This window comes from Tropicibacter alexandrii (assembly GCF_003667315.2).
GTDB classification, from domain to species: domain Bacteria; phylum Pseudomonadota; class Alphaproteobacteria; order Rhodobacterales; family Rhodobacteraceae; genus Tropicibacter; species Tropicibacter alexandrii.
Genome location: NZ_RCTZ02000003.1, coordinates 110,535 through 164,038 on the forward strand (window position 1 = coordinate 110,535; position 53,504 = coordinate 164,038).

At 64.5% G+C, this 53,504-nt stretch carries 58 protein-coding genes, 1 tRNA gene and 1 pseudogene (2 of these 60 cut by a window edge); 30 read left to right on the plus strand and 30 right to left on the minus strand.

The window, feature by feature from the left end; all coding sequences use genetic code 11:
• From D8Z78_RS04905 to D8Z78_RS04915, 3 genes are all read left to right on the plus strand, one after another.
• A protein-coding gene (locus tag D8Z78_RS04905; RefSeq protein ID WP_121631323.1) for an Lrp/AsnC family transcriptional regulator crosses the window boundary here: on the plus strand, positions 1–276 show its 3' portion. Its footprint begins 183 nt before the window's first position; the window shows 276 of its 459 coding nt (coding positions 184–459); the start codon falls outside the window, past its left edge; its stop codon occupies positions 274–276.
• A gap of 92 nt (positions 277–368) precedes the next feature.
• Positions 369–1,364: a Hint domain-containing protein gene (locus tag D8Z78_RS04910; RefSeq protein WP_121631322.1), complete on the plus strand. Its 996-nt coding sequence runs from the start codon at positions 369–371 to the stop codon at positions 1,362–1,364.
• 40 nt (positions 1,365–1,404) lie between these two features.
• Positions 1,405–2,997 (plus strand): GMC family oxidoreductase, encoded by a 1,593-nt coding sequence (locus D8Z78_RS04915; RefSeq protein ID WP_121631321.1) that lies wholly within the window; start codon positions 1,405–1,407, stop codon positions 2,995–2,997.
• A 23-nt stretch (positions 2,998–3,020) separates the two neighbouring features.
• Here the strand turns inward: D8Z78_RS04915 and ccoS are convergent, their stop codons facing one another.
• The 5 genes from ccoS to D8Z78_RS04940 form a co-directional block, all read right to left on the minus strand.
• The gene (gene ccoS / locus D8Z78_RS04920) at positions 3,021–3,179 is read right to left on the minus strand and encodes a cbb3-type cytochrome oxidase assembly protein CcoS (RefSeq protein ID WP_121631320.1); all 159 of its coding nucleotides are present in this window, start codon (positions 3,177–3,179) and stop codon (positions 3,021–3,023) included.
• A 2-nt stretch (positions 3,180–3,181) separates the two neighbouring features.
• Entirely contained in the window at positions 3,182–5,368 is a 2,187-nt protein-coding gene (locus D8Z78_RS04925) for a heavy metal translocating P-type ATPase (protein WP_121631319.1), read from the minus strand.
• A gap of 1 nt (position 5,369) precedes the next feature.
• Positions 5,370–5,849, minus strand: coding sequence for a FixH family protein (locus tag D8Z78_RS04930; RefSeq protein WP_121631432.1), 480 nt, complete (start codon positions 5,847–5,849; stop codon positions 5,370–5,372).
• Complete coding sequence (gene ccoG / locus D8Z78_RS04935; protein WP_121631318.1) at positions 5,849–7,267, minus strand: cytochrome c oxidase accessory protein CcoG; 1,419 nt, start codon at positions 7,265–7,267, stop codon at positions 5,849–5,851. Before ccoG ends, D8Z78_RS04930 begins: the two co-directional genes overlap by 1 nt.
• Positions 7,268–7,346: 79 nt before the next feature.
• Positions 7,347–8,249 (minus strand): LysR family transcriptional regulator, encoded by a 903-nt coding sequence (locus D8Z78_RS04940; protein WP_121631317.1) that lies wholly within the window; start codon positions 8,247–8,249, stop codon positions 7,347–7,349.
• A 99-nt stretch (positions 8,250–8,348) separates the two neighbouring features.
• Here D8Z78_RS04940 and D8Z78_RS25200 point away from each other — a divergent pair, with 99 nt between their 5' ends.
• Complete coding sequence (locus D8Z78_RS25200) at positions 8,349–8,483, plus strand: hypothetical protein (protein WP_255446334.1); 135 nt, start codon at positions 8,349–8,351, stop codon at positions 8,481–8,483.
• Between the two features lie 44 nt (positions 8,484–8,527).
• Here D8Z78_RS25200 and D8Z78_RS04945 read toward each other — a convergent pair whose 3' ends face one another.
• The 5 genes from D8Z78_RS04945 to ccoN form a co-directional block, all read right to left on the minus strand.
• Entirely contained in the window at positions 8,528–8,740 is a 213-nt protein-coding gene (locus D8Z78_RS04945; RefSeq protein ID WP_121631316.1) for a hypothetical protein, read from the minus strand.
• Positions 8,741–9,112: 372 nt separating this feature from the next.
• Entirely contained in the window at positions 9,113–9,997 is an 885-nt protein-coding gene (ccoP, locus tag D8Z78_RS04950) for a cytochrome-c oxidase, cbb3-type subunit III (protein ID WP_121631315.1), read from the minus strand.
• A gap of 12 nt (positions 9,998–10,009) precedes the next feature.
• A complete protein-coding gene (locus tag D8Z78_RS04955) occupies positions 10,010–10,177 on the minus strand; it encodes a cbb3-type cytochrome c oxidase subunit 3 (RefSeq protein WP_121631314.1) in 168 nt (55 codons plus the stop codon).
• 11 nt (positions 10,178–10,188) lie between these two features.
• Entirely contained in the window at positions 10,189–10,917 is a 729-nt protein-coding gene (ccoO, locus tag D8Z78_RS04960) for a cytochrome-c oxidase, cbb3-type subunit II (RefSeq protein WP_121631313.1), read from the minus strand.
• Positions 10,918–10,931: 14 nt separating this feature from the next.
• The gene (ccoN, locus tag D8Z78_RS04965; protein WP_121631312.1) at positions 10,932–12,542 is read right to left on the minus strand and encodes a cytochrome-c oxidase, cbb3-type subunit I; all 1,611 of its coding nucleotides are present in this window, start codon (positions 12,540–12,542) and stop codon (positions 10,932–10,934) included.
• A gap of 196 nt (positions 12,543–12,738) precedes the next feature.
• Between ccoN and D8Z78_RS04970 the strand changes: the two genes are divergently transcribed.
• Positions 12,739–13,578: a universal stress protein gene (locus tag D8Z78_RS04970; RefSeq protein WP_121631311.1), complete on the plus strand. Its 840-nt coding sequence runs from the start codon at positions 12,739–12,741 to the stop codon at positions 13,576–13,578.
• Between the two features lie 222 nt (positions 13,579–13,800).
• Here the strand turns inward: D8Z78_RS04970 and D8Z78_RS04975 are convergent, their stop codons facing one another.
• From D8Z78_RS04975 to D8Z78_RS04985, 3 genes are all read right to left on the minus strand, one after another.
• A complete protein-coding gene (locus tag D8Z78_RS04975; RefSeq protein ID WP_121631310.1) occupies positions 13,801–14,328 on the minus strand; it encodes a GNAT family N-acetyltransferase in 528 nt (175 codons plus the stop codon).
• 299 nt (positions 14,329–14,627) lie between these two features.
• Positions 14,628–15,077: a phasin family protein gene (locus tag D8Z78_RS04980; RefSeq protein WP_121631309.1), complete on the minus strand. Its 450-nt coding sequence runs from the start codon at positions 15,075–15,077 to the stop codon at positions 14,628–14,630.
• A gap of 128 nt (positions 15,078–15,205) precedes the next feature.
• Positions 15,206–17,008: a PHA/PHB synthase family protein gene (locus D8Z78_RS04985; protein ID WP_121631308.1), complete on the minus strand. Its 1,803-nt coding sequence runs from the start codon at positions 17,006–17,008 to the stop codon at positions 15,206–15,208.
• Positions 17,009–17,141: 133 nt separating this feature from the next.
• Between D8Z78_RS04985 and phaZ the strand changes: the two genes are divergently transcribed.
• Positions 17,142–18,410 carry a polyhydroxyalkanoate depolymerase gene (gene phaZ / locus D8Z78_RS04990; RefSeq protein ID WP_121631307.1) on the plus strand — a complete coding sequence of 423 codons (1,269 nt, stop codon included), beginning with the start codon at positions 17,142–17,144 and terminating at the stop codon, positions 18,408–18,410.
• A gap of 120 nt (positions 18,411–18,530) precedes the next feature.
• On the opposite strand, the gene D8Z78_RS04995 is transcribed toward phaZ, so the two are convergent.
• From D8Z78_RS04995 to D8Z78_RS05010, 4 genes are read right to left on the minus strand one after another with little or no spacing between them, the layout of a single operon-like run.
• Entirely contained in the window at positions 18,531–19,070 is a 540-nt protein-coding gene (locus tag D8Z78_RS04995) for an adenine phosphoribosyltransferase (protein ID WP_121631306.1), read from the minus strand.
• Between the two features lie 9 nt (positions 19,071–19,079).
• Positions 19,080–19,703, minus strand: a complete 624-nt coding sequence (locus tag D8Z78_RS05000; RefSeq protein WP_121631305.1) for a LysE family translocator — start codon at positions 19,701–19,703, stop codon at positions 19,080–19,082.
• Positions 19,703–20,395, minus strand: coding sequence for a DUF2927 domain-containing protein (locus D8Z78_RS05005; RefSeq protein ID WP_128910605.1), 693 nt, complete (start codon positions 20,393–20,395; stop codon positions 19,703–19,705). Before D8Z78_RS05005 ends, D8Z78_RS05000 begins: the two co-directional genes overlap by 1 nt.
• Positions 20,392–21,279 carry an S-methyl-5'-thioadenosine phosphorylase gene (locus D8Z78_RS05010; protein WP_121631303.1) on the minus strand — a complete coding sequence of 296 codons (888 nt, stop codon included), beginning with the start codon at positions 21,277–21,279 and terminating at the stop codon, positions 20,392–20,394. The genes D8Z78_RS05005 and D8Z78_RS05010 overlap by 4 nt, the downstream gene beginning before the upstream one ends.
• 185 nt (positions 21,280–21,464) lie before the next feature.
• On the opposite strand from D8Z78_RS05010, the gene D8Z78_RS05015 reads away from it, so the two are divergent.
• Positions 21,465–23,093 (plus strand): SulP family inorganic anion transporter, encoded by a 1,629-nt coding sequence (locus tag D8Z78_RS05015; protein ID WP_121631302.1) that lies wholly within the window; start codon positions 21,465–21,467, stop codon positions 23,091–23,093.
• Positions 23,094–23,135: 42 nt separating this feature from the next.
• On the opposite strand, the gene D8Z78_RS05020 is transcribed toward D8Z78_RS05015, so the two are convergent.
• The 3 genes from D8Z78_RS05020 to D8Z78_RS05030 all read right to left on the minus strand — a co-directional run bounded on the left by D8Z78_RS05020 (position 23,136) and on the right by D8Z78_RS05030 (position 24,902).
• A complete protein-coding gene (locus D8Z78_RS05020; protein ID WP_121631301.1) occupies positions 23,136–23,552 on the minus strand; it encodes a VOC family protein in 417 nt (138 codons plus the stop codon).
• A complete protein-coding gene (locus D8Z78_RS05025) occupies positions 23,549–24,193 on the minus strand; it encodes a CatB-related O-acetyltransferase (RefSeq protein ID WP_121631300.1) in 645 nt (214 codons plus the stop codon). The genes D8Z78_RS05020 and D8Z78_RS05025 overlap by 4 nt, the downstream gene beginning before the upstream one ends.
• A 103-nt stretch (positions 24,194–24,296) precedes the next feature.
• The gene (locus D8Z78_RS05030) at positions 24,297–24,902 is read right to left on the minus strand and encodes a flavin reductase family protein (protein ID WP_121631299.1); all 606 of its coding nucleotides are present in this window, start codon (positions 24,900–24,902) and stop codon (positions 24,297–24,299) included.
• 71 nt (positions 24,903–24,973) lie between these two features.
• Here D8Z78_RS05030 and D8Z78_RS05035 point away from each other — a divergent pair, with 71 nt between their 5' ends.
• The gene (locus D8Z78_RS05035; protein WP_121631431.1) at positions 24,974–25,459 is read left to right on the plus strand and encodes a GNAT family N-acetyltransferase; all 486 of its coding nucleotides are present in this window, start codon (positions 24,974–24,976) and stop codon (positions 25,457–25,459) included.
• 43 nt (positions 25,460–25,502) lie between these two features.
• The gene (locus D8Z78_RS05040) at positions 25,503–26,273 is read left to right on the plus strand and encodes an EcsC family protein (protein WP_121631298.1); all 771 of its coding nucleotides are present in this window, start codon (positions 25,503–25,505) and stop codon (positions 26,271–26,273) included.
• Positions 26,274–26,637: 364 nt separating this feature from the next.
• On the opposite strand, the gene ptsP is transcribed toward D8Z78_RS05040, so the two are convergent.
• The 7 genes from ptsP to D8Z78_RS05075 form a co-directional block, all read right to left on the minus strand.
• Positions 26,638–28,881, minus strand: a complete 2,244-nt coding sequence (gene ptsP, locus D8Z78_RS05045) for a phosphoenolpyruvate--protein phosphotransferase (protein WP_121634170.1) — start codon at positions 28,879–28,881, stop codon at positions 26,638–26,640.
• Between the two features lie 151 nt (positions 28,882–29,032).
• Entirely contained in the window at positions 29,033–30,346 is a 1,314-nt protein-coding gene (locus D8Z78_RS05050) for an MFS transporter (RefSeq protein ID WP_121634168.1), read from the minus strand.
• Positions 30,347–30,541: 195 nt separating this feature from the next.
• A complete protein-coding gene (locus D8Z78_RS05055) occupies positions 30,542–31,798 on the minus strand; it encodes an aspartate kinase (protein ID WP_121634166.1) in 1,257 nt (418 codons plus the stop codon).
• A gap of 179 nt (positions 31,799–31,977) precedes the next feature.
• Positions 31,978–32,448: a YybH family protein gene (locus D8Z78_RS05060; RefSeq protein WP_121634164.1), complete on the minus strand. Its 471-nt coding sequence runs from the start codon at positions 32,446–32,448 to the stop codon at positions 31,978–31,980.
• Positions 32,426–33,070 (minus strand): SDR family NAD(P)-dependent oxidoreductase, encoded by a 645-nt coding sequence (locus D8Z78_RS05065; RefSeq protein ID WP_121634162.1) that lies wholly within the window; start codon positions 33,068–33,070, stop codon positions 32,426–32,428. Before D8Z78_RS05065 ends, D8Z78_RS05060 begins: the two co-directional genes overlap by 23 nt.
• Positions 33,071–33,121: 51 nt before the next feature.
• The gene (locus tag D8Z78_RS05070) at positions 33,122–33,541 is read right to left on the minus strand and encodes a DUF1178 family protein (RefSeq protein WP_121634160.1); all 420 of its coding nucleotides are present in this window, start codon (positions 33,539–33,541) and stop codon (positions 33,122–33,124) included.
• A 50-nt stretch (positions 33,542–33,591) separates the two neighbouring features.
• Positions 33,592–34,812 (minus strand): 3-deoxy-D-manno-octulosonic acid transferase, encoded by a 1,221-nt coding sequence (locus tag D8Z78_RS05075; RefSeq protein WP_121634158.1) that lies wholly within the window; start codon positions 34,810–34,812, stop codon positions 33,592–33,594.
• A 434-nt stretch (positions 34,813–35,246) separates the two neighbouring features.
• On the opposite strand from D8Z78_RS05075, the gene D8Z78_RS05080 reads away from it, so the two are divergent.
• From D8Z78_RS05080 to D8Z78_RS05120, 9 genes are all read left to right on the plus strand, one after another.
• Entirely contained in the window at positions 35,247–35,651 is a 405-nt protein-coding gene (locus D8Z78_RS05080; protein ID WP_128910606.1) for a hypothetical protein, read from the plus strand.
• On the plus strand, positions 35,648–36,199 hold the full coding sequence (locus D8Z78_RS05085) for a head-tail connector protein (protein WP_121634154.1): 552 nt from the start codon (positions 35,648–35,650) through the stop codon (positions 36,197–36,199). The genes D8Z78_RS05080 and D8Z78_RS05085 overlap by 4 nt, the downstream gene beginning before the upstream one ends.
• Complete coding sequence (locus D8Z78_RS05090; RefSeq protein WP_121634153.1) at positions 36,196–36,423, plus strand: hypothetical protein; 228 nt, start codon at positions 36,196–36,198, stop codon at positions 36,421–36,423. The genes D8Z78_RS05085 and D8Z78_RS05090 overlap by 4 nt, the downstream gene beginning before the upstream one ends.
• A 600-nt stretch (positions 36,424–37,023) precedes the next feature.
• Positions 37,024–38,514, plus strand: a complete 1,491-nt coding sequence (locus D8Z78_RS05095) for a terminase TerL endonuclease subunit (protein ID WP_206169635.1) — start codon at positions 37,024–37,026, stop codon at positions 38,512–38,514.
• Complete coding sequence (locus D8Z78_RS05100; protein WP_121634151.1) at positions 38,505–38,846, plus strand: head-tail adaptor protein; 342 nt, start codon at positions 38,505–38,507, stop codon at positions 38,844–38,846. The genes D8Z78_RS05095 and D8Z78_RS05100 overlap by 10 nt, the downstream gene beginning before the upstream one ends.
• On the plus strand, positions 38,843–39,181 hold the full coding sequence (locus D8Z78_RS05105) for an HNH endonuclease (RefSeq protein ID WP_121634149.1): 339 nt from the start codon (positions 38,843–38,845) through the stop codon (positions 39,179–39,181). The genes D8Z78_RS05100 and D8Z78_RS05105 overlap by 4 nt, the downstream gene beginning before the upstream one ends.
• A gap of 3 nt (positions 39,182–39,184) precedes the next feature.
• Positions 39,185–40,459, plus strand: coding sequence for a phage major capsid protein (locus tag D8Z78_RS05110; protein WP_121634147.1), 1,275 nt, complete (start codon positions 39,185–39,187; stop codon positions 40,457–40,459).
• Positions 40,459–41,037 (plus strand): HK97 family phage prohead protease, encoded by a 579-nt coding sequence (locus D8Z78_RS05115; RefSeq protein ID WP_121634145.1) that lies wholly within the window; start codon positions 40,459–40,461, stop codon positions 41,035–41,037. Before D8Z78_RS05110 ends, D8Z78_RS05115 begins: the two co-directional genes overlap by 1 nt.
• Before the next feature lie 2 nt (positions 41,038–41,039).
• The gene (locus D8Z78_RS05120) at positions 41,040–42,104 is read left to right on the plus strand and encodes a phage portal protein (protein ID WP_121634174.1); all 1,065 of its coding nucleotides are present in this window, start codon (positions 41,040–41,042) and stop codon (positions 42,102–42,104) included.
• A gap of 111 nt (positions 42,105–42,215) precedes the next feature.
• On the opposite strand, the gene D8Z78_RS24500 is transcribed toward D8Z78_RS05120, so the two are convergent.
• Entirely contained in the window at positions 42,216–42,392 is a 177-nt protein-coding gene (locus D8Z78_RS24500) for a hypothetical protein (RefSeq protein ID WP_164932883.1), read from the minus strand.
• Positions 42,393–42,698: 306 nt separating this feature from the next.
• On the opposite strand from D8Z78_RS24500, the gene D8Z78_RS05130 reads away from it, so the two are divergent.
• The 5 genes and pseudogenes from D8Z78_RS05130 (at position 42,699) to D8Z78_RS05150 (ending at position 45,242) form a co-directional block, all read left to right on the plus strand.
• A complete protein-coding gene (locus D8Z78_RS05130; protein WP_121634143.1) occupies positions 42,699–42,923 on the plus strand; it encodes a hypothetical protein in 225 nt (74 codons plus the stop codon).
• Complete coding sequence (locus D8Z78_RS05135; protein ID WP_121634141.1) at positions 42,920–43,354, plus strand: hypothetical protein; 435 nt, start codon at positions 42,920–42,922, stop codon at positions 43,352–43,354. Before D8Z78_RS05130 ends, D8Z78_RS05135 begins: the two co-directional genes overlap by 4 nt.
• Before the next feature lie 57 nt (positions 43,355–43,411).
• Positions 43,412–44,032: a hypothetical protein gene (locus D8Z78_RS05140; RefSeq protein WP_121634139.1), complete on the plus strand. Its 621-nt coding sequence runs from the start codon at positions 43,412–43,414 to the stop codon at positions 44,030–44,032.
• A gap of 20 nt (positions 44,033–44,052) precedes the next feature.
• Positions 44,053–44,142, plus strand: a pseudogene (locus D8Z78_RS25345) (hypothetical protein); the annotation flags it as partial.
• A 59-nt stretch (positions 44,143–44,201) separates the two neighbouring features.
• A complete protein-coding gene (locus D8Z78_RS05150; RefSeq protein WP_121634136.1) occupies positions 44,202–45,242 on the plus strand; it encodes a tyrosine-type recombinase/integrase in 1,041 nt (346 codons plus the stop codon).
• Positions 45,243–45,292: 50 nt separating this feature from the next.
• Here D8Z78_RS05150 and D8Z78_RS05155 read toward each other — a convergent pair.
• Positions 45,293–45,367, minus strand: a tRNA-Thr gene (locus D8Z78_RS05155).
• Positions 45,368–45,499: 132 nt separating this feature from the next.
• On the opposite strand from D8Z78_RS05155, the gene D8Z78_RS24505 reads away from it, so the two are divergent.
• Genes D8Z78_RS24505 through D8Z78_RS05165 form a run of 3 tightly spaced genes read left to right on the plus strand, consistent with a single transcriptional unit; the run spans position 45,500 to position 47,390 of the window.
• Positions 45,500–45,655: a hypothetical protein gene (locus D8Z78_RS24505; RefSeq protein ID WP_164932886.1), complete on the plus strand. Its 156-nt coding sequence runs from the start codon at positions 45,500–45,502 to the stop codon at positions 45,653–45,655.
• Between the two features lie 5 nt (positions 45,656–45,660).
• On the plus strand, positions 45,661–46,932 hold the full coding sequence (murA, locus tag D8Z78_RS05160; RefSeq protein ID WP_121634134.1) for a UDP-N-acetylglucosamine 1-carboxyvinyltransferase: 1,272 nt from the start codon (positions 45,661–45,663) through the stop codon (positions 46,930–46,932).
• A complete protein-coding gene (locus D8Z78_RS05165; protein ID WP_121634132.1) occupies positions 46,929–47,390 on the plus strand; it encodes a DUF2948 family protein in 462 nt (153 codons plus the stop codon). Before murA ends, D8Z78_RS05165 begins: the two co-directional genes overlap by 4 nt.
• On the opposite strand, the gene D8Z78_RS05170 is transcribed toward D8Z78_RS05165, so the two are convergent.
• On the minus strand, positions 47,387–50,572 hold the full coding sequence (locus D8Z78_RS05170; RefSeq protein WP_121634129.1) for a 2Fe-2S iron-sulfur cluster-binding protein: 3,186 nt from the start codon (positions 50,570–50,572) through the stop codon (positions 47,387–47,389). The two genes, D8Z78_RS05165 and D8Z78_RS05170, sit on opposite strands and share 4 nt — an antisense overlap.
• Before the next feature lie 85 nt (positions 50,573–50,657).
• Here D8Z78_RS05170 and hisD point away from each other — a divergent pair, with 85 nt between their 5' ends.
• The 4 genes from hisD to D8Z78_RS05190 form a co-directional block, all read left to right on the plus strand.
• Positions 50,658–51,959, plus strand: a complete 1,302-nt coding sequence (gene hisD, locus D8Z78_RS05175; protein WP_121634126.1) for a histidinol dehydrogenase — start codon at positions 50,658–50,660, stop codon at positions 51,957–51,959.
• Between the two features lie 198 nt (positions 51,960–52,157).
• Entirely contained in the window at positions 52,158–52,637 is a 480-nt protein-coding gene (locus tag D8Z78_RS05180) for a UPF0262 family protein (protein ID WP_121634124.1), read from the plus strand.
• A gap of 3 nt (positions 52,638–52,640) precedes the next feature.
• Complete coding sequence (locus D8Z78_RS05185) at positions 52,641–53,093, plus strand: arsenate-mycothiol transferase ArsC (protein WP_121634122.1); 453 nt, start codon at positions 52,641–52,643, stop codon at positions 53,091–53,093.
• A gap of 69 nt (positions 53,094–53,162) precedes the next feature.
• On the plus strand, positions 53,163–53,504 hold the 5' portion of the coding sequence (locus D8Z78_RS05190; RefSeq protein WP_121634120.1) for a ketosteroid isomerase-related protein. Its footprint extends 57 nt past the window's final position; only the first 342 of its 399 coding nucleotides appear in the window; it begins with the start codon at positions 53,163–53,165; the stop codon falls past the right edge of the window.

Here is a 53,504-nt window from a genome sequence, read left to right on the forward strand (position 1 = left end):
GGCTTTCCGACCACGGTGTTCGTCGAGATCACCCTGAGCGCGCAGGCCGACGAGGTGCTGGAGGCGTTCGAGACCGCCGTGTCGCGCGTGCCGGATGTGCTGGAATGTCACCTGATGGCGGGCACGGCGGATTACATCCTGAAGGTCGTGGCCGAGAACACCGAAGATTTCGCCCGCATTCACCGCCAATACCTGACGCGGCTGCCCGGGGTGGCGCAGATGCAATCGTCGTTTGCCCTGCGCACCGTATTCAAGACCACGGCCCTGCCGGTTTGAGACAATTCCTCGGCATTTTCTCCGGTGATCGGAATCGGGGTTAAAGCGATTTTCAACTTCCGGGCGTATTCGGTTCGCCGGGGGTACGCGCTTTGGTCTTTTCGATCTATGGTCAGGACAACGAATTCGCCACGGCGACCGGCAGCAATGTCGGCGTGTCTCCGGGCCAGTCGTCCTTCGACTATCCGCCGAACGGGACACAGAACCTGATCATCACGACGAAGGCCGGCGACCCCGACCCGCGCCTGTTCGAGATCGGCGATACTTACGAGATCACGTGGGCTGGCACGGGTGGCGGCGGCACGATCACCGATGCGGTGGTGACGCGCAGCGACGCGGTGGGTACCGACGGCGTCATCGTCTTCGAGGGGTTGGATGAAAACGGCGATCTGGCCGAGGTGATCTGGACGCCGGGATTCGATCTGGAAAACTGGTATTGGTCGAATTTCTCGGGGGGCAATCCACCGCAATTCTTCACCACCGATCAGAACGCGGCCTACACGCATGAATTCGTCTGTTTCGAAAAATCCGCGCGCATCCACACGCCGCGCGGTTTGATCCCGGCGGGCCGTATCAAACCGGGGGATTGGGTCTGCACATGGTCGGGCCGCAAGCAGCAGGTGCGATGGGTGGGGCAGCGCAGCGTCGCGGCGGATGGCCCGGCGGCGCCGGTGCGCTTCGACGTGGGCACGATCGGCAATTTCAAGCCGTTGAAGCTGTCGCCGCAACATCGCGTCCTGATCGCCAGCACCGAGGCGGAACTGCTGTTCGGCGCGCGCGAGGTGCTTGTGCCGGCCATCGCTCTTGTGGATGGGGCGGGGGTGAAACAGATGCGGCGGCGCGAGGTGACCTATGTGCATATCCTGCTCGACCGGCATGACATCCTGATCTGCGAGGGCGCGCCCTGCGAAAGCCTGTTGCCCGGCTGGCGCACGCGCGACCTGCTGACCCCGGAGGACCGCGAGGCGGTGCGCGCCGCACTCAACGACGAAAGCCGCAAGCCGTGCCGCCTGATCCTGACACGATCCGAGGCGCGGGTGCTTTTGCCGAACCGGGTCACGCCGCACCGGGAGCCCGCCTTGCTATAGGCGCCCGCACAGGCCATTGTTCGGCAAAAAAGGGGGGCAGATGGCCGATTGGGATCATATCGTCGTGGGCGCGGGCAGTGCGGGCTGCGTGATGGCGAAACGTCTGGCCGAGGGCGGGCGGCGCGTGCTGCTGCTGGAGGCGGGGGGCAAGGATAGCTACCATTGGGTGCATATCCCGATGGGCTACCTCTATTGCATCAACAACCCCCGCACCGATTGGTGCTTTCGCACCGAGGCAGAGCCGGGCCTGAACGGCCGCGCGCTGCTTTATCCGAGGGGCAAGGTGCTGGGCGGGTGCTCTTCGATCAACGGCATGCTTTATCTGCGCGGGCAGGCAGCGGATTATGATGGCTGGCGGCAGATGGGCCTGACCGGTTGGGGCTGGGACGACGTGCTGCCCTATTTCAAGAAGTCCGAGGATTATTCCGAAGGTGCCTCCGACCTGCACGGCACGGGCGGCGAATGGCGCGTGGAACAGCAGCGCCTGCATTGGGATGTGCTCGACGACTGGCGCGAGGCGGCGCATGCCGCCGGTTTGCCCAAGGTCGAGGATTTCAACACCGGCGACAACGAGGGCGTCGGCTATTTCCGTGTCAACCAGCGCAGCGGTTGGCGGATGAACACGGCCAAGGCCTTCTTGCGGACCGCGCCGAAGGACCGGGTGCAGGTCGAAGTGAACGCGCAGGCGAAACGGCTGATCATCGAGGACGGGCGCTGCGTCGGCGTGGTCTACGATCAGGGTGGGGTCGAGCACGCGGCGCGCTGTGGCGGTGATCTGGTGCTGTCGGCGGGGGCGATCGGTTCGCCGCAGATCCTGAAACTGTCGGGGATGGGTCCGAGGGACGAGCTGCGCGCGCATGGGATCGAGGTGCAGTACGAGGCGCCGGGGGTGGGCGCGAACCTGCAAGATCACCTGCAATTGCGCTGCGCATGGAGGCTGACAGGGGCGAAGACCCTCAACACGCTGGCCAGCACCCTGATCGGCAAAGCGATGATCGGCGCGGATTACGTCTTTCGCAGGCGCGGGCCGATGAGCATGGCGCCCTCGCAGCTGGGGGCGTTCTCCAAATCGCGCGAGGGGCTGGCGACGGCGGATCTGGAATACCACGTGCAGCCCCTGACGCTGGAGGCGTTCGGCCAACCCTTGCACGACTTTCCAGCGATGACGGCCTCGGTCTGCAACCTGCGCCCCGAAAGCCGGGGGACGGTGACGCTGCGCTCGGGGGATTTCCGCGACGCGCCGAAGATCGCGCCGAACTATCTGTCGACGCCGGGCGACCGCCGCGTGGCAGCCGATGCGATCCGGCAGGCGCGCCACATCATGGCGCAGGCGCCCATGGCGAAATACGCGCCGGAAGAGATGAAACCGGGCGTGTCTTTCGAGACCGACGAAGAACTCGCACAGGCGGCGGGCGAGATCGGCACGACGATCTTTCATCCTGTGTCCACGGTGCGGATGGGGGTAGAGCCGGACGCGCCCTTGGATGCGCAGTGCCGTTTCAAGGGGATCGGGGGCTTGCGGGTGGTGGATGCCAGCGTGATGCCCGTGATCACCAGCGGCAACACCAATTCGCCGACCATCATGATCGCCGAAAAGGCGGCGGATATGATCTTGCGGGGGGCCGGGGTGTAACCCCGGCCTACGGGCTGTCGCGCCTATTGTTTGGGCTTGTCGTCGTATTCGCCGGACAGGATGCGGCGGGCGTCCCCTTCGGGGTCGTCATATTGGTTGCTGCGGATGGTGAAGACGAAGAACAGCAGCCCCGCCCCGCCAAGAACGAGCGAAATCGGGATCAGGTAGGTCAGGATGTTCATGCTTACCTCAGGCGTAGCGCGTTCAGCGACACGGTAATCGAGCTGGCCGACATGGCCAAGGCGGCGATCAGCGGCGAGCAGAGCCCCGCCACCGCCAGCGGCACTGCAATGATGTTGTACCATGTCGCGATGGTAAAGTTCTCCTTGATCCGGCGGGTGGCCTTGCGGGCGGTCTGCACGGCATCGGGGATCGGCGCCAGCGTGCTGCCCAGCAGCACGATATCCGAGGCCACGCGCGCCGCATCCAGCGCCGAGGCGGGCGAGATCGAGGCATGGGCGGCAGTCAGCGCGGCGGTGTCGTTCAGCCCGTCACCGACCATCAGCACATGCGCGCCATCGTTCGACAGGGCCTGAATGCGCGCGGCCTTGTCCTGCGGCAGGGCCTCGGCCAGCCAATGCTGGATGCCAAGCCGGTGCGCAAGCGACTCGACCGTGGCGGTGGTGTCGCCGGACATCAGGATCACGTCGAGACCAGCCTCTTGCAGGGCCTTCACCGTGGCCTCGGCGCCGTCGCGCAGCCGGTCGGTGAAGGTGAAGGCTTGCGCAGGCCCGTCGCCGATGCGCAGCCACGCGGCGGTCTGGTCGGTCTGGCCGCCACCGACCCAAGCGGAGCGGCCAAGGCGGACGGTCTGGCCGCGCCAAAGGGCTTCGGTGCCGTGGCCGGGGATCTCGCGGATGTCTTCGAGTTGCTCGGGCGTGATGCCTGCGTCTTGCGCGGCGCTGGTCAGGGCGCGCGACAGCGGGTGGGCAGAGCCCAACGCCAAGGCCAGCGCGATTTGCAGGTCGCGGCGGGTGAAATCGCCCAGATTGGTCAGTTCGGGCGTGCCTGCGGTTAGCGTGCCGGTCTTGTCGAAAACCACCGTGTCGACCTGTGCCAGACGCTCCAGCGCCGTCGAATCCTTGATCAGCAGACCCTTCTTGAACAACCGGCCAGAGGCGGCGGTGGTGACGGCGGGCACGGCCAGACCCAAGGCGCAGGGACAGGTGATGATCAGCACGGCGGCGGCGATGTTCAGCGCCACGCGCAGATCGCCGGAATACAGGAACCAGCCGACGAAGCTGAGCGCGGACAGGATATGGACACCCGGCGCATAAAGCTTGGCCGCGCGGTCGGCCAGCGAGGTGTAGCGCGAGCGGCCCGATTCAGCGACCGCCACCAGATCGGCCATGCGGTGCAGCGAGGTGTCGCGCCCAACGGCGGTGGCGCGGATGGTCAGCGGGCCGGTCAGGTTGACCTCACCGGCGCTGACATCCTGACCGGGGGCGGCGTAGACCGGCAGGGTCTCGCCGGTCAGCAAGGATCGGTCGAGTTCCGAGGTGCCCTCGGCAATGACCCCATCGACGGGCATGCGGCCACCGGGGCGCACATGGATCAGGTCGCCCACGCGCAGGTCGGCCACGCTGACCTGCTCCTCGCCCTCGGGTGTCACGCGGAAGGCGCGCGGCACTTCGAGCGCGGCCAGTTCCTCGGCCGCCGAGCGCGCGACCGAGCGCGTGCGGTGATCCAGATAGCGGCCCGTCAGCAGGAAGAAGGTCAGGGCAATCGCCGCGTCGAAATAGGCGTGTTCACCGGACAGGGTGGTTTCCCAAAGCGACGTCACCAGCGCCAGCAGGATGGCGAGCGAGATCGGCACATCCATGTTCAGGGCGCGGGCCTTCAGCGCGGTATAGGCGTTCTTGAAGAAGGGCTGGGCGGAAAACGCCACCGCCGGAACCACGATGATCGCAGAAATCCAGTGAAAGAGGTCGCGGGTCTGGCCCTCGGCCCCGGACCAGACGGCGATGGACAGGAGCATGACGTTCATCGAGGCAAAGCCGGCCACGGCCAGCCGCATCAGCAACTCGCGCCCGGCGCGGTCGGTTGCGGTGGCGGACATCGCCGTGGTGTCGAGTTCATGCGCTTCGTAGCCCGCGCCCTCGACCACGGGGATCAGGTCTTCGGCGGTCAGGTCTGGGTCGGCCTCGATGCTGACCCGCTTCATCGTCAGGTTGACGCGGGCCGAGCGCACGCCCGGGGCCGCGCCAAGCGCGCGTTCCACCGTGGCCATGCAGGCGGCACAGTGGATGGTCGGCAGCGACAACACGATATGCGCCTCGGTCGGCGCGTCCATCTCGGCCAGACGTTCCGCCGCCGGGGCAGCGGAACAGGCCGGGCAGGCGGAGACGGGGGGGCGCATCGTCGCGGTCATGTCAGCCTCCGATGCTCACTTCGAGCCGCTGTTCGAACAGCGTGCCATCCAAAGATGTGGCGGTCAGCCAGATGTCCCAGTTGCCGGGGCGGAGCGTTTCATAGACCACGTATTCGGTACCGTTGAAGCCCCAGTCCGGGTTCAGGTCCTCGGACTGGTTGGTGGGGCGGCCGATCTTGGCCGACAGCTTGGCCGCCTGAACGGGGCGGCCCGTCTCATCGGTGATCGACAGGGTGATGCGATCCTCCAGAATGCGCGCCTCGATATCCCAGCCAAGCGCCTCTTGCGCGGCGCGGCGATCATCGAAGGTCTGGCTGGCGATATAGCCGTTTTCGACCTCGATCCCCGGGAAGGTGCGCACGGCATTCACCGCCAGCGCGATATTCACCCCGATGATGATCCCGAAAGCGCCGACAAAGATCGCCAGAACGTGCCAGCCTGTCAGGCGGAATTCCTTTTTCGCGGGTTTTGTTGCGGCCATCATTGGTCTCTCCCGTTGAATACAGTGTCTTTCCAGGCGCGGTCGCCATTGGTCAGGTCCTCGACCCAGAAGCGGAACTCGGTCCGTTCATCGGCGGCAGGCTGAGAGCCTGCGGGCGCCACGACGTAGACCTTCTGGTTGAGCGTCGCATTGGCGGGCACATTGACCGTTTCATAGGGTGTGCCTTCCAACTGGACGCGCAGGAATTCGTTGCCCGTGAGCGAGATGCGGAAGGGCCGGTCCTCGCCATGCTTGTTCAGCAGGCGCACGTCATAGGTGTTGCGGATCGAGCCATCGGACATCGTGACGAAGATCGGGTTGCGCACCGGGGCGACGTTCAGCTCGATCTCGGGGCGGATGAACAGGGCAAAGACCAGCCCGATGCCCACCAGCGACCAAAGCGCCGTGTACATCATGGTGCGTGGGCGGAAGACGTGCTGCCAGACGGGACGCGGCGCGTTGCCCTCGCGCTCGCGCGGCTCGTCCGACAGGGCGAGATAGTCGATCAGGCCGCGCGGCTTGCCGATCTTCGCCATCATGTCATCGCAGGCGTCGATGCACAGCGCGCAGGTGATGCATTCCAGCTGTTGGCCGTCGCGGATGTCGATGCCCACGGGGCAGACATTGACGCAGGCGTAACAGTCGATGCAATCGCCCAGCCCCTCGCGGGATTTGCCCTTGCCGCGCGGTTCGCCGCGCCATTCGCGGTAGCCGACGGTCAGCGTATCCTCGTCCATCATCGCGGCCTGGATACGGGGCCAAGGGCAGGCATAGATGCATATCTGTTCCCGCGCGAACCCGCCAAAGAAGAAGGTCGTCAGCGTCAGGATCAGCATGGTCGTATAGGCGACCGGATGGGCGTTCAGCGTCACCAGATCGCGCAGCAGGGTCGGCGCATCGGCGAAATAGAACACCCACGCCCCGCCGGTGGCCAGACCGATCAGGAACCACGCGGTCCACTTGGTGAGCCGAAGACGGATCTTGCGGAAATCCAGTTTCTTCTGGCGGTGCAGGCGCAGGCGGGCGTTGCGGTCGCCCTCGATCCAGCGTTCCACGAGAATGAAGAGGTCGGTCCAGACGGTCTGCGGGCAGGCATAGCCGCACCAGACGCGCCCCAAAGCGGAGGTGAACAGGAACAGCCCAAGCCCCGCCATGATCAGCAGGCCCGCGACGAAGTAGAATTCATGCGGCCAGATTTCGATCCAGAAGAAGAAGAAGCGCCGTTCCGCAAGGTCCAGAAGCACCGCCTGATCCGGCAGTTGGGGTCCGCGATCCCAGCGAATCCAAGGGGTTATGTAGTAGATGCCCAGCATGAGCGCCATCAGCACCCATTTGAGGTTGCGGAACTTGCCGCTGACGCGCCGGGGAAAGATCGGCTCGCGGGCGGCGTATAGCTGCGGTGCAGGTGAATCGGACACGGGATATCGCTCCGTTAAGGTCTTGGTTGCGCCCCTTGTCACAGGTGCGCGGGCAGGCGGCTTTGACCTGCATCAATTTCTATATCTGAGTTGAAGCTTTTGGCGCGACAGCCCCCGTGGCCTCGCGCCGCAGCCATGTCAGAAAGGCGCGCAAGGGCGGACGAGGCGCGCCGGGGCGCGTGACGACGTGATAGCCCTTCTTACGTTCGTCCTGAAACAGAAGGCGCAGGCGTCCGGCAGCGATGTCATGCTCGACAAAGGCGCGGGCGACGGTGGCGACGCCCTGACCCTGCCGGGCCGCCTCGATCATCAGGTTGCCGGGCATCGCGGAAATGACCCTCGGCAGGCTTTCATGCAGGCCCTTTTCGGTGAACCAGTCGGAGGCCTCGGAAGTGCCCAGCTCCTGCATCCACGGGTAGACGGACAGGTCCGCGAGATCGGTGATCGGGGCGTCGCCGACCAGTTTGCGGGCGGCCACCACGACGATGGGCGAGGCGATCAGAAGCTCGGAGACGAGCCCGGCCCAGTCGCCATTGCCATAGCGCAACGCGACGTCGATTCCGCCTGGCTCCAGCGGTTGCACCTTGGCGCTTGGGTCGATCATCAGGCTGATATCCGGGTGTTTTTCGTGAAATCGCGGCAAGCGGGGCAGAAGCCAGTTGGCGGCCAGCGTCGGTGTGGTGGAAATTTGCAAGGGTCGGTCGGCATCGGCGCCTGTCAGGGCCTCGATACAGGTCATCATCGCGCCGAACCCGTCGAGCAGGGCGCGGGCCAGCGTCTCGCCCTCGGGGGTCAAGCTGGCCTGCCGCGCGCCACGGTCGAGCAAGGTCAGACCCAGATGGTTTTCCAGCGCGCGGATCTGCTGGCTGATGGCGGCATGGCTGACATTCAGCGCCGCGCCCGCCTGCGTGACGGATCGTGTCTGCGCGTAGGCGGCAAAGGCGCGCAAGGCAGACAAGGGCGGCAGGGTCGACCAGTTCATGTGTAATTCCAGCTTACATATGGGATTTATTCCTGAGTCGCATGGCAAGGCGGTTTTCGTCAAGGTGAGGGGGCCTCAGGACGACAAAGGAGACACGCCATGTTGGGCATTTTCGCAAAGAGCTTCATGACTGCCACGCGCAGCGACGACCGCCGCGCGCCGGCCAAGGAACCCACCCGCTGGCTGGACGCGGACCTGCCGTTTCGCCGCTTTGCGGATCGGCGCAATGATTGATCCGGTTGTCGTGGTGCCGATGCGGGTCTTGCGCCCCCGGCAGATCAGGGAAAGGCGACCAGAACGGCAGCGGCGGTGATCGCGACGGCGCCGCCCAGAATCGCCCCCCAGAAACAGACCAGCCCCACGGGCGTCGCCAGCGCGCGGCGCCCGATTTCGTGTTCGGGCAGGCCCAAGCGGCGCAGGCGGGCGCGCAGCCGCAACAATCCCGCAAGGCAGGCAAGGGTTGCGCAAGAAGACAGGATGAGCAGCGTCATGCCCGCTGTCTTGCCATGTCGGACAGGGAATGAAAATGCGCCGATGCCCCAGGAAACGCGCGAACAGGACAGGGCATCGGCGCCATACGCCCCGGCCCGAAGGCGGGGGTGTTTCGTACCGGGGGGAGGGCCCCGGCCTATGTGCCCACCATGCGACAGCCCCGCGCCTGCGACTTTGACCTGAGTCAAGTTTTCCGCCGGTAATCCCTTGTTCGCAAAAAATAATTTCGATGCATCTATTGAGTGGTCCGGCGATGGATTTCCGGGTCGCAGGCAGGCCGCCCACATGACAGACATCGGGGCGCCGGGGCTCGACAAAGAAAAGGGCCGGGAAAAACCCGGCCCTGATCCTGTGCGTCAGAAGGGGACGTCTTACTGCGTGGCTTCGCCGCCGCCGAGCCCGTGGACATAGATCGCCACGGCGTTGATCTCGGCTTGGGTCAGGCGTTCGTTCCAGTTCGGCATGACACCGTAACGGGCATTGTTCACCGTCTCCATCAGCGTGTCGTAGTCGCCGCCATACAGCCAGATCGCGTCGCTGAGGTTCGGCGCGCCGATGGCGCGGTCGCCCTTGGCATCCTCGCCGTGGCAGGAGGCGCAGTTGTCGAGGAACACCTCTTCGCCTGCGGTCGCGGCCTCGGCGTCACGCGGGTCGCCCGACAGCGACATCACGTAGTTGACCACTTGATCGATCTGCTCGTCTTCCAGCAGGCCATCGCGGCCAAAGGCGGGCATTTCCGACTGGCGCAGCCAATCCTCGTCCGAGGGCTGGCGGACGCCGACGGTGATCGTGGTCTGGATCGACTCGATATCGCCGCCCCAGAGCCATTCGTCGTCCAGCAGGGCAGGGTAGCCCTTGGCGCCAGCGCCGTTGGTCTGGTGGCACTGGATGCACCACGTGTTGAACACCGCCTCACCGGCATTGACGGCATAGCCGTGCAGGTCCGACGTGCTGTCAGCCGCGAGCGCAACCATGTCGGCCTCGGCCAACTGGCCATTGATCTCGGCATTGGCCTGACTGACCGCCTCGATCTCTTCGGCCACCTGTGCGCGGGTCGAGAATTTGAGCAGACCCGGCGTCGCCCCGGTGATGCCCGGCCATGCGGGATAGGCGATGGTGTAGCCGATCCCCCAGACGATGCAGATGTAGAAGGTGTACAGCCACCACTTGGGCAGGGGCTTGTTGTATTCCTTGATACCGTCCCACTCGTGGCCGGTCGTCTCGTAGTCGAGATCGTCTTGCTTTTTGTCTACCATGTCCCGGCCTCCTTATCCGGCGGGCTTGTCGTCGTGGCGGAACGGGATGTTCGCGACGTCTTCGTGGGTCTTCTTGGACCCGGGCCGGAAGGCCCAGACCACGATCCCAAGGAAGAAGAGGAACATCGCCAGAAGCGCCCAGCTGTCTGCGAGTTGCCGCAGGAAGGAATAGGTTTCCATGATCCCCTCCCTCAGCGGCTTGCGTCAGGCGTGAAGGTCGAGAAGTCGACCAGCGTGCCCAGCATTTGCAGATAGGCGATCAGCGCGTCCGCCTCGGAAACGCCGGGTGCGGCGTCGAAGTTGCGGATGTTCACGTTCTCGCCGTAGCGTTCCAGCAGACCGTCATAGTCGCTGTCCGGATCGGCCTGTGCCTTGAAATCGGCCTGTGCGGCTTCGATCATCTCGGAGGTGTACGGGACACCGACCCAAGAATGCGTCCGCATCAGGTCGCCGATATACTCTCCCTCGATGAGCTTTTCTTCGAGGAAGGCGTATTTCGGCATGACCGATTCCTGCACCACCGATTGCGGATCGCGCAGGTGGTCGAGGTGCCATTCGTCCGAGTAGCGACCGCCGACGCGGGCCAGATCCGGCCCGGTCCGCTTCGACCCCCATTGGAAGGGGTGGTCGTACTTGGATTCGGCAGCCAGCGAGTAGTGACCGTAGCGTTCGACCTCGTCGCGCATCGGGCGGATCATCTGGCTATGGCAGACATAGCAGCCCTCGCGCAGGTAGACTTCGCGCCCGGCCAGTTCCAGCGGGGTGTAGGGGCGCATGCCCTCGACATCCTCGATGGTGTTTTCGAGATAGAAAAGCGGCACGATCTGCACCAGACCGCCGATGGTCACCACCAGAAAGGCAAAGATGGCCAGCAGCGAGACGTTCTTTTCAAGGATCGCGTGTTTGTTCAGGATACCCATTCTCTCGGCCCTCCTTATTCGGCCGGAGTGGCGTGAGCGGCGGCGGCACTTGCTTCGACAGCAGGGGCACGACGCGCGGTCATCCACAGGTTGTAGCACATGATCACGCCACCGGCGACGAAGAGCAGGCCACCCAAGGCACGCACCACGTACATCGGGAACTTGGCGTCCACGGTCTGGGCAAAGGTGTTCACGAGGAAGCCGTTTGCATCGACCTCACGCCACATCAGGCCTTCCATGATGCCGGTCACCCACATGGAGGCGGCGTAGAAGACGATACCGATGGTGGCGAGCCAGAAGTGCCAAGAGACCAGCGACAGCGAATACAGACGCTCACGGTTCCACAGCTTCGGCACGAGGTAGTAAAGCGCGCCAAAGGTGATCATGCCGTTCCAGCCAAGCGCGCCAGAGTGCACGTGACCAATGGTCCAGTCGGTGTAGTGGCTCAGCGAGTTGACCGCGCGGATCGACATCATCGGCCCTTCGAAGGTCGACATGCCGTAGAAGCCCACGGAAATCACCATCATGCGGATCACCGGGTCGGTGCGCAGCTTGTCCCATGCGCCGGACAGCGTCATCAGGCCGTTGATCATCCCACCCCAGGACGGCATCCACAGCACGACCGAGAACACCATGCCCAGCGTCGAGGCCCAGTCGGGCAGCGCGGTATAGTGCAGGTGGTGCGGACCGGCCCAAATATAGATGAAGATCAGCGCCCAGAAGTGGATGATCGACAGTTTATAGGAGAACACCGGACGTTCGGCTTGCTTCGGGATGAAGTAGTACATCATGCCGAGGAAGCCCGCAGTCAGGAAGAAGCCCACGGCGTTGTGGCCGTACCACCACTGCACCATCGCGTCCTGCACACCGCTGAACACCTGCACCGATTTCGAGCCCCAGATCGACACCGGGATGGCAAGGTTGTTGAACACGTGCAGCATGGCGACGGTCAGGATGAAGGACAGGTAGAACCAGTTCGCCACGTAGATGTGGGGTTCCTTGCGCTTCACGATGGTGCCGACGAAGACGGCCAGATAGGCGAGCCAGACGATGGTCAGCCACCAGTCCACGTACCATTCCGGTTCGGCATATTCCTTGGCGTGGGTCGAGCCCAGCAGGTAGCCGGTCGCGGCCAGCACGATCACCAGCTGGTAGCCCCAGAAGACGAACCATGCCAGATTGCCGCCCCACAGGCGCGCGGCGCTCGTCCGCTGCACCACGTAGAACGAGGTGGCAATCAAGGCGTTGCCGCCAAATGCGAAAATCACCGCCGAGGTGTGCAGCGGGCGCAAGCGGCCAAAGTTCGCATAGCCTTCGGCCCAGTCGAAGTTGAGCGCGGGAAAGGCCAGCTGGGCGGCGATGAACGTGCCGACCAGAAAGCCGACAACGCCCCAGAAGGCGGTTGCGATGACGCCGTAACGCACGACGCCGTCCATATATTCGTTTTGAGGAGCCGGCACGACCGGCTCATCGGTGCGGCGCAAGACCCAGACGAACATCCCCGCCGAAACCAGCAGGATGATGAACGCGTGGACCATGTAAGCCACATCTCGTGCATAGTTGGTCGCGACCGCGGCGAAAATCGCGATCAGGCCAAGCACGATTAGCTTGAGATAGTTCAACATGTTTCGTCCCTTCGTCTGACGCACACGATTCGATTTCGCCCGTGCGCGCGTTTTTGACTGGTCCGTGTTTGGGGCGGGGGGCGAAAAGATACATTGATCTGCATCAATGGAGGTCGCCCGCGTGTTTGACCCGCGTCAAAGTGCGCAGGTCGCCGGTACGTTAGCGTGGGTCACGTCAGCGGAGCAGGAGGATTCCATGAGCTACAAGACGATTCTGACGGTTTGCACCGATGCGGACCTGCTGAACAGCACACTCGATCACGCGGCGGCGGTGGCCGCCGGGCACGATGCGCATCTGGACGTGCTGTGTCTCGGCGTCGATCGCACCCAGACCGGCTACTACTATGCGGGCGCCAACGCGATGGTGCTTCAGGAAACGCTGGCTCGCGCCACGTCCGAGGCCGAGGCGCTGGCCGAGGCTGCGCGCACGCGGATGCAGGCCCACGACCTGCGCTGGAGCGTCGAAAGCGGCGTGGCGCAATTGGCCGATATCGGGCGGCACGTGGCGGCGCGGGCGCGGTTCGCAGACCTTGTGGTGCTGCCCAAGCCCTATGGCGAGGGTCACGGCATAGAGCTGGAACCGGTGGTCGAGGGCGCCTTGTTCGAGGGGCAGGTGCCGGTGCTGGTCACGCCAGACGATGTCACGCCAAAGGTGGCGCCGCAGCGCATCCTGATCGGCTGGAACGAAAGCGCCGAGGCGTTGCGCGCGGTGCGGGCGGCGCTGCCGCTTCTGGTGCAGGCGGATGCGGTGCATGTGGTGGTGGTCGATCCGCCGAAACACGGGCCGAACCGCTCCGATCCCGGCGGCGCGCTGTCGGCATGGATGGCGCGGCACGGTGTGCGGGCCGAAATCGACGTACTGTCACGCACCATGCCGCGCATCTCGGACGTGATGCAGCGCCATGCCATCGATGTCGAGGCGGATCTGCTGGTGATGGGCGCCTATGGCCATTCGCGCTTCCGCGAGGCGATCCTGGGTGGCGCAACCCGCAACATGCTGGAACAGGCGCAGGTGCCGGTCTTCATGGCGCACTGACCGGCGCGGCGATCTGCGACAGGGCGAGGAGCGCGGAACGGCCGAACACCCTGTGGTCAGGACGCCATGTCCGAAAAAACCTCCCGAAGGTCTCTTCGGGAGGTTTCGCGTTGGAGGTCGGCTGTGCGGACTGACCGGGCATTCGCTGCCGCTTTGCCAATGGCTGCTTTCGGCAGGTGTTACAGGAGGCCCGTGGCAAGCAGCCTCACCGCGGAGGACGTGTCAAATGTCTTTGGCAAAATAGTGCAGATGCGGCCGTAACATTGGTTGATCTAAATATGTTGTCGTTTCTACCGGTGCGTCCAACTCCACAAACCCAAGCTTGGGGTACAGGTCTCTCATTTCCACATTTGGAGTGAGCGTGTCCGCGATTAGCCGTTTGAGACCCATTTTCCGGGCAACATTCTCACGCGCTTCGATCAACGCGCGTCCAGTGCCCGTTCCTCTGGCTTTTTCAGTGACAAAAACCCTTTTGAGTTCCCCGGTATCTGGCCCAAGACACTTCATCATACCACAGCCGACGATCTCGCCCTCCGGAGAGCGGGCAATGACCAAGCATCCCTTTGGAGGCAAGTAGTCATCCGAGTTATCCCAAAATTCAGCGAGTGCGCTTTTCGGCGCCGCAAGATCGATGTCGAAACCCATGGCCCGCATGCGCTGTACAATTAGCTCATAATACTGCGACAGAATGCCGTTTAGTTCGTCCTTGGCTGGCAGTTCTTCGCAAGTCTCAAGCCTGATATCGTTCATAGCCCGCTTAAAATGTCCAAAGGAAGGTCAATGAACAAACGATAGGCTGGGAAGGCGGGCATGTCAGCTTCATTCTATCCATTGGCATTTGCCCACTTCATGACGTTGCTATCATAGCCGTCGTTCAATGAGCGCGCAACATTTGTCATCAAGGGCTCTGACCAGACATTGCGGGTCGCGTCGGACTGGCAGGCATTCATGGCATGAAAAAAGGCAGGTTCCGAAGAACCTGCCTCAGGAATTTGCGCCAGAATGGGAGGAGAGGGCGCAAAATCCGTGTCAGTCCCGAAGGACCGATATTACTTCGCAGCCGCGGTTGCTTTCTTCGCGGTTGCGGTCATGTCGTCGGTGGCCTTCTTGACGGCGGCGGTGGCGTCTTCGGAGAAGTCCTTGCCAGCTGCCATCATCAGTTCCACGGTGTCCATCTGGACCTTCTTCGCGATCTCGGCGAAGGCAGCCATGTTCTCGGCGGCAACTTCGGCCTGAGCGGATGCGAAATCGGTCATCGCCTTGGCGTAATCAGCCGGCTCGGACTTGGCTTTCGACATGTCGGCCAGCTTGGACAGGGTGTCCTTGGTCCACTTTGCCGACAGCTCGGTCGACTTCTCAGCGGCTTCCAGAGCCACGGAGGACAGCTTTTCGTTCATGGTGGCGGTGGTCTTGAACGCGCCTTCCATTGCCTTGGTGTCGACCGGGAATGCACCCATCATTTCTTTCATCATCGCGGTGAAGTCTTGAGTCTGTGCCATGGTAGTCAATCCTTTGGTTCAACTGCCGCGGGCCCACCCCGCCTTTGTTCTGCAGCTTGAAACCAATATGGATGCTGCGGTGCAGCATTTCAAGTGAAATTTCTGCATCGCAGCATTATTCGCGCAAGTCACTGATTTAGCTTGTTCGCCTTGATGCGCACATAGGTGCCCGGGGCAGGGGCCAGCGGTTCGAAGGTCGAATCACCGGGGGTGCGCGCCGGAATCTGCTTGCCCGACCGCTTCTTGATCCAGGCCTGCCAATGCGGCCACCACGAGCCTTCGTGATGTTCGGCAGAGGTCATCCAGTCGTCGAAGTCGAGGCCAAGGTCGTCATTCAGGTAGTGCCCGTATTTCGGCTTGCCCGGCGGGTTGACGATGCCCGCGATATGGCCCGACTGGCCCAGCACGAACTGTTTTGAGCGCGACCCCATGGCTTGCACACCGCGATAGACGTCGCGGGCGGCGGCGATGTGATCGGTCTCGGTGGCGATCGACATCAGCGGCACATCGACATCCTTGAGCTGAAGCTTTTCGCCGAACATCTCGAAGCCATCACCGGCGAATTCGTTGCGCTGGCACAGGCCGCGCAGGTATTCCATCGTCATCTTGCCGGGCAGGTTGGCGCCGTCGCCGTTCCAGTAGAGCAGGTCGAAGGCCGGGGGCGTTTCGCCCATCATGTAGGACTTGATCGCCGGGCCGTAGATCAGGTCGTTGGACCGCAGGAACGAGAACGTCCGCGCCATGATGAAGGAGGGCAGGATGCCTTCCTGGTCGATCTCCTGCTCGATCCCGTCGACGAAATCGTCGGACAGGAAGGGCGTGAATTCGCCCTGATCGCTGAAATCCGTGAGCGCGGTAAAGAAGGTCGCGGACTTGATCGACTTGTCGCCGCGCTTTTTCAGCAGCGCGAGGGTCAGCGCCAGCGTGGTGCCCGCGATGCAGTAGCCGATGACGTTGATCTTGTCGACGTCGCAGGCCTGCTTGGCGACTTCGATCGCCTTCAGGTAGCCCTCTTCGACATAGGTTTCGAGGCCCACGTCGCGATAGTCGCCATCGGGGTTGATCCAGCTGACGACGAACAGGGTATAGCCCTGATCGACGACCCAGCGCACGAAACTGTTCTGCGGCTTCAGATCGAGGATGTAGAACTTGTTGATCCAAGGCGGGAACAGCACGATCGGCGTTTCATGCACGGTCTCGGTGGTGGGCGAATACTGGATGATCTCCATCATCCGGTTGCGAAACACGACCTCGCCCTTGGCGGTTGCGATGTTCTCGCCCACTTCGAAGGCGCTTTCATCGACCAGCCGGACCAGCATCTGGCCATTGTTGGCCTCGAGGTCCGCGACGAGGTTCTCCAGCCCGCGGACGAGGCTTTCGCCCTCGGTCTCGACCGCTTTCTGCAGGGCGTCGGGATTGGTGGCAAGGAAGTTGGTCGGCGCGAACATGTCGGTGATCTGCTGCGCGAAATAGCGGATGCGGCGCTTTTCCCGTTCATCGAGATCGTCCATCGCCTCAACCGCCTCGCGGATCGCGTCGGCGTTGATCAGGTATTGCTGCTTGACGAAGTTGAAATAGGGGTGGGTGTCCCAGAGCGGGTTGCGGAACCGCTTGTCCGAGGGGCCGGGATCGTCGGGCGCCTTGAGTTGCCCCTTGGCGAGCGCCTGCTGCGCCTCGACGAAATGGGTGACGGTCTTGCCCCAATAGCTGACCTGCTGTTCCACCAGTCGAGCCGGATTCGTCATCCATTCCTGCACATAGGCCTGCGCGGCTTTGGCATACAGGTCCGGCGCCGGCGCGTTGAGCGCCTCGGGTGTCGAATGTCTGCGTGTCAAGGCATTGATAAGACGTTGGGAAAGTTCCTCGACCTTTTCGAGGTTCTCCTCCAGCCGCGATGGTTTTGCACCTGCGGCCACCTCTTTTGTTGTCATATTAACGAAATCCCTCTATCTTCGCTGCTGTGCAGAAATTACCGTCGCCGGATGGAATGGGCAAAGCGACGAAATGGCCCGGACCCAGTGTGCACCGAGAAGCACGGGTCCTGCAACTTTTGGGAGTGCATTCATGCGCTACATGGCGACTTACGATCTTATGGAAACGATGCGGAACACCAACCAATGGTTGGGGGCGACCGCGCGCACCATGGCGTCCTATCCGATTTTCTCTGCCGTGCCGAACCCGGCACTGCACTGGATGGCGGCTTGGGGCGAGGTGACGGAACGGGCCTTTGAACGAATGGTGGTAAAGCCCGACTGGGGCATCCGCACCTTCACGCATGAGGACGGCAAGGACCACCTCGTCGAGGTCCGGACCGTCGTCGAAAAGGATTTCGGCGACCTGATCCATTTCGACGTGGTCGGCCGCGAGGAACAGCCGCGCAAGATCCTGCTGGTGGCACCGATGTCGGGCCACTACGCGACGCTTCTGCGCTCGACTGTGAAGTCGCTGATCGTCAATTGCGAGGTCTACATCACCGACTGGCACAATGCGCGCGACATTCCGGTGTCGGCGGGCAAGTTCGATGTCGAGGATTACACGCTGTACCTGATGGAATTCATGAAATTCCTCGGACCGGAGACCAACGTCGTCGCCGTCTGCCAGCCCGCGCCCCTGACACTGGCCGCAACCGCCTATCTGGCGGAGCTGCACCCGGAGGCGCAGCCGCGCACCCTGACGCTGATCGGCGGGCCGATCAACCCCGACGCGGTGCCCACCGACGTGACCGATTTCGGCGCCCGCGTCACCATGGGCCAGCTCGAAGAGACGATGATCCAGCGGGTCGGCTTCAAGTACAAAGGCGTGGGCCGGATGGTCTATCCGGGCCTGCTGCAGCTGGCCTCGTTCATGAGCATGAATGCCGACCGGCATGGCAAGGCGTTCCGCGACCAGATCATGCGGGTCTGCCGCGGCGAGGCGTCCGATCACGACGCGCATAACCGCTTTTACGACGAATACCTGGCGGTCATGGACATGCCGGCAGAATTCTACCTGTCGACCGTGGACCGCATCTTCAAGCGGTGCGAGATCGCCAAGAACGAATTCGTGGTGAAGGGCCACAAGGTCGATATGGGCAAGATCACCCGCGTGGCCGTCAAGACGGTCGAGGGCGCGAAGGACGACATCACCGCGCCGGGCCAGTGCATTGCCGCGCTGGACCTGTGCACGGGGCTTCCGGCCGAAAAGAAGGCCAGCCATGTGGAGCCGGGCGCCGGTCACTACGGTATCTTCGCGGGCAAGAGCTGGCGCGACAACATTCGGCCCTTGGTGCTGGATTTCATCGACCAGAACGCCGACAAGCCGATGCCCGCCCCAAAGGCGGCGAACGTCGCCTGAGCGGCTGTTCCCTGAAGGAGCGCCTTCGGCGCGCAGTTTAAGCAAAGACCCGCCTTTGGCGGGTCTTTGCCGTTTGGCGCCCGTGGCGAGGGCGGGGATGACCGTGAAGGCCGCGCCGGTTCAGAGGCCCTCGTAGGCGCAGAGCGCGTGGACTTCCATGCCGAGGGCTTCGAGTTTCGCGCGCCCGCCGAGGTCCGGCAGGTCGACGATGAAGGCGCAGCCGATGATCTCGCCGCCGAGCCGTTCGACCAGCTTGATCCCGGCCTCGGCGGTGCCGCCGGTGGCCAGCAGGTCATCGACCAGCAGGATCTTTTCGCCGGGCTGGATGGCGTCGTCGTGGATTTCCACGACAGCCTCGCCGTATTCCAGCTGGTATTCCTCGGAGATCACTGCACCGGGCAGCTTGCCCTTCTTGCGGATCGGCACGAAGCCAGCGGACAGTTGATGCGCCACCGCACCGCCGAGGATGAAGCCGCGCGCCTCCAGCCCCACCACCTTGTCGAAGCGGACCCCGGCATAGGGGTGCAGCAGTTGGTCGATCGCCATGCGGAAGCCGCGCGGGTCGGCGAACAGGGTCGTCACGTCTCGGAACAGGATGCCTTCGTGCGGGAAGTCGACGATGGTGCGGATGTAGTCCTGAACGGTTTTCTGGGGTTTCATCTTGGGTCCTCAGGTTGCGCGGCGCAGGCTGGCGGTCACCAGCCCCATCGCGATCAGGGTTGCGCCCCCGGCGCGGGTGATCCCGGTCAGTACGGACGGGCGCCGGATCATGCCGCGCAGGCGATCTGCGGCCAGCGCATAGGCCAGCGCGTTCGCTGCGGCGAGTGTGACGAAGCTGGCGATCAGGATGGCGAATTGCGGGATCAGCGCCTGGTCGGGCGTGATGAATTGCGGCACGAAGGCGATGAAGAAGGCGATGCTTTTGGGGTTCAGCGCGGTGACGGTCGCGTTGTGCCAGAACACGCCCTTTGCGGTGACTTGGGTCTCGGGCAGGTTCAAACCGGTGGTCGGCGCAGAGCGGATCAGCTTGAACCCGAGCCAGATCAGGTAAGCCGCCCCCACCCATTTCAGCGCGGTGAACAGCAGGGCCGAGGTCGCGACCAGCGCGCCGAGGCCCGCCAGCGACAGGCTCATGGCGATGAAATCGCCCGTCGCCACACCTGCGGCCGAGGCGACGGCGACGCCGCGCCCCTTGCTCAGCGCGTAGCTGAGCACCAGCAGGACGGTCGGCCCGGGGATCAGCAGCAGAGCTGCGGAGGCGGCCAGAAAGGCCAGCCAGAGGTCGAGAGGCATCAGCGGCCCTCCTTCGGGTAATGGCGGCGCAGCGCCATGATGTCCTGCGGGCCAAGGTCCTTGGCCGCGTTGCTGTCCTGCGAAAACACCGAGACGCCCTCGTAGACGGGTGTGCGGATATCCGTCAGCAGGCCAAGCGACTGGGTCAGTTCCTCGATCATCGCCGATTCATACTGGCTGATATGCAGGTTGGTGGAAAAGATGATCTGCGCGTGGCTGATCTGATGGGTGTCGGAGCGTGACCAGACGACCACGCGCGCGCCGGAAACGGTGGCGCCATCGACCCCGTCGATGCCGGTGCCGGTGATCGGCGCCGAGCCGTCCGTGTCGATCAGGTAGATCAGGATATCGGCCTCGTCCGGGTTGCCCTCGACCAGCGTGAGCCCGGCCTCGGCCCGGTTGATGTACTGGATGGCCCGCTCGATGGCGGCCAGCGCCCGGCGCTGTTTGCCGCCCAGATACGGGTCATCGACCTGCGCCAAGGCAACGGTCACCGCCGTGTCCGTCGGCCAATGCAGAAAGGGCTTGGAACACGGTTCACCGGGCGGCGCGGCGCAGGCGACGAGGCGATAGAAATCGTCGTCGCTCAACGCGCCGTCCACCTCGAGATAGTCCTGAGCCAGCAGCGGGGCCGCGCAGCACGCCCCGATCATCAGCCAAAGACGCATCGTGATCGTAGCGCGGGGTTTCACCCCGCGCCCCCCGACAGAACGCGGCCCGCCACGGCGTCGAGCTTCGCCAGCAAGGCGGGGTCGCGTTTTTCCGGCGCGGTCATGATGGCAAACTCAAGTGCGTGGTCGCAGCCATGCGGGCAGGGCGCCCGTTCGGCCCCAAGCAGGGCGGGCAGGCGGCGGACCATCTCGCGCCCGTTGGCGGAATTGCCGGTCAGGGTGCGGATGATGTCAGTGACATCGACGGCACCGTGATCGGGGTGCCAGCAGTCGTAATCGGTGACCATCGCGACCGAGGCGTAACACAGCTCCGCCTCGCGGGCGAGCTTGGCCTCGGGCATGTTGGTCATGCCGATCACATCCGCGCCCCATTGCTCGCGATACAGGCGCGACTCGGCCAGCGTGGAAAACTGCGGCCCCTCCATCGCCAGATAGGTGCCGCTGATATGGACATTGACACCGGCCTCCCGGGCCGCAAGGAAACAGGCCTCGCCCAGACGCGGACAGGTGGGATGCGCAACCGACACATGCGCCACGCAGCCAGAGCCAAAGAACGATTTCTCCCGCGCAAAGGTGCGGTCGATGAACTGATCGACGATGACGAAATCGCCGGGCGCCATCTCTTCGCGGAAGGACCCGCAGGCGCTGACGCTGATCACATCCGTGACACCCAGCCGCTTCAGCGCGTCGATATTCGCGCGGTAGGGCACGTCGGTCGGGCTGTGCACATGCCCCCGGCCGTGACGGGGCAGAAACGCCATGCTCACCCCGTCCAGCGTGCCGGTCAGGATCTGGTCCGAGGGCGCGCCCCACGGGCTGGCCACATCCTGCCACCGCGCGTCTTGCAGGCCGTCGATCTCGTACAGGCCCGATCCGCCGATCACGCCGATCATGGTTTGTGTCATGCCGCTCTCCGTCACTTTGTCCCTATCTTAAGACATCTCGCCCAAAAGGCTTCAACCGGTGTCTTGCAGTCACCGTGATGGCTGCGCCCTTAACGACATCTGAACGCGGCGCACGGTCGCGGGCGGGTGGCCTTTCGGGGGTGTATGCGCTAAGGGCCGTTTGCGCGAACAAAAGGACTGCCCCGATGAGAAAAGCACTGATGGCCCGTTTCGCGGGCCGGATCGAAATGCCCGACCTGTCCCTTGCCTCGGACGAAAAGCTGACGCCGGGGCGGTTGCGGATCGAGGTGCTGGCAGGGCTGACCGTTGCGCTGGCGCTGGTGCCCGAGGCGGTGGCCTTTGCCTTTGTCGCGGGGGTGCACCCGCTGGTGGGCCTGTATGCGGCTTTCCTCGTCGGGCTGATCACCGCGCTGATCGGCGGCCGTCCGGGGATGATTTCGGGCGCCACCGGCGCGCTGGCGGTGGTCATGGTGGCCCTCGTGGCCGAGCATGGCGTCGAATACCTGTTCGCCACGGTGGTGCTGATGGGCATCTTGCAGGTCATCGCGGGGGTCATGCAGTGGGGCAAGTTCATCCGTCTGGTGCCGCATCCGGTGATGCTGGGCTTCGTCAACGGGCTGGCCATCGTGATCTTTCTCGCGCAGCTGGGCCAGTTCAAGGTGCCCGGCACGATGGAAAACACCGGCCACGGGATCGGCGGCGGGGAATGGCTGACGGGCATGCCGCTTTACCTGATGCTGGGGCTGACCGGGCTGACTATGCTGATCATCTGGGGCATGCCGAAACTGACCAAGGTGGTGCCCGCGCCGCTGGCGGGCATCGCCGTCGTGGCGGCGCTGGTGATCGGGCTGGGGCTGGATACGCCGCGCGTCGGTGATCTTGCCTCGATCGAGGGGGGCTTGCCGCCGTTCCACGTGCCGATGGTGCCGTTGACCTTGGAAACCTTTGAAATCATTCTGCCCTATGCGGTGATCTTGGCCGCCATCGGGCTGATCGAAAGCCTGCTGACCCTGAACCTTGTGGGCGAAATGACCGGCAAGCGCGGGGGCGCGAGCCAGGAATGCATCGCGCAGGGCGCATCGAATATCGTCACTGGCTTCTTCGGCGGCATGGGCGGCTGCGCGATGATCGGCCAGTCGATGATCAACGTGAAATCCGGCGCGCGCACCCGGATCTCGGGGATCGTCGCGGCGCTGTTCCTGCTCAGCTTCATCCTGTTCGCCTCCGGCCTGATCGAGCTGATCCCGCTGGCCGCGCTGGTGGGTGTGATGTTCATGGTGGTGATCGGCACGTTCGCTTGGAACTCGCTCAAGATCCTCGCCAAGGTGCCGCTGATGGATGCCTTCGTCATCGTGCTGGTCACGGTGGTGACGGTGCTCGAGGACCTCGCCGTCGCGGTGGTCGTCGGCGTGATCGTCTCGGCGCTGGCCTATGCGTGGAACAACGCCCGCCGCATCCATGCCAAGACCTATACCACCCCCGAGGGCGCCAAGGTCTACCAAGTGCAAGGCCCGCTGTTCTTTGGCTCGTCCGACGGCTTTGCCGAGCTGTTCAAGGTCGAAAGCGACCCGTCGGCGGTGATCGTCGATTTCGCCGACAGCCGGGTGGTGGACCAATCCGCGCTTCAGGCGATCGAGGCGGTCGCCATCAAATACGAGGCCGCGGGCAAGCAGATCAGCCTGCGTCACCTCAGCCGCGATTGTCACCGCCTGCTGAACAAGGCCGGGCACCTGATGGTCGACAGCGACGATGACCCCGATTACGAACTGGCGGTCGATTACAACGTCAGGACCGGCATTCTCGGCGGACACTGACCCAAAAAGGCGGCCCGGAAGGCCGCCTTTTTCAATCGTCTTTCAATCGTCGCGCCCGGGGTCTTCCGGGTTGCTGGAAAACAGGGCGATCTTGTTGCCCTGCGGGTCGCGCAGATAGCCGACGTAAAAGCGCGGGCCATAAGCGGCGCGAAAGCCCGGCGCGCCCTCGTCCCTGCCGCCTGCGGCCAAGGCCGCCGCGTGCAATTCGCGGACCTGCTGTTGGGTTTGCGCCTCGAACGCCACCATGACCCCGTTTCCCGCCGTGGCGGGACGCCGGTCAAAGGTCGGCTTGACGTAGAAATCCGGATGGACCGGCCGCTGGCCCTGCGGGACCGGGAGGGCATAGCTGAGGCCCTCCGGTCCTTCCGTCATCTCATAGCCGAGGGCGGGCAGGAGCGCGGCATAGAACGCCTTTGCGCGCATCATGTCATCCGCGCCGACGGTCACATAGGCGATCATGCGCCAAACGCCACGAGTGCGGCGACATCGCCTGCCTCCAGCAGGGGGCGGGCGCGGGCGACCTTCTCCGGCGGCCAATCCCACCACGCCAGCGCGTTCAACTGCGCAATCTCGGCTTCGGAAAAGCGCATCCGCACCACTTGCGCCGGGTTCCCGGCGACGACGGCGTAATCGGGGATGCGCCCGCGCACCACCGATCCGGCACCGACGATCACGCCATTGCCGATCGATGCGCCGGGGGTGATCAGCGCGCCATAGCCCAGCCAGACATCATGGCCGATCACCGTATCGCGCGTGTCGGGCTGGTAACCCAGCATCGTGTCCGGGTCGAAGACCGCAAAGGGAAAGGTGCTGATCCCCTGGCTGTCGTGATTGGCCGAACTGCCGATGATCCGCACGCCATGCGCGATCTGGCAATACTTGCCGATGCTCAGCTTTTCTTGACTGAACGGAAAGAGGTAGGGCGCCAGCCGCGCCGCCCAGTCCTGGGGCGGGTCGAAGTCGCTGGCATAGGTGAACTCGCCGATCTCCATCCGCGGATGGTCGATCACATTCTTCAGGTAGACGGTGCCGGGATGGGGATTGCCATCGGGCAGGGTGATGGGATGCGTCAGGTGCGCATGGGGCAGTTGGGCAGCCATGGGGCCTCCTTGGAAATCTGGGTCGTTTCAGGATTTCAAAGGTTCTGCTCCACGGCACCCTCCATCGGTTGATCCCTGCTTGTAGCACACAGGCGCGATTGGCTCAATCGTCGGGGCGCTGCAATTCGAAAAGCTCGCGCACCACGGTATAGTCGCGATAGCCCATGCGCGAGAGCGGGTTGTAGGACAAGACGTCGAACCGCCCATCCTTCAGGCAATCGTCGCGCATGTGGATGCCCGTGACCTCGCCAAAGACCGCAAAGTTCGACGGGCCTTCGAGCTGGACGATCTGGGTCAGCCTGCATTCGAGATTGGCGGGCGCTGCGGCAACGCGGGCGCAGTCGATGGTCTGGCAGGCGGCCTTTTCCAGACCGGCGGCCTCGAATTCGTCTACCTCTTTGGAGAACCACTCGGACGAGGCGTTCATCGCGTCGCGCATGGCATATTCGACGATATTGACGCAGAAGACGCCGGTTTCGCGGATCTGGCTGACGGAATCCTTGGTGTTGTCGCGGTCGGGCTTGGCGCCGGTCGAGCAGAACATCACCTGCGGGGGCACGTAGGCGCAGGCGTTGAAGAAGGAATAAGGCGCGAGGTTGTCATGCCCGTCGCTGCCACGGCTGGAAATCCAGCCGATAGGCCGGGGCGTGACGATGGCGTTGAAGGGGTTGTGGGGCAGTCCGTGGCCGTCTTCGGGACGGTAGAACATGAGCGTTCTCCTGTTTGCGCAAGGGGTTGCGTCGTGATACGCCACACGCGCGCGAAATGCACGGGGGGCATGTGTTCACACTCGCACAGGAAACCACCGATGATTGGTGGGAAGTCGAGGCGCTGTATGACTTGGCCTTTGCGCCGGGGCGGACGGCGCTGTCCTCGTACCGGTTGCGCGACGAGGTGCCGCCGGTGGCGGCGCTGTGCCGGATCGCGCGCGATGAGAACGGCCAGATCGGCGGGGCGATCCGCTACTGGCCGGTGCTTGTGGGCGGGACGCCTGCCTTGTTGCTGGGGCCGGTTGCCGTCCACCCGATTGCGCAGGGCGAGGGTCTGGGCGCGGCGCTGATCCGCGACACGCTGGCGCGCGCTGGTGAAAAGGGCTTTGCGCGGGTGCTGCTGGTGGGCGATGCGCCGTACTACAGTCGGTTCGGCTTCGCCCGGCTCGACGGGGTCGAGATGCCGCCGCCAACGAACCCGGACCGTATCCTTGGCCTTGAATTGCAGCCGGGCGCATGGGCGGGCGTCACGGGCGAGGTCTCGCGCGCCGCTTGAACCGCGCGAATTCGCGCACATCTTTGAGACAAAGGAGTGCGCCATGACCGACCTGACCACGATCCCCCCCTCTGTCGATCTCGAACTGGCCGAACTGGCCCGGCGCCACCGGGCCGCATCCTCGGTGGGCATGCAGGTGTTGAATTATGTCGGCGGGCGCGCCGAGGGCTTGCTGGACAAGCTGCCCGGGCCGGTCAGGTCCGGCCTCGACGACGCCACTGCCCGCGCGCTGGAACTGGCGCTGAGCTCTGCCCGGCGGTCGCGCGAGGTGGTGCCGGATCAAAAGCCGTGGCTGACCACGGCATTGGCCACGGCCATGGGGGCAGCAGGCGGGGTCGGGGGCCTGCCCTCGGCGCTGGCGGAACTGCCGGTGACGGTGACGGTGCTGTTCCGGGCGATACAGGCGGTGGCGGCGGAATACGGTTTCGACCCCGATGACCCGCAGATCGCCCGCGAATGCCTGACGGTGTTTTCCTCGGCCGGTCCGCTGGCGGAGGATGACGGGGCCGAGATGGCGTTCCTGTCGGCGCGCGTGACCCTGACCGGGGCCACGGTGCACGGGCTGATCGCCCGGATCGCCCCGCGGCTGGCGACGGTGCTGGGGCAGAAGCTTGCGGCGCAGGCGGTACCGCTTCTGGGGGCGGCGGCGGGGGCCGCGACGAACTATGCCTATACCAGCTATTACCAGAACATGGCGCATGTGCATTTCGGCCTGTTGCGCCTGTCCGAGCAGTCCGGGCGCGACCGCGTGACGCTTGTTGCGGAACTGAAAGATCAAATCGAAGTTTCGCGGAAAAAGAAGCGGATTCGCTAACCTCCTGTTAAGGTTAAGGGCGTATCAGAAAGGTGTCCCGAGGAGGAAATCCTCGAAGTCTATGGGGCCGCCCGCGAAATCTTCATGCTGGCCAGAAGGCGTATCGGCATGGCTACGGGCAGGACGGGCCTCGATGCCGCGCAGAACGCGCCGGCAGTGTCGTCGGGCAGAAGTCCGGAGATGCGAGAGACGAGCCGACTTTGCACCCGGTGCCTGACAAAACGTCGGGACCGGGTGCCTTTCTGTCGGCCCAAGCGCGCAAGGCCCTTCGAAGGGCCTTGGACCAAGCGCCTTCCAAGGCGCTTTTTGACGCGTCTTGCAAGACGCGTGTTTCAAGGCGCTTCGAAGCGCCTTGCCCCCGGACTCAGCCGTTTTCGCGCAGGTAATCCATGACCGCCTGCCGCACCGATTGCTGGCCTTCGGCGCGCGCCGTGTCGATCACCTCGCGGACCTCGGACAGCCGATAGCGCATCAGCAGCGATTTGACCGGGCCGATGCTGGCCGGGCGCATCGACAGCGTATGGATGCCCATCGCCGCAAGGCACAGCGCCTCGACCGGGCGGCCCGCATCCTCGCCGCAAAAGCTGAGCGGTGTGCCGGTGGCATGGCAGCGCATCACGATCCATTCGAGAAAGGACAGGAACGACACGTTCAACGTGTCGTAGCGCCGGCGCACGCGCTCGTTCTCGCGGTCGGCGGCAAAGAAGAACTGCTTCAGGTCGTTACCGCCGATTGACAGGAACTCCACCTCCTCGAAGAACCTGAGCGAGGCATAGGCCAAGGAGGGCGTTTCCAGCATCGTGCCAACTTCGATCCGTTCGGGGATCGGGTGGCCCAGCCGTTTCTCGCGCGCGATGACCTTGTCCATCTCGTCGCGGGCGCGGGCAAATTCCTCGTATTGCGCGATGAAGGGGAACATCACCGACAGGGGCCGCCCGTTGGCGGCGCGGATCAGCGCTTGCAACTGCATGCGCATCACACCGGGCCGGTCCAGCGCCACGCGGATCGCGCGCCAGCCGAGCGCCGGGTTGGGCTCCTCCTGCGGCTTCATGTAGGGCAGGACCTTGTCCGAGCCGATATCGAGCGTGCGGAACACCACGCGCTTGCCCGTCGCCGCGTCGATCACCCGCGAATACAGTGCCGCCAGTTCGTCGCGGCGGGGCATCTGGTTGCGCACGAGGAATTGCAGTTCGGTGCGGAACAGGCCCACACCCTCGGCCCCCGACGAGGCCAGCGAAGGCAGGTCCGCCATCAGCCCGGCATTCATGTGCAGATGCACGCGCACCCCGTCCGCCGTCACGCAATCGGTGTCGCGGATCGAGGCATAGCGTTCCTGCGCCTTGGCCTGCATCGCCATCTTGTCCTGAAAGGCGTTGCTGACGCTTTCATCGGGGCGCAGGTGGACGATGCCCTGATCACCATCGACCAGAATGAAATCGCCGTTCAGCGCCTCGTTTGTGATCCGTTCGGCATGGATCACCAGCGGGATCGCGAGCGCGCGGGCGACGATGGCGGCGTGGCTGCCGACCGATCCTTCCTCCAGCACCACGCCCTTGAGGGTGTTGCCATATTCCAGCAATTCGCCTGGGCCGATATTGCGGGCGATCAGGATCGGGTCGGCGGGCATTTCCGATCCGGTCTGGCGGCCTTGCCCCGTCAGGATGCGCAGCAGGCGGTTCGACAGGTCGTCGAGGTCGTGCAGACGTTCGCGCAGGTAGCCGTCGGTGACTTGGGACATGCGGGCGCGGGCGGTGGATTGCTCTTTCTCCACGGCGGCCTCGGCGGACAGGCCGCGCCCGATATCTTCTTCCATGCGCCGCATCCAGCCCTTGGAATTGGCGAACATGCGATAGGCTTCGAGCACCTGCACCTGTTCGTTGTCGGTGATCGTGGCGCCGGCCAGCATCTGGTCGACCGACACGCGCAGCGTGTCGACCGCGTCGCGCAGGCGTTGACGTTCGGTGTCGGGATCGTCGCCGACCATGTTGGTCACGACGACGCGGGCCTCGTGCAGCCAGACATGGCCCATGGCGCTGCCTTCCTGCCCGGTCGCGCCGCGAAACAGCACCGCCTGCGTGTGCCGCGCCTTCAGCGCCGCGCCTTCACCGACAAAGGCGCCCAGTTCGGCCATCTCGGCCAGCACCATGGCGACCACTTCGAGCGCATAGACCTCGTCCTCGGAGAATTCGCGCTTTTGCTTGGACTGCACGACCAGCACGCCCAGCTTTTCGCCCAGCCGCTGGATCGGAATGCCGAGGAAGCTGGAATAGATTTCCTCGCCCGTCTCGGGCATGTAGCGGAAGCCCGGTTCGGACGGCGCATCGGCGGAGTTCACCGTCTTGCCGGTGCGGCCGACGCGACCGACCAGACCTTCGCCCAGCTTCATGCGGGTCTGGTGGACGGCCTCGGCCTTGAGACCTTCGGTGGCGCACAATTCCAGCGTTTCGGGATCGCGGAACAGGTAGATCGAGCAGACCTCGGTGCCCATGCTGTCGGCGGTCAGGTGGGTTATCTTGTCGAGCCGCTCCTGACCTTCGGCCTCTTCGGCCATGATGTCGCGCAAGCGACGCAGCAGCTTGCGGCTTTCGCTTTCAAGACCGTTCGGCATGGGATGGCTGCTCCGTTTCGTCCCCTCGAGAACCAGCTATAGGCGAGTTGGAGGGGGAAGGAAAAGCGATAAGCGAGATGGCGCTTTTCCGGCACTGCTGACGGGCTGGGCAAGTGACCGGCAAATAGGCACCCCGCGCCGTGCCAGTCGTTCAGGTGGGATCGATCGGCATGTGGCGCGGGTCGCTGCCATCGGTGATCCGGCGGGGCAGGGCGGCCAGCGCCGTCGCGAGTTCGGCGGGGTCATGGCTGGGGCGCTCGATCGAGATGCGGGCGCGGCCCAGCCGGGGATGCAGCTTGCGGGCGAGCACCCAAGTCCCCAGCAGCCCCGCGCCGCCCGCCGCGAAAACCGCCGAGAGCGGCGCCACCAGAAGCACCAGCCACGCCACGCCGGGCGTGACGATGCCGGACACATCGCGGAAGCTGGCATAGATGGCGGACATCTCGGTGCGCTCCGAGGGCTTGACCGCCAGCAGGAACGGCAGCCCGCCCGCGACGTCCAGCAGGATCAGGAAGATCGACCCCGCCATCAGCAGCCCGACCGCCCCGGCGGGAAAGCCGCTGGCCAGCGTCGCGCCGACAAAGAGCACCCCCGACATCAGGAACCCCGTGCGCACCGCCATGCGCACCGAACTGCGCTGCATGAAGCGCAGCATGAGCGGCGACAGGAACAGCGCGCCATTGGTGATCGACAGGGCGATCCCGCCCAACTGGTGGCCCAGCCCGTTCTGTACGGCAAAAATCGGCAGGTAGACGATATAGACCCACCACCCGCAGGACCGCACCACGGCAAAGATCCAGCCCGTGACAAGGCGCGGCTGCGCGATGAAGCGTCCGAAATAGGCCAGCGGATTGGCGGGGGGGCGGCGGCTTTTGGTGATCAGCTTGCCATTGCCCAGCCGCATCACGAGGAAGATGGCCAGCATGGCCAGCGCCGCCGCCGCGGCAATGAGGAATGGCGCGGGGCGCCAGAGGCCGTAAAGCAAGGTGCCGAGCGCCGGACCGGCGGTCCAGCCCGCCGCACTGTAGAACAGGCGCGAGGTCTCGAACCGGCCCAGCTCGATCCGGGCGACGTGGTCGAGCACATAGGCGTTGAAGCAGACAAAGGTCGTGGCGGTGGCAAAGGTCGTCAGCGCCAGCCCGGCAATCGCCGCGCCTGGCGTTTCCAGCACGGTCACGGCGGCGCCCGAGACGAACATCAGCGCGCCGGTGACATAGACCCACCAGCGCGGCACGAAGCGGATCAGGTAGGGCACCAGCAGCCCGATCAGCAACGACAGCGCGCCGGTGGCGAAATAGACCTCGGAGACGATGCGCGCATCGCGCAGCGCGTCATACATGACGATCGGAAAGACCGAGATCAGGATGCCGCGGGCAATGGCTTCGGTCCCGGCGAGGATGGCAAAGCCCCGCACGCTGGGGGCGGGGGCGTGGCGGAGCCATTCGGGTATGCGGCGGTCATGCATCGGGACGTTCCGGCTGTGATGCGGTCATACACCCCGTTTTTTCCACAACCTGCTCGCCCGGCTGCGACCCGAAGCGGTCTTTTTCGGGTCACGGGCGCGCTGCACGGCACATGAAAAAGCCCCCGCAGCGGTCTGCGAGGGCGTGTTCGGGCATGAGGCCCCGGGGTTCAAGCCATGGTCAGGCCCGCGACGGGGTCACGCTTTTTCCAGCTCGAACGCGTCGTGCAGCGCCTGCACGGCCAGTTCCATGTACTTGCGCTCGATCAGGACGGAAATCTTGATTTCCGAGGTGGTGATGACCTGAATGTTGATGTTCTCGTCCGAGAGCACCTTGAACATCTTTGCGGCCACACCGGCGGCGGACCGCATGCCGATGCCCACGACGGACACCTTGGCGACGTTTTCCTCGGATTCGAGCTTGTCGAAGGTCAGCGTGCCCGCCTCGCGCGCCTCGGCCAGCGCCTTTTCGGCGCGCTTCACCTGATTGACCGGGCAAGAGAAGGTCATGTCGGTGACGCCGCCCTCGTGCCCCTTGTAATTCAGCTCGGACACGTTCTGTACGATCATGTCCACGTTCACGCCCGCATCCGCCAGCGTGCCAAAGATCGCTGCGGCGATGCCGGGGCGGTCGGCGATGGTGACGAGGGTCATCTTGGCCTCGTCGCGCGAATAGGCCACACCGGCCACAACATTCGATTCCATGATATCCTCCTCGTCGCAGACCAGCGTGCCGGCCTCGTCGGACTGTTCCTCGAAGCTGCTCAGAACCCGCAGCTTCACCTTGTAGCGCATCGCCAGCTCGACCGAGCGGGTCTGCAGAACCTTGGCGCCAAGGCTGGCGAGTTCCAGCATCTCCTCGAAGGAGATGCGGTCCAGCTTGCGGGCCTTGTCGCAAATGCGCGGATCGGTGGTATAGACCCCGTCCACGTCGGTATAGATGTCGCAGCGCTCGGCCTCGAAGGCGGCGGCAAAGGCGACTGCGGTGGTGTCCGAGCCACCCCGCCCCAGCGTGGTGATGCGGCCCTCGGGCGAGATGCCCTGAAAGCCCGCGACCACGGCGACCTTCATCCCCTCGCCGAATTTCGAGGTGATGTTGTCGGTCGGGATGTCCTCGATGCGGGCGTTGGCATGCGCGCCGGTGGTGATCAGCGGCACCTGCCAGCCCTGCCAGCTGCGCGCGGGCACACCCATTTCCTGCAAGGTGAGGGCCATGAGACCGGCGGTCACGTTCTCGCCCGAGGACACGACGGCGTCATATTCGCGGGCGTCGAAGAGAGGCGAGGTTTCCTCGACGAAGCCGACGAGCTTGTTGGTTTCGCCCGACATGGCCGAGACGATGACGATAACGTCATAGCCTTTGGCGACTTCGACGCCGACGCGTTTGGCGGCGCGGCGGATGCGGTCCAGCGTGGCGACCGAGGTGCCACCGAATTTCATCACGAGAACGGGCATCAGGCGCACCTTTCCTTCCAGATCAGGGGGCCTTTAGGCCAAGGGGGGGCGCTGCGCAAGAGTGATTGCGCGGGCAAGGCTTTTCGAAAAGTTTTGGGTTCCGCAAATTCGAATTTGCGTGACAAGCGCCTTCGAAGGCGCTTGGTCCAAGGCGCGTCACAAGCGCCTTGCGCTCGGGTTCAGGCGTTGCGTCCGGTGCCGTAGCGCGTAGGGACGAGGTCGCCCTCGGTCGCGACATGGGTTTCCTGACCGGGATGGATGTCGGTGTTCTGGGCGCTGGTGACCTGCCAACCTTGCCCGGTCCGGACCATGACCAAGGTCAGGATGGTCTGACGCGGCCCGGCCGCACTCCCGTCCGGGGTCAACTGGCCCGTCAGGTGCAACCGCGACCGCAGGATCGCCACGTCGCCGAGGTCCTTGACCTCGGTCCGTCCGGCTTTCAGCCGGGTCTGCGCAAAGAAGCTGTCGAGCGCGTATTGATGCGGCCGGGCGATCGCTTCGGGGCCATGCCACCACAGACCGGTGACGTTGACGAAATCCCCGTCGGGGGTGAACAGCGCCCCGATCGCCGCACCGTCGCGCGCGTGCCACGCGTCGATGAAGGCGCGTAGCACGCCTTCGGGCGTGTCAATAGGGGTGGGCACGGCCATCCCATGTCTCGAAACAGCCGGTCGTGTCCAGTGACAGCGCCTCCAGCCGGTCGGCGAGCCCCTCGGCGGCCTGAACCGGGGTGATCTCGGCGCTCTCGCCGCCCATATCCGTCTGCACCCAGCCGGGATGGTAGATGCCCACAGCGACGCCGATCTGTTTCAGATCGGTCGCCAGGTTGCGGCCCAGGTTCAGCGCCGCGGCCTTGGACGCGCGATAGATATAGCTGCCGCCCGGGGCCCGTTCATGCGAGGCCATCTGCGACGAGATGATCATGATCTTGCCGCCCTCGTGCATCTGAAGGTTGGGCATCAGCGACTGGATCGTCAGGAACACACCGGTCACGTTGACCGCAAAGCTGTCTTGCCACATGTCGACCGGGTAGCCGCCCGCAAGATTCTGTCCCTTGTCGAGATAAACGCCTGCATTGCAGATCAGCGCGTCCAGCGGCTTGCCTTCGAGCCGGTGCGCCAGATCCGCCTGCGAGGCCGGGTCGGTGACGTCGAGCGGCTCGTATTCAGGTGTGCTGCGGGCCGTGCCGATCACGTCGTGACCGCGCTCGGTCAGGGTGGTCGCCAAGGCCGCGCCGATGCCGCGATTCGCGCCGGTGATGAGAATGGTCATGCAGTCCTCCGTGTTGCGGCTAGCGTAACGGACCACATCACGGCGACAAGCCTAGTTGCTCTTGCGCGAGGGCGTAAAGGGCAGGGGGGCCACGGGAATTCCGTCCTCGATCAGCGCCTTGGCCTCGTCCGGCTTGGCCTCGCCCCAGATCGGGCGCTCGGGCGCCTCGCCCAGATGCATGGCGCGCGCCTCGGCGGCGAACTTGCCGCCGACATAGGTCGAGTTCTTCTCGACATGCTGCTTGAAGGCGGTGATGGCCTGTTCAGCGGCGCTGCGCGGCTGCGACAGCGGCGCGTCAGACGTCGGTTTCTGGTTCACGCGCGGCGCCATCAGCGCCTTTTCCACCCGCGTGCCGCCACAGACCGCGCAACACACGTGCCCGGCGGAGGAAAGCTTGTCGAAGGCCGCAGCGGACTGGAACCAGCTGTCAAACTGGTGGCCGTCGGCACATTTGAGGCTGTACTGGATCATGCGTTGGTCCATTTCGAGATGGTCAAGATGTAGACTAAATCGCGAAGGGTTCAAGATTTCCCAACAGCTGGCAGGGTCGCGAGGATGCGCGCCACGAAATCGCCCGGCGCACTGTCTTGGCGCAGCGCCTCGCGGGCGCGCAGACCCGCATCGTGCTGGGACGGGCCGAGCGCAAGAAGCGCCTCAGCCAGCGCCTCGGCCTCCGCGACCTGCCGGGCGGCCCCGGCCTTTGCCAGCCGGGCAAAGGGGGCGGCAAAGTTGCGCGTGTCGGGCCCGTGGATCAGGGCGCAGCCGAAGCTGGCGGGCTCATACGGCGTGTGGCCGCCGCGGTCGGTCAGCGTCCCGCCGATGAAGACCCGCCCTGCCAACCGGTACCATAGCGCCATTTCGCCAAGCGTATCAGCGATATAGACCTGAGCGTCGGGCGCGTCGTGCAGGCTGCGGCGGGCAACGGTCAGGCCGCGCGCTTGGGCGGCGCGGGCGATGGCTTCGGCGCGCTGCGGATGTCGCGGCGCAAGGATCAGCCGGGTCTCGGGCGCGTGATCCAGCAGGGCGGCATGGGCGTCGAGCACTGTGGCATCCTCGCCCTCATGGGTCGAGGCGGCCAGCCATGTCTGGGTGCGGGGGAAGGCGTGCGTCAGCGCGGCGTCGGGCGTTGTCTCGGGCGGTTCATACAGCGCCTTGAGGTCGAAGACCGGCCCTTGCGCGCTGTCGGGCAGGCCAAGCTCGGCCAGTCTCCGGGCGCTGTCGGCATCCTGCGCCGAGGCAAGGCGAACCTGCGCCAGCAGCTGTCGGGCCAGCCGCGGCATGCGCGACCAAGCGCGGGCCGTCTTGGCCGAGAGGCGCGCGCCCAACAGCAGGACGGGGCCGGGACAGGCCGCAAAGCGATGCGGCCAAAGCTCTGATTCCAATGAGATATGGGCCCGCACGTCCCATCTGCGCATCATGCGGCGGCTGACCCGTTGCAGGTCGAGCGGCGCCGGTCGCACGGAGCAGCGCGGCAGGTCCCATGTGCGCACCATCTGCTGTCCGGTGGCGGAATTGGTGGTGATCAGCCAATGCAGATCGGGCCGCGCCGCGATCAAGCGTGTCAGAACAGGTCGGACCGAGGCCAGTTCGCCATTCGAGGCGCCATGCAGCCAGACATGCGGCGCATCGACCACCGGACCGTGGCCAAGCCGCGCCTTTAGCCCGGCCAACCCGTCCCGACGGGCGGCCCGGACCAGTACGACAAGGGCGAATAGGCTGAGAAGGCAGCGATACAGGAGCACGAGCGACCGATCCTAAGGTGCGTTTCCCGCCCGGATACAGGCCAGATGGCCTTGGGTCCAGCATCGCGATACCCGGCGCGGACAATTCGGGGATTAGGACTGTCCCGACGTGATGATGCAATCCTGTCGGGAAATGCGGGGCAATCCTGTCGGATACGCGATCTATCCACAGATTTGTCCACAAGATTGCGAGGCGCTACCCCAATAGACGGCGCGAAAAGGTCATGCAGGGCAGAGGCTTGCCCGGTGGTATTGCGATCCGTCGGAGGGGGAATGGTGCTGCTGGACAGGATTGAACTGTCGACCTCTCCCTTACCAAGACAGCGCACAAAGCGAAAGCCCCATAAAAACAACGCAATGCAGCGTGTTGGTATGTGGCGCAATCCCTTCGATGTTTGCGCTTTTCTGTGCGGTATCTGTGCGGGGGGGGCGTCATGCGTAAACCCCGCTCTGCCCTTTCCCGCTTCATGGCCCCGTCGCACAAGCGTCTTTCCAAGATGCTGGGCTATTGCCTCATGCTGGGCAGGTCCGACGCATGGTCCGGGTTCAGCGACGTTGCAGCCGCCCGCCTGACGATCGAGGAGCGCGCGGCGCTGGCATTTGCGGCTCTGCGGTCCCTGCACCCCCGCCATGCGGAAATGACCGCTGCGGCGGCTTTGGGCGCGGCGGGTGAGCCGCTTCCGGCCTTCCTCGATGAAATGACCACCGCCCGCACCTGGGCGCGATCCGCCATGACTGCGGAACTCAAATGCTATGCCGTCGCCGCTTTCGAGGCCATGAGCCAAGCGGATCAGGCGGCGTTCTTTCGATACATCAACGAAGTGGAGATCGCGGCATGAAGATGCTTGTTGAGCGAACACCCGTTGCGACGGGCGATCCTTTCGATATGGACGCGGTGAAACTGCACCTGCGGGCACCGGACGATTCCGAGGATGCAGCAATCCGGAACATCGCGCTCACGGCGGCGTCTGACGTTGAACACTTTGCCCAGGTCGCGCTGCTGACCCAGACAATTCAGGTGACGATCCTCGGCCCCGATCTGTCCGGCGATGCGATCCGCTTGCCGGTGGGTCCGCTGGATACGTCCGAGGCGGTGAGCGTCACGTTTGACGGCGTGGCCTTCACCGGCTTCGAGGCCCTGCCCGGCAGGGCGGCGCTGATCTGGTGGACAGAGGACGTTGCCAACCTGTCGCCCGACAAGCTGGTGATCACCTATCAGGCCGGGTTTGGAGCGACGGCGGATGACGTGCCCTCGGACCTTGCGCAAGCCCTCATGGATCAGGCGGCGCTGCACTATGACGGGCGGTCCCCGATGGACGCCAAGAGCCTTACCACGTCGCCGCATATGGCGCGCGTGGGGGCCAAGTATCGCGGGGTTCTCGCATGACCTCGGCAGAGCTGGACGAGATCATCGAACACCGCTGGCCGCTTGTGCTGCGCGCCGTGATGGCGGGCACTGACGAATGGCTCAAGGGCTTTGTGCGGTCCATTGCACGGCACAGCAAGCGCGCAACGTGGCGACCAACGCCCCGGCAAGAACAGATCATGCGGCGGCTGGTGGCCGAGATGGGCACGACGCCCACGCATGACGTGGAGGTGATCGAGAGGTGAGGAAAGCGGCGACCCTGCGCGCCACACCCAAACGCAGGGCCGTAGTGGTGGCCGGGGTAGCAACGGTGGCGCCACTGGCGAGAAGCCTACCACGGGCGGGATCACAGGCAAAGGGCAGTCCGAAAGGTTGAGGCCCGATCCCCGGCACCGCGCTCATGGTGTCGCAAGCAGCAACCGACCGACCGGCAGGAGCGCATGACCGGACGGGCCCAAAGCGATGGACCGGCTCCGTTGAGCAGGGACGACACGCGGCGGGCGTAGGGACTGCCACGGCTTCGCGCCGTGGGCAGTCGTCCTATGCCCTTCGCTCCGAACCTCACCATTGAGCAGGTGAGAAGAGTGCAACGGTTGAACGAAGAGATACGCGCGAGGAACTGAGCGATGAACGAGACGGCGAAAAAAAGGGAGTGGAGGAAAGCGGACGGATCGCCCTTGCCGCCCGCGCCCGTTCGCCTGTCGCCGTCCGACCTCGGGCAAGCTGACCTCTTCGCAAATGGTCCCAATGCCGCAATTTCTGCCGATCAGGGTAACCGTGCTCTGGAGTATACAATTTTCGCTCCGGGCGGGGAGTTGGAAAACGCGGCCCCGGCGGAACGAGCTATGCAATTTATGCAGAGGTTGCAGGTTCCCGAGGGGCCGAACGCGGGCAAGCCGATCAGCTTGGCCCCGTTTCAACGCCGCTTCATCGAAGGGGCCATGGCCGACGATGTGACCACGGCGGTTCTCAGCATCGGGCGCGGCAACGGCAAGTCTGCGATCACGGCAGGCACCGCCCTCGGCGGTCTGATCGGCATATGGGATCGCCAGCCCCGGCGCGAAATCATCGCCGCCGCGCGGACGCGGGATCAGGGCCGGATCATCTGGGACTTTGTGGCCGGGTTCGCCGCCTCTCTGCCCCTCGAAATCCAGCGCCAACTGATCTACCGCCGCGCCCCTCGGCTGGAAATCGAGTATACTGGCGACGGCGGCGGGCACGTTCTGCGCGTGATCGCGGCGGACGGCAAGTCGGCTCTGGGCGGCGCTCCAACGATGGCGATCCTCGATGAGCGCGGGCACTGGGCGCTGGATCGTGGCGACGAGCTGGAACACGCCCTGTTGTCCGGTCTGGGCAAGCGGTCTGGCCGCGCTTTCCTGATCAGCACCTCGGCCAGCGACGACACGCACCCCTTTTCCCGGTGGATCGACGACCCCTTGCCGGGCACCTACGTGCAAGAGCATCGACCCGCGCCAGGCTTGCCCGCTGACGACCCGGAAAGCCTGCTGATCGCCAACCCCGGCGCGGACTATGGCATCGGCGGTTCGCTGGCATGGCTCGAAGCCCAGGCCAAGCGCGCTATCGCGCGCGGCGGGTCAAGCCTGACCTCTTTCCGCCTCTACAACCGCAACGAACGAGTGTCTGGCGAGTCACGTGACCTGCTGATCACCCTGGACGAATGGTTAAACTGCGAGACCGCGACCTTGCCCCCTCGCCAGGGCGGCGTTGTGATCGGGATCGACCTCGGCGGGTCCGCCTCGATGACGGCGGCGGCGTTCTACTGGCCGGAAACCGGGCGGCTGGAATGCCTCGGCACCTTCCCCTCTATGCCGTCGCTGCTGGATCGCGGCCAATCAGACGGCGTGGCCGGACGCTATGTCGAGATGCAGGAGCGCGGCGAACTGTCGGTGCTGGGTGACAAGACCGTGCCCGTCGCGCCGTGGCTGGTCGAGGTGCTGCGCCATGTCGAGGGCGAGGCCGTCGCCGCGATCACCATGGACCGCTACAAGCAAGCCGAACTGTCCGAGGCCATTGCACGGGCGGGCATCCGCGCGCCCTTGGTCTGGCGCGGTCAGGGGTTCCGGGATGGCGGCGAGGATTGTGAGCGATTTCGCCGCGCGGCCTTTGACGGACAGGTGAAGGCCAGCCCGTCGCTGCTGCTGCGCTCTGCCTTCGCGGATGCGGTCTGCCTGCGCGACCCAGCCAACAACCTGAAACTGGCAAAGGCCCGGTCGAATGGCCGGATCGACGCGGCGGCGGCATCGGTGCTGGCCGTCGCCCAAGGCGCGCGGATCGCGGCGCAACCCAAGCAGAAAGCGAGATTGGCATGGCTTTGAATGCAGCAAGCCTCACCCGGCGGATTCACGTGCAGCGCGCCACCGGCACCCCGGATGGCTACGGCGGCACAATCTACACCTGGGCGGACCACGGCAGCCCGATCTTTGCCCGTCGCCGCGATCTTTCGGACGCGGAACGCATGACGGGGGGCGCTTGGGATAACCGGCTTATGACCCGCTTCGTGATCCGCGCCACGGCTTTTGCCCGCGGCATCCGGCGAACTGACCGGATTGTGCATGAGGGCGTCACCTTTGAGATCGACGGCATCAAGGAAATACCGGACAGCCGGGCTTTCCTCGAAATCACGGCCTGGACGGAGGAAGCGGCATGAGCATCCGCAAGGATCATCAACGCTTTTCCCGGCATGTCACCCGCACCAAACGCTGGAAGGCGCTGCGGGCAGAGATCCTCGAACGCGACAAATACCGTTGCCGGGATTGCGGCTGCGGCGGGCGGCTCGAAGTCGATCACATCAAGCCCGTCAGGACGCATCCCGAATTGTCCTATGACCCGGCCAACCTTCAGGCGCTTTGCCCCGGTTGCCATGCCCGGAAAACCCGAATCGAGTGCGGGCATCCCCCGCCCCGAAAAGACCGCCTGGACTGGCGGCAAGCTGTCGAGTCGCTGTCGCGGCCCGCAAAGAACCCCAATGAGCAGAAAGGATAACCAATGCTCGAGTCTGTGAAAATCGCCCGGCGTCAGTCGGAAATCCGTCAGAGCCTTGCCGAATTGGCAGGCAAGGAAACCCCGTCCGAGGATGAAATCCGCAAGATGGACGACCTGGACCGCGAGTATCGGTCCAACGAAACCCGCTACCGTGCGGCGCTGATCGCGGAGGACACCGAACGCCGCGACGCCGGGTCCGAGCTGGAAACCCGCTCTGCCCAGGAATGGGCCGACCTCATGGCCGGGTTTGAAATGCGCCAGGTCGCGCTGGCCCTCGATGAAGGGCGGACGCTGGACGGCCAGACGGCCGAAATCGTGTCCGAGCTGCGCGAACAGGGCGGGTTCCGGGGCATTCCCGTGCCGTGGCAGGCGCTCGAAGTGCGGGCGGGCGAGACCGTCGCCAGCGGCACCCCGAACCCGATCCAGACGCGCCCGATCATCGACCGGCTTTTCCCCGGCAGCGTGGCCGCGCGGATGGGTGCCCAGATGATCAGCATCGACGCGGGCGCGGTGGAATGGCCGGTGACAACCTCGGCAGTCACCGCGGGCTGGGCCGATGGCGAGACCGCCAACGTCGCAGGCCCGACCGTCTATGCGACCACGGATCGCGCCATGTCGCCGGACCACAACCTCGGGATTCAGATGCGGATCACCCGCAAGACCCTGAAACAGTCCGGCACGGCGCTGGAACAGGCGGTGCGGCGCGATATGTCGGGCGCGATGGGCGCGGCGATGGATCAGGCGGCGTTCCTCGGCACCGGGGCAAATGGCCAGCCCCTCGGCGTGATCACCGGCGCGGCCACCTACGGGATCACCGCAACGGCGGTGGATGCGCTGGCAAGCTGGGCGGCGTTCCGGGCGGGCGTGACCCGCTTCATGACCGCCAACGCGGCCAGCTCGCCCGGCGATGTGCGCGCGCTGATCCGCCCCGAACTTTGGGACTACCTTGACGGGGTTTACATCGACACCGGCACGGGCGTGACCGAATGGGACCGTCTGGTGAAGAACATCCCGGCGGGCAACATCGCCATGACGAACAACGGCCTTGCCGCGCCGTCCGGCACCCCCTCGGCAACGCAATCGCTGCTGACCACCTCGGCAGGCGGCGTGGCCCCGATCTTCATCGGCGCATGGGGCGCGGTGGACATGATCCGCGACCCGTATTCGGATGCACAATCGGGTGGCCTGCGGATCACCGCGCTTGCGACCATGGATGTGACCGTCGCGCGCCCGGCTCAGCTCGAACTGCTGACCGGCCTTGAGCTGGAAGCCGCGTAATGCTCTGGGGCGCTCACATCGGCAGCCTTGAGCTGCGCAACGAAGGCGGGGAAACCCGCCTTCGGGCAACCTTTCCTTATGGCCGGGAAACCGTGCTGGCCGAGGCCATAGGCCGGGGGCGTGAGCGTCGTGAAGTGATCGCGGCCCGTGCCTTCTCGGATCGGCTGGACAGCGGACAGGACGTGCATTTCCTGTCCGGCCATGACTTCAACAAGCCCTTGGCATCGCGATCCGCCGGCACGTTGACCCTGACCGAAAGCGACGACGCCTTGACGGTCGAGGCGACGATCAGCGCGGACATGGCGCAAGTGTCCTATGTCCGCGACTTCCTGTCCGCCCATGCCGCCGGTCTGGTGCGCGGCCTGTCGCCGGGGTTCCGGGTTCGGCCCGGTGGCGAGACGGTCGAGGAACGCGGCAACGCGATCCTGCGCACGATCCGCGCGGCGGACCTGATAGAGATCAGCGCCGTGACGAAACCGGCCTATCCGGCGGCTCAGATCGAGGCCCGGAATTGGCAACCCATTGGCGAGGTGGCGAAGCGTATCGTGAACCGCCCCGCTATCATCCGGTGGAGGTGATCATGCTGGGATGGCTTATCAACAAGCTGCGCCCGATCGAGGAACGATCCAGCGGCAGCGGCTACACCGCCCAGGTCATGGCCGCGCGGGACAGCTTCATCAGCGGGCGGCGCGGCGTGGCCGAGCTGACAGCGACGGTGCAGAGCTGCGTGAGCCTCTGGGAAGGCGGGTTCGCCATGGCGGACGTGTCCGGCACCGATCTGTTGACCCGGCAAACCATGGCAATGATCGCCCGGTCTGTCGCTCTGGGCGGCGAATCTGTCTTTCTGGTGACGGACCTTGGCCTTGTGCCCGCGACCGATTGGGATGTGACCACGCGCGACGGCAGGCCCAAGGCTTACCGCCTGTCCATCCCCGAGGCCGGGGGCGGGCGGACGATGACAGCCCTTGCGGCAGAGGTGCTTCACCTGCGGATCGGCGCGGACGCCCTGTCGCCGTGGATCGGCACCGCGCCCTTGCGGCGATCCAGCCTCACCGGGGCCATGCTTCACGCGGTTGAATCGGCGCTGGCCGAGACCTTCGAGAATGCGCCGTTGGGGTCGCTGATCGTGCCATTGCCGGACAGCGGGGCCGAGGACATGGCAAACATGCGGGCAGCATTCCGGGGCAGGCGCGGGTCAACCCTTGTGGTCGAGGGCGTGGCCCAGGCGACGGCGGCGGGGATGAATCCCCAGATCGGCCAGAAGCCGGACCAACTTTCGCCGGACCTGTCCAAGAGCATGACGGGCGAGACGCTGGCAGCGGCGCGTGAGGGCATCCTCATGGCCTATGGCGTCTTGCCGTCGCTGGTAAACCGCGCGGCCACCGGCCCGGCAGTCCGCGAGGCTCAGCGGCAACTGGCGATCTGGACCTTGCAACCCATTGCCGCCCTGCTGGCCGATGAGGCAACGGCCAAGCTGGGCGCGACGGTCGAGATTGACACGATCCGGCCCTTGCAAGCCTTCGATGCAGGCGGACGCGCCCGCGCCCTGTCCGCAATCGTCAAGACGCTGGCCGAGGCCAAGGAGTCGGGCATCAGCCCCGAGGCCGTGTCCGGGGCCATGCGCATGGTGGACTGGAAAGAATAAGGCAAGGATCGCCTGGGAACCTCTTCCCCAAAGCATCCCGGATCAGTCGGTGAGTGCCGAAATAACCCCGACAGCGCGCGGCCCGCTTGAGCGGCGGGCGCGGCGCGCCATCTAACGAGCTATTTTGGTGCCGTTTACCCAATTGGTCATGTGAATATCCAATTCACGCAGTATTTCTTCGGCCTTTTTGGGATCGTTGCGCGTAATGAGGTGGTCCATGGCAATGTGCAGCCCGCGATGCATGTCTTTTACTGCATCAAAAGCTTCTTTATTGGCAACTTTCTTCATCACTTACCTTTCGCAATCGAACTCCGGCACCGCCACCGTTCTCTTCTAAGAAAATGACACCCGCGCTTTCAAGCGCCGCGCGGATCGCAGCGGTAGCCTTCTCTGAGGCCCCAAACTGGCCAGCACCTTCCGCACGTTTCACTGTGGGAACGGATAGTCCAGTTGCCGCAGCAACCTGAGCTTGCGTCCAACCGATCAATGAGCGCGCGGCTCGAAGCTGGTTTCCAGTCATGATGCCTCTTGATCCATAGGGATCAATGTGCATATTGATCCTAACGGATCATATCACAACCGGAGACCCTGACAATGACAAACCAACCCGCCAGCGGGAACAGCCGCCCCTTGCCTGAAATCGCGGACCTGTATGACATTTCCCTGCAAGTCTGCGACGGCTTCGATGTGATCGAGAAAGCCTTTTTGGATGATCCGGGGGGCGGGCCGGTTACGTCCCTTTGCGCGGCCTTTGGGAAACTGGCCGAACAGCTCGCAATGGACCTTGAAACCTTGAAGAACCACGAGGCCCGCAAATGACCAGGACACCCACGCCCGCCTTCACCCGCCGCGCCCTGCTGGCCGCAATGCCCGCAACCGGCGCAGCTCTGGCCTTGCCCTCTGTGGCATCGGCAGAAGCCCCTGACCCGGTAGTGCGAGCCTATCACGACTGGATGGCCGCGCGTCGTGAGTGGGGCGCTTTGATGGGGCGTCCCGAGCATGGCAACGGCGACACCACGCCCGTGCTCGATGCGCAACAACGGGAATATGAAGCCGAAGAACGGATGCTGACAGAGACACCGACCTCACTTGAGGGGATCGCGGCCCTATCGGCGCTTGCATGGTATACCATGGGGCCAAGCTCTACTGACCCCGAGCAATTCGCCCGCGAGGTCGACACCCACGAAAGCCGCTTGATACTGGCCCTGTGGAGAGGATGCACCGGCCAGGACGGGTATCCCGTCTCCTAAATGCTTTTTTCACATTTAGAGTTGACGTGCGGCCTAAGGGAGCGTTAGTCATTAAGAATGAAGCAAGCTCAGTTTATAACCCTCATGTCGGAAAGCCTCGGCGTCGAAGAGAAGACGATCCGCGTGATCGTGCGGCTCTTGCGGGAAGCTGGGCTATTTACGACAGGTGCCCGAGGCGTGAACGCTCCGGACATCACGCCGCTAGACGCGGTTCGCGTCGTTATCGCTGTAGTTGCGTCCCCGTCGCCTAGCCGGGCGGTAAGAGACGTGAAGTATTTCGGAGCATTAAAGCCAGATCGCCGCGATGAACAGGCTTTTTCCTACTGGGGTCTGGCTTGGATCGACGAAGACAAGACACTGGAAGATACCCTTCTGGAGTGCATTTCAAATCGAGTGCCATACCAAGAGATTTCCCTTGGGAAGTTGCATCTATCCGAGCGTGGAAATGCTCATATCGAGACGGACAGCGGGCGGCAAGACTACCATCAACGTGAGCAATGGCAGGCCGTCATGGATCAGTTTTCGTCATCGAATGACAACCCGAGAAACAGGACTGTTCTCGATTCCTGGGAAGCAATGCATCGCATCTCGAACACAAAAGTAAACCGCTCTGCGGAGATCAATCTTGCTGAGCTGCACCAAATCGGTTTCGAGATCATCGGTTGGGAGGTGGATTGATTATGGCCCAACCGCGACTCATGACCCTAGCCGAAGCCGCCGCCGAACTGCATCGCACGTTCACAGTCAACACCCTGAGGAAGGCCGTGCGAGAAAAGCGTTTGCGGGCCTCAAAGTTTGGAACGCATCGCTACTACGTGACCCAAGAAGACCTTGAGGACTTTCTGAAATGCCACGCAAACGAAAGCCCACGCGCCTCTATCAGCGCCCAGACGATGGGCAATACATCATCCGAGACGGCGGCACCGATAAGCGGACAGGATTTGGCGAAGGCGAGCTTGAAAAGGCTCAAGTCGCGCTTGCCGACTACATCAGCAACAAAGCACAGCCGAAACGATCCGGCCCCGCGCACCCAAGTGAGCTGAGCGTGGGCGAAGTCTTGGCCGCATACGCTGACGACAAGGGCGCATACATGAGCGCCCCTGAGACGCTTATTTATTCAATTTCGGCGCTCAATAGCTATTGGGGAAACAAGTCCTGCGCGGACGTCAAAGGAAGCGCATGTCGTGAATATGGACGCATCAGGGATAGGGCACCTGGCACGATCCGCCGTGAGTTGGGCGTCTTGCAGGCCGCTCTAAATCATGCGCACGGGGAGGGCGTTTTGGTTCACCCTATCGCGGTTGAATTGCCTCAGGCCGGTGCGGTGCGGGAGCGTTGGCTGACGAGAGACGAGGTTGCGAGAGTGCTACACCATGCTGCGCCTCACGTCCGCCGCTTCATCATTCTGTCGCTTTACACTGGACGCCGGGCGAGCGCGATCTTGGAACTAACGTGGAGCCGCGTTGACCTCGAGCGCGGAATTATCCGGTTCCGCGACGAAGGCGAGGCCGAGACCAACAAGCGCCGTGGCCGTGTTCTAGTGCCGCGCCAGCTCAGAGCGCATCTCGCCAGATGGCGGAGGATGCATGAGGCGCTTAGCCCCGCCGCACGGCGTCACGACACTCACCTTGTCATGTTTCGCGGCAAGCCGGTGGCCAGCATTAAGAAGGGTATCGCCATGGCCGCGACCCGCGCCGAAATTGACGGTGTGACGCCCCATGTCTTGAAGCACACCGCGATCACTTGGCCGATCATGAAGGGCCTTGGTCTGGAGCAGGCGGCGGAGTACTTTGACACATCACCAGCAACGATCCGTCAGCACTATTGGCACCATAGCCCGCTTCATCAGGCCGAAGCGCGGGAGATGATTGAGAGGAGAGGCCGGTGATAACTGTGCGGAAAGCTGTGCGCGGTATCGGCAATGACACCGCTAAGTTATGGTGCTGCTGGACAGGATTGAACTGTCGACCTCTCCCTTACCAAGGGAGTGCTCTACCACTGAGCTACAGCAGCGCCGTGAGGGGCGTTTAGACAAAGCCCAATTCGGGTGCAAGAGGGTTTTTTGAAAAAATCGCATCTGGCGAGGATCGGCTGATGACCCACTGCGCTCTGGACCGGCCCCCGGCCCTGCGGTAAAGGCGCTACATGGATCGCTCTCCCAAGGATAAGGGTCGCAAGACCGAAACGCGCGAGGACCGGCTGAAGGCCGCGCTTAAGGCGAATCTCGCCCGGCGCAAGGCGCAGGCCCGCGCGCGCACCGAGGAGAAGGGCGACCAGCGGCAGGAACGTGACGAGGACTGACAGGCATGGATTCGATTCTGGTGACGGGCAATGGCCCGCTGAGCGGGGATATCCCCATCGCAGGCGCAAAGAATGCCTGCCTGACCCTGATGCCCGCGACGCTGCTGTCGGATGAGCCGCTGACGCTGACCAATGCGCCGCGGCTGTCGGACATCCGCACCATGACGGTGCTGCTTCAAAGCCTCGGCGCCGAAGTGACGGCGTTGCAGGAGGGCAAGGTGCTGGCCATGTCGAGCCACGGCCTGACCAGCCAGCGCGCCGAATATGACATCGTGCGCAAGATGCGCGCGTCGATCCTCGTTCTGGGGCCGCTTTTGGCGCGGTTCGGGCAGGCCGAGGTGTCGCTGCCCGGTGGTTGCGCCATCGGCGCGCGTCCGGTCGATCTGCACCTGAAGGCGATGGAGGCGCTGGGCGCCGAGATGGACCTGCGCGACGGCTATGTGCATGCCAAGGCGCCCTCGGGCGGCCTGCGTGGCGGTGTCATCGATTTCCCGCTGGTCTCGGTCGGCGCGACCGAGAACGCGCTGATGGCCGCGACCTTGGCCAAGGGCACCACGGTCATCCGCAACGCCGCGCGCGAGCCCGAGATCGTCGATCTGGCGCAATGCCTGCGCAAGATGGGCGCGCACATCAGCGGCGAGGGCAGTTCGGAGATCACGGTGGAGGGCGTCGAGCGGCTGGGCGGCGCGACGCATCGCGTCGTGACCGACCGGATCGAGTTGGGCACATACATGCTGGCACCCGCGATCTGCGGCGGCGAGGTCACCTGCCTTGGTGGCACCATCGATCTGGTCGCGGCCTTCTGCGAAAAGCTGGACGCGGCGGGGATTTCGGTAGAGGAAACCGAAAAGGGGCTCAAGGTTGCGCGCCGCAATGGCCGGGTCAAGGCGGTGGACGTGACGACCGAGCCCTTCCCGGGCTTTCCGACCGACTTGCAGGCGCAGATGATGGCGCTGCTCTGCACCGCCGACGGTGCGTCGGTGCTGGAGGAGAAGATCTTTGAAAACCGGTTCATGCACGCGCCGGAACTGACCCGCATGGGCGCCCGGATCGAGGTGCATGGCGGCACGGCGACGGTGCAGGGCGTCGAGCGGCTGAAGGGCGCGCCGGTCATGGCGACCGACCTGCGGGCGTCGGTGTCGCTGATCCTCGCGGGGTTGGCCGCCGAGGGCGAAACCGTGGTCAGCCGGGTCTACCATCTGGACCGCGGGTATGAGAATGTCGAAGACAAGCTGCGCGCCGTGGGCGCCAAAATCGAACGGATCAAGAGCCAATGACCGAAGATGCGCGTTTCGAGGACGGAGCGGCGCGCCCGCTGAACCTGGGCGCGCTGGATGTTGAGGATCTGCAAGTGATTTCGGCACTGGTGCAGGACGCGGTCCTGCCGGTGACCGAGATCAAGTGGCAAAAAGGGCAGCGTCGGCTGGCGCTTTTGGTCAACCGCCTGCGCCGCGAGGAACGCGCGCCGCAGGTCGAGCGGGTGCAATCCCTGCTGGTGATCGACAACGTTCTTGGTGTGTCGTCACAGGGCGTGGATCGCAGCGACGCGGACATGGTCCTGTCGGTGCTGGCGGTCGAATTCGAGCCCGGCGAAGCGCCCGAGGGGTTCGTTACGCTGGTGCTGGCGGGGGACGGCGCGCTGCGGGCGCGGGTCGAGGCGCTGGAGGTCTCCTTGCGCGATGTGACCCGGCCCTATGTCGCGCCCTCGCGCCAGTTGCCGGATCACGGGGTCTAGAGGTCCAATTTCAACCGTCCGCCTGGCTGGGCGGCGCGGCTCTGGCACAGGATCATCCGTGTGCCGCGTTGCGCCTTTGACAGGACGAAATCGCGGTGGTCCACCTCGCCATCGAGCACGCCGCATTGGCAGACCCCGCAGATGCCGTCATCGCATTTCACGTCGATGTGGATGCCTGCGCGGATCAACGCATCAGCCGCAGATTCCTCTTCTGAAACAGATATTTCCCGACCATTCTTCAGGTGGAGCGTGAAGGGATAATTGGTGGATTCCGGTGTTGCCGGTGGGGCGAAATATTCGCTGTGCAGCCGGTCTTCGGGGATGTTGGCCGCCTCGGCGGCGGACAGGACGGCCTGCATGTAGGCGTCGGGACCGCAGGTATAGACGTGGGCGTTCGGGGCGTTCCGCATCAGGGCGCTCAGGTCGGCGCGGGTGCCCTCGTCGCTGATATGCAGGTGCACGCGATCCGCCCAAGGGGCCTGCGCCAGATCGGCGAGGAACCCGGCGCCGGCGCGGCTGTGCACCGAATAATGCAGCGCGAAATCGCGCCCCAAAGCGTGCAGCCGGTGCGCCATGGCGATCAGCGGCGTGACCCCGATGCCGCCGCCCATCAGCAGCGTGTGGCCGGCGTTTTCCACAAGAGGAAAGTGGTTGATCGGCTTGGAAATAAAGACTTTTCGCCCTTCGGCAAAGATCCGGTGCAGCAGTTTGGACCCGCCGCGGCCAAGGTCCTCGCGCAGGACGGCGATCTGGTAGCGGCTTCGGTCGGCAGGATCGCCCGACAACGAGTATGGCCGCAGGTATTCGGGCGCAACCACGATGTCGAGATGACTGCCGGCGGTCCATCCGGGCAGGTCGCTGCCATCGAGCGAGGTGAACTCGAATTTGGTGATGCCTGCCGTCATTTGCCGGACAAGGCTGACCTTGACCTGCAAGACGGGGCTTTCTGTGGATAGATCGTATTTGTGCAAGACACTGTCATCGCCCTGCGCCCGCCTGCGGCGATATTCGTCGGCGGTGACAAGCGCGTGCCAAGCTTCGATCCCTTTTTCGCGGTCCATCGGGAACGGGTAGGGCCACGGATGCGGGGCCAGCGGCGCGGGGTAGACCGCAAGGGTCTGGTCCTGCGGGCGCACCACCAGATCCGGTTGCAGGTTTCGCCGGTTCACGGGCGCGCGGGCGGGGCGATAGGCGCCGTCCTCATAAAGTTCGATATCCCACCACCATTTCTTCGCCGGGTTCAGCCCGCCGCGCCCGACCCGATCATCCAGCCGCGCCAGCCACGGCGCCAGAGACGGTGCGTGCATGGCCGCTTTGCGAAAGGGGGCCTCGGCGAACAGCCCTTGCAGGTTCCACGGGCAGGTCTTCATGCAGCGCCCACACATCGCGCCGCCCTCGGTGGTGATCCGGTAGGTGGCGCATTTCTGACTGTCGGATTTCCAGATCTCGTAGCCGTTGAACATGGTCTTGGGCCCGGCGGTGATCGCGCCCGAGGGGCATTCGCGGGCGCATTTGCTGCACCCCTCGCAGAACCGTTGCAGCCCGAAATCGATGGGCTTGTCATGGGCCAGCGGCATGTCGGTGGTCACGACGCCGGATTTCAGGCGCGGCCCCAGCATCGGGTTCAGGATGACCTCGCCGATGCGGCTGACCTCGCCCAGCCCCGACAACAGCAGAAGCGGCGGTTGCAAGACATCGCCGTCGAGCACCGTATGCGCCTTGGCGTTGTAGCCGAGGCGGCGGATCTGCGCGGCGATGACGCCGCCCAGCAGGGAAAAGCGCAGATAGGCGCGCATGGATTGCGCGACGCTGATCCAATCGTCGCCGGACGCGCCCTCCATCGTCTCGAAGCCCTGATCGATGATCATGGAGATGGCGTTGGGATGGGGCGGGTCGATAGGCGCGCCGGTGGCGTCATGGGAATACCACGCCCAGTCCGGGCAGCGGCTGATCCCCACGGCATCCACCCCCAGAAAGTAGCTGCTGGCCTTCACCAAATCGGCATTGTGCTGAGGGTTCGCAGGCCGGAACTGTGCCCCGTCCCCGCTGATCCCGTCCTGCAACAGCACGAAGGCCCCGAGCATCCGTCGCTGCGCCATCGAAGGCGCGGATTTGCGCGCGTAATGCCCGCCCGTCGCGCCTTTTTGTACCTTCTTGCCCAGATCGCCGAACTGTGCGCGGGCGAACATGTCGGTGCGTTTCGGCACGCGGGGAATGTTGGGTTCGTCCAGATAAGTGGTTGGTTGATCGACCCTTTTCAATGTCTCGAAGGCATGCGGCCCGTCGCGGTAGCGCCGCTTGGCAAAGGCATCGCGTGTGGCGCGGCTCATCGGCGACAGGCTGCCCAGCCGCCAGCCGGGCCCGTCGGTCAGCAGCGCATCCTGCGTGGCGGCCAGCGGCGCGTCCACCGCGATGTCCAGCGTGGTCGACACCGCAGCCACCCCGTAGCGCCGCCCCAGCCAAGGCACAGTCAGGTCCGCAGCGGCCAGCCCCGCCGCGACGGCCAGCCGGTTCAGGTCGAGATCCGTGGTCGTCGCCGAATGTGCCTTGGCGTCCCAGCCCAGCAAGCGGATATAGTTGGCGATCACCACCGCCGTTTCCGTCGCGCGCAGGCAGGCGCGCTCGGCCTGCATGTCGTGGATCCAGTCGCAGCCCGCCTCGCCCGGGCCGGGATCGCGTTTGTAGTCGTAGAGAAAGACCAGAACATGGCTGTGGTTGTCGATGGAGGCAGGCGGGGTCTCCATCGACTCCTTGAGATCGGCCATGATCATGTCGATGCCCGAGGCCAACGTTTTCGTCTGGCGGCTGCGCAATGCCTCGGCCAAGGCGGCGATCCCGGGATTCACCACCGGGGTCTCCAGCTGCGCAGAGTCGGGCAGCAGGCCGACGCCAACCATCGCCGCATCCGAGAAATAGCCGAACGCCTTCAGGTGGTTGGCGCGCTCGACAGGGTCGGGGGGAATGTCGGCCTGTGCGCGATTGACCAGCCCGTCGCGGATCGCATCCATCATCGCCTGATGGTCCGCCATGGCGTTCACTAGGCTGTCATCCGCACGCTCGAATCGCAGGGGCACGAAAGGCGCGACCTGCGACAGGTCCGGCATCGGCCCGCGGGCCAGACGCTCCAGCGCGTATCCGCCCAAGTGGACCGGGCGGTCCTTGTGTGAAAACAGTCGTGTCATGGTCGTCCTCCCGGTCGCGCAGGGTAAGCCCAATTGCCACCCGCGCAAGCCCGCGCTAAGAGGCGCCAACAACAGGAGAGCGCCGATGCCCGTCTTTCTCGACACCACCCGGTCCGATTTCGAAAACGCCTTTGCGCAGCTGCTGGGCGCTAAGCGCGAGGACAGCCCGGATGTGGATGATGTTGTCGCCGGGATCATCGCCGATGTGCGCAGCAAGGGCGACGCGGCGGTGCTGGCGCTGACGGCGAAATTCGACCGGTTGGCTCTGACGGCGGACACGATGCGGTTTTCTGAAGGAGAGATCGAGGCGGAATGCGCCCGCGTGCCAGAGGCCGAGCGCGCGGCATTGGAGCAGGCGGCGGAGCGCATCCGCGCCTATCACGTCCGCCAGATGCCCGATGATGCGCGCTGGACCGACCCCGAAGGCGCTTCGCTCGGCTGGCGCTGGACGCCCGTTTCGGCGGCGGGGCTGTACGTGCCGGGGGGGCTGGCCTCCTATCCGTCCTCGGTTCTGATGAACGCGATCCCGGCCAAGGTGGCGGGGGTCGAGCGGCTGGCAATCTGTGTGCCGACGCCGGACGGGGTGGTGAACCCCGCCGTCTTGCTGGCGGCGCGCATTGCGGGCGTGGACGAGATCTATCGCATCGGCGGCGCGCAGGCGATTGCCGCGCTGGCCTATGGCACAGAAACCATCGCCCCTGTGGACAAGATCACCGGGCCGGGCAATGCCTTTGTCGCCGCCGCGAAACGTCGCGTCTTTGGCAAGGTGGGCATCGACATGATCGCAGGCCCGTCGGAAATCCTCGTGATCGCGGACGCGGAGAATGACCCGGACTGGATCGCGCTCGACCTGATGAGCCAAGCCGAACACGACGAGAGCGCGCAGTCGCTGCTGATCACCACCGATGCGGGGTTTGGTCAGGCGGTGGCCGAGGCGGTGGACAAGCGGCTGGAAACGTTGGAACGCCGCGCAATTGCGGGCGCGTCGTGGCGCGACTTCGGTGCAGTGATCACCGTGCGCGATCTTGACGAGGCGGCGGCGCTGTCCAATCGCATCGCGCCCGAGCACCTCGAATTGTGCGTCGCCGACCCCGAGGCGCTGGCGGACAAATGCGTCCATGCGGGGGCGATCTTTCTCGGGCAATGGACGCCCGAGGCCATCGGCGACTATGTCGGCGGCCCGAACCACGTGCTGCCCACCGCGCGTTCGGCGCGGTTCTCGTCCGGCCTGTCGGTGATGGATTTCCTGAAACGGACGACTTTGGCGAAAATGACCCCCGAAGCGCTCCGCGCCATCGGTCCGGCTGCCGAAACGCTCGCCAAATCCGAAAGCCTCGAAGCCCACGGGCTGAGCGTCACCGCCCGGCTGGACCGGCTGAATCGCTAGCGGCCCACGATGCAAGGCGCTTCGAAGCGCCTTGGAGCAAGCGCTTTCGAAAGCGCTTGGAACGCGTCTTCGAAGACGCGTGGACCAAGGCCCTTCGAAGGGCCTTGCGCGCCCCGGAATGCTGCGCTGCGGCAAAAGTCGCATTGCGCGCATACATTCCCCTTGCTAGCCTTGTCCCGTCAGTCAAGGATCGCGCCCATGAGCCGTATCGCACATATCCAGTTGGACGATGCCAACTTGCCGCCGCCCACGCCGGAGATCGAGCAGGAGCGCCGTGTCGCCATGTTCGACCTGATGGAGGAGAACTCCTTCTCCCTGCCGAATCGCGATGACCGCGTTGTGCCGTCGGGCCCCTACAACCTGTCCCTGTCGATCCGCGACAAGCGGCTGGTCTTCGATGTCACCACCGAAGGCGCGGAAAAGGCGGCGGAATTCCACCTCTCGCTCAGCCCGTTCCGGCAGGTGGTCAAGGACTACTTCCAGATCTGCAAAAGCTATTTCGACGCGGTCAAGACCCTGCCACCCAGCCAGATCGAAACGATCGACATGGCCCGGCGCGGCATCCACAACGAGGGCGCGCGCATCCTGCAGGAACGGCTCGAGGGCAAGGCCGACCTCGACGACGCCACCGCACGGCGTCTCTTTACCCTCATCTGCGTGCTGCATTTCGGGGGCTGATCTTTGGGGAAACTGCCTCAGTCCGTGCTGTTCTGCTGCGATCACAACGCGGTTCGCTCACCGATGGCCGAGGGCCTGATGAAGCAGCGGTTTGGCACCGATGTCTACGTGCAGTCGGTAGGCGTCAAGAACGACCTCGAGATCGACGGATTTGCCATCGCGGTCTGCGACGAGATCGGCGTCGAGCTGTCGCGTCACCAGTCGCGGTCCTTCGAGGAAATGGAACAGATGGGCGAGGCTCTGTCGGGCTTCGACGTGATCGTCACGCTGTCGCCCGCTAGCCAGCGCCGGGCGCTGGACCTGACGCGCTTCTACCACCTGACGGTGGAATACTGGCCAGTCATGGACCCCACGGGGATCGGCGAGACCCGCGATCAAAAGCTGAACGCCTATCGCCAGACCCGCGACCAGTTGCTGGCGCGCATGGATTCGAAATGGGGCGCAGACGGCGCCTGAGCGGTCGCAACCGTCCTTGCGCATCCACCCCGCTTGCGGTTTGACTGCGCCCAAACAACGGAGCCGCACATGACCGCCAAAAACGTCATCACCCGCTATTTCGACGCCTTCAACGCTGGCGACACCGAGGCCATGCTGGCCTGCCTGTCCCCCGATATCGAGCACCACGTGAACGAAGGCAATATCCGCGTCGGCAAGGTCAAATTCGCCGAATTCTGCGCCCATATGAGCCATTGCTACGCCGAACAGCTCACCGACATGGTGATCTTCGCGTCAGAGGACGGCACCCGTGGCGCCGCCGAATTCATCGTCAACGGCACCTATAAGGCGACCGATGCGGGCCTGCCAGAGGCGCGCGGCCAGACATACCGCCTGCCAGCCGGATCGTTCTTTTCCCTCAAGGACGGTCTG

What these genes read in the sequence shown, in the direction of transcription:
- D8Z78_RS04915 (WP_121631321.1), top strand. Translation starts at nt 1,405, where the DNA reads ATGGCCGATTGGGATCATATCGTCGTGGGCGCGGGCAGTGCGGGCTGC.
- ccoS (WP_121631320.1), bottom strand. Translation starts at nt 3,179, where the DNA reads ATGAACATCCTGACCTACCTGATCCCGATTTCGCTCGTTCTTGGCGGG.
- D8Z78_RS04925 (WP_121631319.1), bottom strand. Translation starts at nt 5,368, where the DNA reads ATGACCGCGACGATGCGCCCCCCCGTCTCCGCCTGCCCGGCCTGTTCC.
- D8Z78_RS04930 (WP_121631432.1), bottom strand. Translation starts at nt 5,849, where the DNA reads ATGGCCGCAACAAAACCCGCGAAAAAGGAATTCCGCCTGACAGGCTGG.
- D8Z78_RS04940 (WP_121631317.1), bottom strand. Translation starts at nt 8,249, where the DNA reads ATGAACTGGTCGACCCTGCCGCCCTTGTCTGCCTTGCGCGCCTTTGCC.
- D8Z78_RS25200 (WP_255446334.1), top strand. Translation starts at nt 8,349, where the DNA reads ATGTTGGGCATTTTCGCAAAGAGCTTCATGACTGCCACGCGCAGCGAC.
- D8Z78_RS04945 (WP_121631316.1), bottom strand. Translation starts at nt 8,740, where the DNA reads ATGACGCTGCTCATCCTGTCTTCTTGCGCAACCCTTGCCTGCCTTGCG.
- ccoP (WP_121631315.1), bottom strand. Translation starts at nt 9,997, where the DNA reads ATGGTAGACAAAAAGCAAGACGATCTCGACTACGAGACGACCGGCCAC.
- D8Z78_RS04955 (WP_121631314.1), bottom strand. Translation starts at nt 10,177, where the DNA reads ATGGAAACCTATTCCTTCCTGCGGCAACTCGCAGACAGCTGGGCGCTT.
- ccoO (WP_121631313.1), bottom strand. Translation starts at nt 10,917, where the DNA reads ATGGGTATCCTGAACAAACACGCGATCCTTGAAAAGAACGTCTCGCTG.
- ccoN (WP_121631312.1), bottom strand. Translation starts at nt 12,542, where the DNA reads ATGTTGAACTATCTCAAGCTAATCGTGCTTGGCCTGATCGCGATTTTC.
- D8Z78_RS04970 (WP_121631311.1), top strand. Translation starts at nt 12,739, where the DNA reads ATGAGCTACAAGACGATTCTGACGGTTTGCACCGATGCGGACCTGCTG.
- D8Z78_RS04975 (WP_121631310.1), bottom strand. Translation starts at nt 14,328, where the DNA reads ATGAACGATATCAGGCTTGAGACTTGCGAAGAACTGCCAGCCAAGGAC.
- D8Z78_RS04980 (WP_121631309.1), bottom strand. Translation starts at nt 15,077, where the DNA reads ATGGCACAGACTCAAGACTTCACCGCGATGATGAAAGAAATGATGGGT.
- D8Z78_RS04985 (WP_121631308.1), bottom strand. Translation starts at nt 17,008, where the DNA reads ATGACAACAAAAGAGGTGGCCGCAGGTGCAAAACCATCGCGGCTGGAG.
- phaZ (WP_121631307.1), top strand. Translation starts at nt 17,142, where the DNA reads ATGCGCTACATGGCGACTTACGATCTTATGGAAACGATGCGGAACACC.
- D8Z78_RS04995 (WP_121631306.1), bottom strand. Translation starts at nt 19,070, where the DNA reads ATGAAACCCCAGAAAACCGTTCAGGACTACATCCGCACCATCGTCGAC.
- D8Z78_RS05000 (WP_121631305.1), bottom strand. Translation starts at nt 19,703, where the DNA reads ATGCCTCTCGACCTCTGGCTGGCCTTTCTGGCCGCCTCCGCAGCTCTG.
- D8Z78_RS05010 (WP_121631303.1), bottom strand. Translation starts at nt 21,279, where the DNA reads ATGACACAAACCATGATCGGCGTGATCGGCGGATCGGGCCTGTACGAG.
- D8Z78_RS05015 (WP_121631302.1), top strand. Translation starts at nt 21,465, where the DNA reads ATGAGAAAAGCACTGATGGCCCGTTTCGCGGGCCGGATCGAAATGCCC.
- D8Z78_RS05020 (WP_121631301.1), bottom strand. Translation starts at nt 23,552, where the DNA reads ATGATCGCCTATGTGACCGTCGGCGCGGATGACATGATGCGCGCAAAG.
- D8Z78_RS05025 (WP_121631300.1), bottom strand. Translation starts at nt 24,193, where the DNA reads ATGGCTGCCCAACTGCCCCATGCGCACCTGACGCATCCCATCACCCTG.
- D8Z78_RS05030 (WP_121631299.1), bottom strand. Translation starts at nt 24,902, where the DNA reads ATGTTCTACCGTCCCGAAGACGGCCACGGACTGCCCCACAACCCCTTC.
- D8Z78_RS05040 (WP_121631298.1), top strand. Translation starts at nt 25,503, where the DNA reads ATGACCGACCTGACCACGATCCCCCCCTCTGTCGATCTCGAACTGGCC.
- ptsP (WP_121634170.1), bottom strand. Translation starts at nt 28,881, where the DNA reads ATGCCGAACGGTCTTGAAAGCGAAAGCCGCAAGCTGCTGCGTCGCTTG.
- D8Z78_RS05050 (WP_121634168.1), bottom strand. Translation starts at nt 30,346, where the DNA reads ATGCATGACCGCCGCATACCCGAATGGCTCCGCCACGCCCCCGCCCCC.
- D8Z78_RS05055 (WP_121634166.1), bottom strand. Translation starts at nt 31,798, where the DNA reads ATGCCCGTTCTCGTGATGAAATTCGGTGGCACCTCGGTCGCCACGCTG.
- D8Z78_RS05060 (WP_121634164.1), bottom strand. Translation starts at nt 32,448, where the DNA reads ATGGCCGTGCCCACCCCTATTGACACGCCCGAAGGCGTGCTACGCGCC.
- D8Z78_RS05065 (WP_121634162.1), bottom strand. Translation starts at nt 33,070, where the DNA reads ATGACCATTCTCATCACCGGCGCGAATCGCGGCATCGGCGCGGCCTTG.
- D8Z78_RS05070 (WP_121634160.1), bottom strand. Translation starts at nt 33,541, where the DNA reads ATGATCCAGTACAGCCTCAAATGTGCCGACGGCCACCAGTTTGACAGC.
- D8Z78_RS05080 (WP_128910606.1), top strand. Translation starts at nt 35,247, where the DNA reads ATGCGTAAACCCCGCTCTGCCCTTTCCCGCTTCATGGCCCCGTCGCAC.
- D8Z78_RS05085 (WP_121634154.1), top strand. Translation starts at nt 35,648, where the DNA reads ATGAAGATGCTTGTTGAGCGAACACCCGTTGCGACGGGCGATCCTTTC.
- D8Z78_RS05090 (WP_121634153.1), top strand. Translation starts at nt 36,196, where the DNA reads ATGACCTCGGCAGAGCTGGACGAGATCATCGAACACCGCTGGCCGCTT.
- D8Z78_RS05095 (WP_206169635.1), top strand. Translation starts at nt 37,024, where the DNA reads ATGCAATTTATGCAGAGGTTGCAGGTTCCCGAGGGGCCGAACGCGGGC.
- D8Z78_RS05100 (WP_121634151.1), top strand. Translation starts at nt 38,505, where the DNA reads ATGGCTTTGAATGCAGCAAGCCTCACCCGGCGGATTCACGTGCAGCGC.
- D8Z78_RS05105 (WP_121634149.1), top strand. Translation starts at nt 38,843, where the DNA reads ATGAGCATCCGCAAGGATCATCAACGCTTTTCCCGGCATGTCACCCGC.
- D8Z78_RS05110 (WP_121634147.1), top strand. Translation starts at nt 39,185, where the DNA reads ATGCTCGAGTCTGTGAAAATCGCCCGGCGTCAGTCGGAAATCCGTCAG.
- D8Z78_RS05115 (WP_121634145.1), top strand. Translation starts at nt 40,459, where the DNA reads ATGCTCTGGGGCGCTCACATCGGCAGCCTTGAGCTGCGCAACGAAGGC.
- D8Z78_RS05120 (WP_121634174.1), top strand. Translation starts at nt 41,040, where the DNA reads ATGCTGGGATGGCTTATCAACAAGCTGCGCCCGATCGAGGAACGATCC.
- D8Z78_RS24500 (WP_164932883.1), bottom strand. Translation starts at nt 42,392, where the DNA reads ATGAAGAAAGTTGCCAATAAAGAAGCTTTTGATGCAGTAAAAGACATG.
- D8Z78_RS05130 (WP_121634143.1), top strand. Translation starts at nt 42,699, where the DNA reads ATGACAAACCAACCCGCCAGCGGGAACAGCCGCCCCTTGCCTGAAATC.
- D8Z78_RS05135 (WP_121634141.1), top strand. Translation starts at nt 42,920, where the DNA reads ATGACCAGGACACCCACGCCCGCCTTCACCCGCCGCGCCCTGCTGGCC.
- D8Z78_RS05140 (WP_121634139.1), top strand. Translation starts at nt 43,412, where the DNA reads ATGAAGCAAGCTCAGTTTATAACCCTCATGTCGGAAAGCCTCGGCGTC.
- D8Z78_RS05150 (WP_121634136.1), top strand. Translation starts at nt 44,202, where the DNA reads ATGCCACGCAAACGAAAGCCCACGCGCCTCTATCAGCGCCCAGACGAT.
- D8Z78_RS24505 (WP_164932886.1), top strand. Translation starts at nt 45,500, where the DNA reads ATGGATCGCTCTCCCAAGGATAAGGGTCGCAAGACCGAAACGCGCGAG.
- murA (WP_121634134.1), top strand. Translation starts at nt 45,661, where the DNA reads ATGGATTCGATTCTGGTGACGGGCAATGGCCCGCTGAGCGGGGATATC.
- D8Z78_RS05165 (WP_121634132.1), top strand. Translation starts at nt 46,929, where the DNA reads ATGACCGAAGATGCGCGTTTCGAGGACGGAGCGGCGCGCCCGCTGAAC.
- D8Z78_RS05170 (WP_121634129.1), bottom strand. Translation starts at nt 50,572, where the DNA reads ATGACACGACTGTTTTCACACAAGGACCGCCCGGTCCACTTGGGCGGA.
- hisD (WP_121634126.1), top strand. Translation starts at nt 50,658, where the DNA reads ATGCCCGTCTTTCTCGACACCACCCGGTCCGATTTCGAAAACGCCTTT.
- D8Z78_RS05180 (WP_121634124.1), top strand. Translation starts at nt 52,158, where the DNA reads ATGAGCCGTATCGCACATATCCAGTTGGACGATGCCAACTTGCCGCCG.